Origin of the sequence: Candidatus Glomeribacter gigasporarum BEG34, assembly GCF_000227585.1 — a bacterium.
GTDB lineage: Bacteria > Pseudomonadota > Gammaproteobacteria > Burkholderiales > Burkholderiaceae > Glomeribacter > Glomeribacter gigasporarum_B.
Genome location: NZ_CAFB01000039.1, coordinates 56054 through 106908, shown reverse-complemented (window position 1 = coordinate 106908; position 50855 = coordinate 56054). Strand labels below are relative to the sequence as shown.

The 50855-nt window shown below is 51.8% G+C and carries 51 protein-coding genes and 3 pseudogenes (1 of these 54 cut by a window edge); 10 read left to right on the top strand and 44 right to left on the bottom strand.

All coding sequences use genetic code 11. The features are described from left to right. The 5 genes from CAGGBEG34_RS10985 to CAGGBEG34_RS04040 all read right to left on the bottom strand — a co-directional run. A partial coding sequence (locus CAGGBEG34_RS10985) for a hypothetical protein (protein WP_203224835.1) occupies positions 1–218 on the bottom strand: 218 nt, incomplete at its 3' end. 137 nt (positions 219–355) lie between these two features. Next, on the bottom strand, positions 356–1006 hold the full coding sequence (locus tag CAGGBEG34_RS04055) for a hypothetical protein (RefSeq protein ID WP_006682568.1): 651 nt from the start codon (positions 1004–1006) through the stop codon (positions 356–358). Beyond that, the gene (locus CAGGBEG34_RS04050; RefSeq protein WP_042688053.1) at positions 1003–1713 is read right to left on the bottom strand and encodes a hypothetical protein; all 711 of its coding nucleotides are present in this window, start codon (positions 1711–1713) and stop codon (positions 1003–1005) included. The genes CAGGBEG34_RS04055 and CAGGBEG34_RS04050 overlap by 4 nt, the downstream gene beginning before the upstream one ends. Before the next feature lie 33 nt (positions 1714–1746). After that, positions 1747–2511: a nucleotide-binding protein gene (locus CAGGBEG34_RS04045; RefSeq protein ID WP_158641791.1), complete on the bottom strand. Its 765-nt coding sequence runs from the start codon at positions 2509–2511 to the stop codon at positions 1747–1749. A 30-nt stretch (positions 2512–2541) separates the two neighbouring features. After that, positions 2542–3282 carry a hypothetical protein gene (locus tag CAGGBEG34_RS04040; protein ID WP_006682567.1) on the bottom strand — a complete coding sequence of 247 codons (741 nt, stop codon included), beginning with the start codon at positions 3280–3282 and terminating at the stop codon, positions 2542–2544. Positions 3283–3583: 301 nt separating this feature from the next. Between CAGGBEG34_RS04040 and CAGGBEG34_RS04035 the strand changes: the two genes are divergently transcribed. Together CAGGBEG34_RS04035 and traI are read left to right on the top strand one after the other, a co-directional pair. Beyond that, on the top strand, positions 3584–3919 hold the full coding sequence (locus CAGGBEG34_RS04035) for a plasmid mobilization protein (RefSeq protein ID WP_006682566.1): 336 nt from the start codon (positions 3584–3586) through the stop codon (positions 3917–3919). Further along, positions 3916–5820 carry a TraI/MobA(P) family conjugative relaxase gene (gene traI, locus CAGGBEG34_RS04030; RefSeq protein ID WP_006682565.1) on the top strand — a complete coding sequence of 635 codons (1905 nt, stop codon included), beginning with the start codon at positions 3916–3918 and terminating at the stop codon, positions 5818–5820. Before CAGGBEG34_RS04035 ends, traI begins: the two co-directional genes overlap by 4 nt. 10 nt (positions 5821–5830) lie before the next feature. Here the strand turns inward: traI and CAGGBEG34_RS04025 are convergent, their stop codons facing one another. The 3 genes from CAGGBEG34_RS04025 to CAGGBEG34_RS04015 all read right to left on the bottom strand — a co-directional run bounded on the left by CAGGBEG34_RS04025 (position 5831) and on the right by CAGGBEG34_RS04015 (position 7499). After that, positions 5831–6334, bottom strand: coding sequence for a DUF1173 family protein (locus tag CAGGBEG34_RS04025; RefSeq protein WP_050009310.1), 504 nt, complete (start codon positions 6332–6334; stop codon positions 5831–5833). Next, positions 6285–6566, bottom strand: a complete 282-nt coding sequence (locus CAGGBEG34_RS11635; protein ID WP_238984961.1) for a DUF1173 family protein — start codon at positions 6564–6566, stop codon at positions 6285–6287. The genes CAGGBEG34_RS04025 and CAGGBEG34_RS11635 overlap by 50 nt, the downstream gene beginning before the upstream one ends. A gap of 381 nt (positions 6567–6947) precedes the next feature. Further along, positions 6948–7499: an ATPase gene (locus CAGGBEG34_RS04015; protein WP_050009309.1), complete on the bottom strand. Its 552-nt coding sequence runs from the start codon at positions 7497–7499 to the stop codon at positions 6948–6950. Between the two features lie 428 nt (positions 7500–7927). Here CAGGBEG34_RS04015 and CAGGBEG34_RS04005 point away from each other — a divergent pair, with 428 nt between their 5' ends. Continuing rightward, positions 7928–8179: a hypothetical protein gene (locus CAGGBEG34_RS04005; RefSeq protein WP_006682561.1), complete on the top strand. Its 252-nt coding sequence runs from the start codon at positions 7928–7930 to the stop codon at positions 8177–8179. After that, a complete protein-coding gene (locus tag CAGGBEG34_RS04000) occupies positions 8176–8757 on the top strand; it encodes an ATPase (RefSeq protein ID WP_006682560.1) in 582 nt (193 codons plus the stop codon). Before CAGGBEG34_RS04005 ends, CAGGBEG34_RS04000 begins: the two co-directional genes overlap by 4 nt. A gap of 16 nt (positions 8758–8773) precedes the next feature. Here CAGGBEG34_RS04000 and CAGGBEG34_RS11630 read toward each other — a convergent pair whose 3' ends face one another. The 11 genes from CAGGBEG34_RS11630 to CAGGBEG34_RS03965 form a co-directional block, all read right to left on the bottom strand. Beyond that, a complete protein-coding gene (locus tag CAGGBEG34_RS11630; protein WP_338140317.1) occupies positions 8774–10327 on the bottom strand; it encodes a KfrB domain-containing protein in 1554 nt (517 codons plus the stop codon). Between the two features lie 15 nt (positions 10328–10342). Next, positions 10343–14230, bottom strand: coding sequence for an Eco57I restriction-modification methylase domain-containing protein (locus CAGGBEG34_RS03995; RefSeq protein WP_238984957.1), 3888 nt, complete (start codon positions 14228–14230; stop codon positions 10343–10345). Between the two features lie 14 nt (positions 14231–14244). Then, on the bottom strand, positions 14245–14592 hold the full coding sequence (locus CAGGBEG34_RS11625) for a hypothetical protein (protein ID WP_238984956.1): 348 nt from the start codon (positions 14590–14592) through the stop codon (positions 14245–14247). 75 nt (positions 14593–14667) lie between these two features. Beyond that, positions 14668–15312, bottom strand: coding sequence for a lytic transglycosylase domain-containing protein (locus CAGGBEG34_RS03990; RefSeq protein ID WP_158641790.1), 645 nt, complete (start codon positions 15310–15312; stop codon positions 14668–14670). 93 nt (positions 15313–15405) lie between these two features. Further along, complete coding sequence (locus CAGGBEG34_RS12135) at positions 15406–15603, bottom strand: transposase (protein ID WP_420885883.1); 198 nt, start codon at positions 15601–15603, stop codon at positions 15406–15408. 377 nt (positions 15604–15980) lie between these two features. Further along, complete coding sequence (locus CAGGBEG34_RS12130) at positions 15981–16190, bottom strand: transposase (protein ID WP_420885882.1); 210 nt, start codon at positions 16188–16190, stop codon at positions 15981–15983. 24 nt (positions 16191–16214) lie between these two features. After that, positions 16215–16406 carry a hypothetical protein gene (locus tag CAGGBEG34_RS12125; RefSeq protein WP_238984955.1) on the bottom strand — a complete coding sequence of 64 codons (192 nt, stop codon included), beginning with the start codon at positions 16404–16406 and terminating at the stop codon, positions 16215–16217. Between the two features lie 7 nt (positions 16407–16413). After that, positions 16414–18873: a type IV secretory system conjugative DNA transfer family protein gene (locus CAGGBEG34_RS03980; protein WP_158641789.1), complete on the bottom strand. Its 2460-nt coding sequence runs from the start codon at positions 18871–18873 to the stop codon at positions 16414–16416. A 107-nt stretch (positions 18874–18980) separates the two neighbouring features. After that, positions 18981–20579 carry a DUF5710 domain-containing protein gene (locus CAGGBEG34_RS03975; RefSeq protein WP_006682557.1) on the bottom strand — a complete coding sequence of 533 codons (1599 nt, stop codon included), beginning with the start codon at positions 20577–20579 and terminating at the stop codon, positions 18981–18983. 112 nt (positions 20580–20691) lie between these two features. After that, positions 20692–21939 carry a KfrB domain-containing protein gene (locus tag CAGGBEG34_RS03970; protein ID WP_158641788.1) on the bottom strand — a complete coding sequence of 416 codons (1248 nt, stop codon included), beginning with the start codon at positions 21937–21939 and terminating at the stop codon, positions 20692–20694. A 49-nt stretch (positions 21940–21988) separates the two neighbouring features. Continuing rightward, positions 21989–22228 (bottom strand): hypothetical protein, encoded by a 240-nt coding sequence (locus CAGGBEG34_RS03965; RefSeq protein ID WP_042688043.1) that lies wholly within the window; start codon positions 22226–22228, stop codon positions 21989–21991. Positions 22229–22484: 256 nt separating this feature from the next. Here CAGGBEG34_RS03965 and CAGGBEG34_RS11240 point away from each other — a divergent pair, with 256 nt between their 5' ends. Beyond that, complete coding sequence (locus CAGGBEG34_RS11240; RefSeq protein ID WP_050009308.1) at positions 22485–22901, top strand: hypothetical protein; 417 nt, start codon at positions 22485–22487, stop codon at positions 22899–22901. Between the two features lie 19 nt (positions 22902–22920). Here CAGGBEG34_RS11240 and CAGGBEG34_RS09620 read toward each other — a convergent pair whose 3' ends face one another. From CAGGBEG34_RS09620 to tnpA, 7 genes are all read right to left on the bottom strand, one after another. Next, positions 22921–24012, bottom strand: a complete 1092-nt coding sequence (locus tag CAGGBEG34_RS09620) for a ParB/RepB/Spo0J family partition protein (protein ID WP_006682555.1) — start codon at positions 24010–24012, stop codon at positions 22921–22923. A 23-nt stretch (positions 24013–24035) separates the two neighbouring features. Then, entirely contained in the window at positions 24036–25088 is a 1053-nt protein-coding gene (locus CAGGBEG34_RS03945) for a PDDEXK nuclease domain-containing protein (RefSeq protein WP_042688035.1), read from the bottom strand. Between the two features lie 41 nt (positions 25089–25129). Continuing rightward, positions 25130–25708 carry a hypothetical protein gene (locus CAGGBEG34_RS03940; protein WP_006682553.1) on the bottom strand — a complete coding sequence of 193 codons (579 nt, stop codon included), beginning with the start codon at positions 25706–25708 and terminating at the stop codon, positions 25130–25132. A 418-nt stretch (positions 25709–26126) separates the two neighbouring features. Then, complete coding sequence (locus CAGGBEG34_RS03935; protein WP_050009306.1) at positions 26127–26786, bottom strand: TraB/TrbI/VirB10 family type IV secretion system protein; 660 nt, start codon at positions 26784–26786, stop codon at positions 26127–26129. Between the two features lie 208 nt (positions 26787–26994). Then, positions 26995–28641 (bottom strand): IS66 family transposase, encoded by a 1647-nt coding sequence (tnpC, locus tag CAGGBEG34_RS03930; protein ID WP_238984922.1) that lies wholly within the window; start codon positions 28639–28641, stop codon positions 26995–26997. 74 nt (positions 28642–28715) lie between these two features. Further along, positions 28716–29087, bottom strand: a complete 372-nt coding sequence (gene tnpB, locus CAGGBEG34_RS03925; RefSeq protein ID WP_238984923.1) for an IS66 family insertion sequence element accessory protein TnpB — start codon at positions 29085–29087, stop codon at positions 28716–28718. Then, positions 29047–29520, bottom strand: coding sequence for an IS66-like element accessory protein TnpA (gene tnpA, locus CAGGBEG34_RS03920; protein ID WP_042687387.1), 474 nt, complete (start codon positions 29518–29520; stop codon positions 29047–29049). The genes tnpB and tnpA overlap by 41 nt, the downstream gene beginning before the upstream one ends. Positions 29521–29941: 421 nt before the next feature. Between tnpA and CAGGBEG34_RS03910 the strand changes: the two are divergent. After that, positions 29942–30718 (top strand): annotated as a pseudogene (locus CAGGBEG34_RS03910) (ABC transporter substrate-binding protein); the annotation flags it as partial. 459 nt (positions 30719–31177) lie between these two features. On the opposite strand, the gene pilM reads toward CAGGBEG34_RS03910, so the two are convergent. The 16 genes from pilM to CAGGBEG34_RS03835 all read right to left on the bottom strand — a co-directional run bounded on the left by pilM (position 31178) and on the right by CAGGBEG34_RS03835 (position 42808). Next, entirely contained in the window at positions 31178–31621 is a 444-nt protein-coding gene (pilM, locus tag CAGGBEG34_RS03905; protein ID WP_006682552.1) for a type IV pilus biogenesis protein PilM, read from the bottom strand. Positions 31622–31777: 156 nt separating this feature from the next. Continuing rightward, positions 31778–33073: a shufflon system plasmid conjugative transfer pilus tip adhesin PilV gene (gene pilV, locus CAGGBEG34_RS03900; protein ID WP_006682551.1), complete on the bottom strand. Its 1296-nt coding sequence runs from the start codon at positions 33071–33073 to the stop codon at positions 31778–31780. Then, positions 33073–34092 carry an ATPase, T2SS/T4P/T4SS family gene (locus CAGGBEG34_RS03895; protein WP_238984954.1) on the bottom strand — a complete coding sequence of 340 codons (1020 nt, stop codon included), beginning with the start codon at positions 34090–34092 and terminating at the stop codon, positions 33073–33075. Before CAGGBEG34_RS03895 ends, pilV begins: the two co-directional genes overlap by 1 nt. Next, positions 34082–34423, bottom strand: a complete 342-nt coding sequence (locus tag CAGGBEG34_RS03890; protein ID WP_006682549.1) for a type II toxin-antitoxin system ChpB family toxin — start codon at positions 34421–34423, stop codon at positions 34082–34084. The genes CAGGBEG34_RS03895 and CAGGBEG34_RS03890 overlap by 11 nt, the downstream gene beginning before the upstream one ends. Further along, positions 34423–34674 carry an AbrB/MazE/SpoVT family DNA-binding domain-containing protein gene (locus CAGGBEG34_RS03885; RefSeq protein WP_006682548.1) on the bottom strand — a complete coding sequence of 84 codons (252 nt, stop codon included), beginning with the start codon at positions 34672–34674 and terminating at the stop codon, positions 34423–34425. Before CAGGBEG34_RS03885 ends, CAGGBEG34_RS03890 begins: the two co-directional genes overlap by 1 nt. Positions 34675–34775: 101 nt before the next feature. Continuing rightward, positions 34776–35123 carry a type 4 pilus major pilin gene (locus CAGGBEG34_RS09615; RefSeq protein ID WP_158641787.1) on the bottom strand — a complete coding sequence of 116 codons (348 nt, stop codon included), beginning with the start codon at positions 35121–35123 and terminating at the stop codon, positions 34776–34778. 35 nt (positions 35124–35158) lie between these two features. Then, positions 35159–35338: a prepilin-type N-terminal cleavage/methylation domain-containing protein gene (locus CAGGBEG34_RS09610; RefSeq protein ID WP_050009303.1), complete on the bottom strand. Its 180-nt coding sequence runs from the start codon at positions 35336–35338 to the stop codon at positions 35159–35161. 11 nt (positions 35339–35349) lie between these two features. Further along, entirely contained in the window at positions 35350–35535 is a 186-nt protein-coding gene (locus tag CAGGBEG34_RS03875; protein WP_042688023.1) for a hypothetical protein, read from the bottom strand. 49 nt (positions 35536–35584) lie between these two features. Beyond that, positions 35585–36661: a type II secretion system F family protein gene (locus tag CAGGBEG34_RS03870; RefSeq protein WP_006682547.1), complete on the bottom strand. Its 1077-nt coding sequence runs from the start codon at positions 36659–36661 to the stop codon at positions 35585–35587. 25 nt (positions 36662–36686) lie between these two features. Beyond that, positions 36687–37016 carry an H-NS histone family protein gene (locus CAGGBEG34_RS03865; RefSeq protein WP_006682546.1) on the bottom strand — a complete coding sequence of 110 codons (330 nt, stop codon included), beginning with the start codon at positions 37014–37016 and terminating at the stop codon, positions 36687–36689. Between the two features lie 19 nt (positions 37017–37035). Continuing rightward, complete coding sequence (locus CAGGBEG34_RS03860) at positions 37036–38556, bottom strand: GspE/PulE family protein (RefSeq protein ID WP_006682545.1); 1521 nt, start codon at positions 38554–38556, stop codon at positions 37036–37038. After that, on the bottom strand, positions 38553–38957 hold the full coding sequence (locus CAGGBEG34_RS03855; RefSeq protein WP_006682544.1) for an IncQ-type mobilization protein MobB: 405 nt from the start codon (positions 38955–38957) through the stop codon (positions 38553–38555). Before CAGGBEG34_RS03855 ends, CAGGBEG34_RS03860 begins: the two co-directional genes overlap by 4 nt. 30 nt (positions 38958–38987) lie before the next feature. Beyond that, the gene (pilP, locus tag CAGGBEG34_RS03850; RefSeq protein ID WP_006682543.1) at positions 38988–39446 is read right to left on the bottom strand and encodes a type IV pilus biogenesis protein PilP; all 459 of its coding nucleotides are present in this window, start codon (positions 39444–39446) and stop codon (positions 38988–38990) included. 27 nt (positions 39447–39473) lie between these two features. After that, positions 39474–40772, bottom strand: coding sequence for a type 4b pilus protein PilO2 (gene pilO2 / locus CAGGBEG34_RS03845; protein WP_006682542.1), 1299 nt, complete (start codon positions 40770–40772; stop codon positions 39474–39476). Between the two features lie 3 nt (positions 40773–40775). Then, on the bottom strand, positions 40776–42458 hold the full coding sequence (gene pilN, locus CAGGBEG34_RS03840) for a PilN family type IVB pilus formation outer membrane protein (RefSeq protein ID WP_006682541.1): 1683 nt from the start codon (positions 42456–42458) through the stop codon (positions 40776–40778). Next, positions 42455–42808, bottom strand: coding sequence for a toxin co-regulated pilus biosynthesis Q family protein (locus CAGGBEG34_RS03835; RefSeq protein ID WP_042688019.1), 354 nt, complete (start codon positions 42806–42808; stop codon positions 42455–42457). Before CAGGBEG34_RS03835 ends, pilN begins: the two co-directional genes overlap by 4 nt. 441 nt (positions 42809–43249) lie before the next feature. Between CAGGBEG34_RS03835 and CAGGBEG34_RS11615 the strand changes: the two genes are divergently transcribed. Genes CAGGBEG34_RS11615 through CAGGBEG34_RS03820 form a run of 3 tightly spaced genes read left to right on the top strand, consistent with a single transcriptional unit; the run spans position 43250 to position 45486 of the window. Then, positions 43250–43720 carry a Rossmann-fold NAD(P)-binding domain-containing protein gene (locus CAGGBEG34_RS11615; RefSeq protein ID WP_238984953.1) on the top strand — a complete coding sequence of 157 codons (471 nt, stop codon included), beginning with the start codon at positions 43250–43252 and terminating at the stop codon, positions 43718–43720. Further along, a complete protein-coding gene (locus tag CAGGBEG34_RS03825) occupies positions 43683–44540 on the top strand; it encodes a ParA family protein (RefSeq protein WP_320408616.1) in 858 nt (285 codons plus the stop codon). Before CAGGBEG34_RS11615 ends, CAGGBEG34_RS03825 begins: the two co-directional genes overlap by 38 nt. Next, the gene (locus tag CAGGBEG34_RS03820; RefSeq protein ID WP_006682539.1) at positions 44527–45486 is read left to right on the top strand and encodes a ParB/RepB/Spo0J family partition protein; all 960 of its coding nucleotides are present in this window, start codon (positions 44527–44529) and stop codon (positions 45484–45486) included. The genes CAGGBEG34_RS03825 and CAGGBEG34_RS03820 overlap by 14 nt, the downstream gene beginning before the upstream one ends. Positions 45487–46178: 692 nt before the next feature. On the opposite strand, the pseudogene CAGGBEG34_RS03815 reads toward CAGGBEG34_RS03820, so the two are convergent. Further along, a pseudogene (locus tag CAGGBEG34_RS03815) lies at positions 46179–49083 on the bottom strand (Tn3 family transposase). 204 nt (positions 49084–49287) lie between these two features. Between CAGGBEG34_RS03815 and CAGGBEG34_RS12320 the strand changes: the two are divergent. Then, positions 49288–49837 (top strand): annotated as a pseudogene (locus CAGGBEG34_RS12320) (recombinase family protein); the annotation flags it as partial. A gap of 216 nt (positions 49838–50053) precedes the next feature. On the opposite strand, the gene rho reads toward CAGGBEG34_RS12320, so the two are convergent. After that, a protein-coding gene (gene rho, locus CAGGBEG34_RS03805; protein WP_006682538.1) for a transcription termination factor Rho crosses the window boundary here: on the bottom strand, positions 50054–50855 show its 3' portion. The gene runs 461 nt beyond the window's last position; 802 of the gene's 1263 nt are visible here — the last part of the coding sequence; its start codon lies off the right edge, out of view; it ends in the stop codon at positions 50054–50056.

Genomic DNA, 50855 nt, shown 5'->3' with positions numbered 1-50855 from the left:
CTACGACCTGCAGCAAGGTAATAGGCGAACATCAGTACGAACGCCATAGAACGCGATTGCGTGAAGCGCCAAAGAAGGACGATGAACGGAGCACAGAAAAGTCCTTCGACGATACCGTTCCATGCGCCTATACCTATCGCAATAGCAGCAACGATTAACGATAGACTTAAAGAAAAAGGAATATTAGACAATGCAGATTTATCATTTTTATTTTTCATGTCCTCGTGACTTTAAAGAGAGGAGACACGGGTATTTCCAATGTTGGAAAATACAGATGAACTTTGCGCGTGAGCCGCATTAAGAGACGATTGTTTTTCTTTGAGTTTATTCAGGTATTTTTGCTCATTTAGTCAAACTACTTAATACGCCACCCAAAACTGCGCTTGTTCTTCCTGTCGTAGGGAACACAATAAGTGGAATTCCCAACTTTGTGGATAAGATAATTTGGCGGACATTCAAGCATGCTCTGGATGTTATTGAGCCGGGCAAACGCTCTCGCTGCTTGTCCTTCAGGCGATTGTATCCATTCTGAATCTGCTTTTGCTTTAACGAATCCTGAACGCTGGCCTATTGCATATGCGCCCCATACGAGGGAGCCCGTCGCGGGAATCGCGATTGCTAACGACCCGATGATGGCAAACATCATTTTGCGGCGAAGTTCTTGGCTGGCCAATACTTTACCGGCTTCGACGGCTCGATTTGCCATTTCACGCGATGTCTTTGCAACAGACTCAACAAGGCTCGCTTGCACTGCCCGTTCACTTGCACGCGCAGAGGATTCGAGTGCTAATTTATGGTCCGCTAGGAGTTCACGGGTTTGATCTGTAATATGCTTTGAAATCTCTTTATAAAGAATCTCGTAGTGACCGAACGCTAAGAGAATTGACCAAACGGAATCGTGCTCAGAAAACCCGCAAATTTCCTTGATTTGGTAGAACTTTGCGACCTCTTCAGGCGAAGCATCCCGCTGCAATAGTACTTTCAATGCTTGGTCTATCGGTTTCATGACGCATCCGTATAAAGAGTATCATTGAGCGCTTCAAGCATACGCTCGCGCCACTCTGCGACAACCACCTTGGCATACACAAAGTTGCTTTCTTGGTTTCCCGTTTGAGAGAGAAAATCAGCAAAGGACAAATTCGATGCGCGGACGACTTGCATGATTCGAGGATTCATACCGGGTAGAAGCAAAATGCGCCTCTTCTGTTGGAGACCATAGGTTGCGTCAAAGTGAATAAATTCCCTGGCCTTAGCGAACGCAAGATTTTTTACGGGAATGACTTCGGGAATGACTGTGGTGAGTTTGCCGAATAGATAGAGTCCATCAGGAAGGGCATTCATCACAAACAACACTTTGACTTGAAAATCATATGCTTGAGTAAGCTGAATAAAACGCTCAAAGAACGACATAACCTGATAACTCATGCGATCAGGCAAATTCGTTACGATGTGATGGCTGATCAGTTTTTCATCTCTATTTGGAGCACATAGATAATCTGAAAAGGATAACCAACCGGTCACATCATGGAGATCAAACTGAGCCGTTGACAAATAGTCTGAAAAGACTGTTGCAACGTCAGACGTATGCGTGTCGCCATCTACCACTGTGATGAATGTAGATAAATTGTGCAGCCATTCCACCATGCATTTGGCCATCACAGATTTACCACATCCTCCTTTATTCCCGGTAATTAACCATATGATCTTATACATGCTTTAAATAATTAATTATTTATATTAATTAGATTAAATTACAAGCAATTCACGTAGCTGATCGAATGTTTTATGGTTCTCTTGCAGCCATACTATTAATTCCATATTCTCACTGGGCGTTAGCCCATGTGGCGACTTCTCCGCCTCATGGAGCGGCATTGCGGCCATTGTAAAAGGCATGATGTTTTCATTGTCCGCAAATAGCTTATCGACGGTACGCTCATGTAATTCAGTTAACACGACCGTAATGCCACTCGCCTCTTCAAAATGTTTCTTTGTTTCACTATTGTCCCAGCGGCTGAATTTGCTCGCCTCGCCGAAGAATAGGTTCTTGACAACAACTTTACCCCTCAAATTTGTTCCCATCACTTGCATGGCTTCGTTGAGTAGGTTCACGCTATCGGGGAGGCGGTTAATAATCCAAAACATAGACAACGTGCGTTCCAGCCAGTGAATAATTTGGATGAACTGGCTAAATTCTTTACGCAGTTCAGTACCAATACCCGCTGGCATGGAGACGACAATCGTTTTATCTGGATACTTCATCATGAAGTCAGTGAGGTCCATCCATCCGTCGTGTATTCGGAGATTCGCATTGAGTGTAGGCATCAGGTCCGAGAACATGCGCGATACATCTGGATTTCGTGTGTCACCGTCTACTAAGGTGACTGGCAATTTGCATTTCACAAGCCAATCAAGAAATATGGAACATGTCCAGCTTTTTCCAACGCCTCCTTTATCTCCATGGAAAAGAATGACTGATTTTGAAGTCACTGTGGATTTCCTTGAACCCGTCATATTAGTTTATCCCTTAGTTTCGATGACTAATTAAAGTTTTGAAGACATTTCGACAAAATCCCTGCTGGATCTTCCTCTGGTTGGGACAACGATTTTACCGAATGCCCTAAGTAAATGGATCTGTTTTTTGGTTAATTGACCGCAGAATGGTTTCCCAGACACATAAAAGACGTACTCGTTTCGCATTTCAATATCTTCTTCAAGCTCTGTCCGATTTTTCAAATCTAAGCTGGTTTTTTCAATCGCATCGAGCGTTAATGGGACCACATCAACTGTTGAGACTGATGGTGCAGTTTGGGCCTCCGACGTCGGAATTTCACTTCGTTCTGCTTCTTGCTTTTTATTGCGCGCTATGGACTTCTTAAGCTGTTGCTCTATAGGCTGAGAAGCCTGAATGCGCCGCGCGTGGTCGGCGGCTAAATAAGCCGCATGTCTTGCATGTTGATCTAACACTTTCTTTTCGAGCGCAGCTTTGATCTGGATGATCTTCATCGCATGGCGTTGAGCCTCTGTGGCGAGTTCTTCTTCTGTTTTCAGATCAAAGAAGTATGACTGCAATGTTCGAGTTGTCAGTTCGACACCGGCTGACTTCAGTATCTCTACAATCTTTTCAAACGACAGCCCGCATTTACGCGCGGCGATCAATTCACCCAATAACTGTTTAACCGCTTGTTTTTTGAGGAAACGATCCTCTGGCGATTCGCTATAGATGGCTGTAAGAAGCTCTTGGCGCGCTCGTTCAATTTCTTCTTTCTGGAGCTGTTTTTGCATCGTATGATCATCTCCAAATTCTTGATCAGTCTATTTTATTATAATTAAACCACTTTATGTATGAGTTGACCATGAGCGAAATCCATTTGATGATCTATTCGGCTATCTACTCAATGATCTACTCAACCATCCACTGATTTCAGCCCTTTAAGGCGGACAGGATAGGGAATGTATATACACGACAAGTCGTGCATATACACCGGCAAAAAGCGCTCGGTTGCCTTCGGCCCCCTTCGCACTTTTTGCCTTTCCGTTGAACTCAGGGCTACGCCCCGAGACCCCTGTTTAGAGTGATAAAGAAATGTTAAAAAATAGAGCGGCAATTAAAAGTGTTGCGATCTACCTACGCATGACAGCAAAAGATAAAGCTGCCATTGAAGAGAGAGCTAAAGAGCGGAAGATGACAGTAACTGAATACCTCACGCGAACAGGCTTAGCGCGATTAACGCGCCAACGTGCTGATGTCGATGCGATCCATCAGCTGCGCTTATGTGTGGAAGAACTGAAAGGAATACATCGTGCGTTGCAATTGCTTCCTACTGAGGCGCCGATGATTGATCCGGCAACACTGGAGCAGACGATGCAGGAAATCTGTGCCGCTATTCAGCGAATATGGCGAAAAGGGGAAAGGGGGTGATTCCCAAAGTCATTCGCAACCATCACACGGATAAGTCGTCGTTCAAGAAACTGACGAACTACATCACGAAAGGGATTACGCAGTCGGAAGCGTTTTCAGAACAATATGGCTGGGGTGCGCTCACGCGCTATATCACCCAGGAAAACATCTTGGATGGTTTAGGCGGGAGCATAGAAAAGGCGATTGCCGTCGAGATCGGTCAACTGTCTTCTTTGGCTAATGCGCCTGCTGAGATGTATGCGGTCGCTCGGCAGGCGCCACGGGCGAAAGACCCTGTCTACCATTATGTATTGTCATGGCCAGAACACGAACGGCCAAAGGTTGAAGACGTTTTTAGTGCAGTGCGTGATACGCTCACCGCATTAGGTATAGCAGACCACCAGTATGTGATCGCCATCCATGCAGATACAGATAACCTTCATGCGCACGTCGAAGTGAATCGGGTACACCCTCAAACATTCCAAGTATTTGACACATATCGAGACTATCTCACTTTGCACTATGCGGCGCGCGAAGCTGAAATTAAATATGGCTGGCAGCATGACAATGGATTTTTTCAGGTTATTGAGGTCAATGGTAAAAAATGTATTGTTCGGAACAATGAATACGTTGACCCTGACCTTGTACCTACGCGCCCAGGCGCAAAACGCGCTGAAGTGTGGTCCGGTGAACAGTCTCTCGAAACATGGTGCAAAGCTGAACCAGCGCGTGATTTGAAACGGGTCTTAGAAGATAAAAAGACAAGTAGCTGGCAAAATATACATCGCGCACTGGCTCAGTATGGTTTAGAACTGCGAGATGCGGGAGGCGGCGGATTCAAAGTCGTCGATATCAGCGCTGGAACGCCAGAGAAAATGAATAAACCGCTTACAGTAAGCGCGGCGGCCGCTTTTAGATTTATGAAGCGCGCTGAACTGGAGAAGCGCTTTGGCGCTTTCGAGGCGCGATCTCCTGATCTGCAACTGGACGAACCCAAACGCACCTATAAACGGGATCCGCATAAGCGGCTTGAGGCACGTCTTGCACGCAAGGCATTACGCGAAGATTTATACCATCGCTTCAAAGCTGAAGAGCGTGAGGCACGTGAGCGTCAGACTTTAGCAAAAAAAGCGCTCGTTCCTTTTGCCCAAGAGGACAAAAATCGATATCAAAAGCTGCAAGCGGCTTATAGGGCGCGTCGAATTGGAATTCGGCAAGATGCGAAGCTCACGCCTGTTCAGAAACAACAAGCGTATATGCTGGCTAAGGTGACGATGCTCAAAGCGCGTGAACAATTGGTGCAACAGATTCAGCAGGAGCGTGCAATACGACGCAGCTTACTGCCGAAGATACCCAGATGGCGCGAGTGGGTGGAACAACAGGCCCAGCGGGGGGATGAAGCGGCCATTAGCGCTCTGCGCGGAATGATTTATCAAGAGAGTCGGAACAAGAAAAAGAAATTGGCCAGAGGAAACGCGCAAATTGAAGAAAACGCGATTCTGCCAGCGGTGCATCAATGCGCGGATCCTCAGGTACGGGGCTTCGAAAATCTACTCTGGAACGTCGGCAAGAATGGTTGTGTGACTTATCGCTTCAATAATGGAGAAATGGCATTTTGTGATGAAGGGGAGCGTCTCACATTCGGCCGCAAGGAGGTATCCGATGATGCACTGGCATTGACGGTCCGCTATGGCGCAGATAAGTGGAAAGAGGGCATCCGCATTGGCGGCGGTGATTTCGCATTTAAGAAGCGCGTGGTCCGTATGGCTATTGAACAAAATATTGTTGTGCAAAACATTGAACTACGCGAAGTGGAAAAACAAATCCGTGGTGAATTAGCGGCGATGCGCGGGACGCAGCGTAAGAATACGCGGCCTAAGCCGGTAAGCAAAGGAAGGGAGAGAGAATCCTGCTCGCGTTAAAGCCAATCTTTCATAAGGGAAGGTTGGGCATATTGTGCCGGGTATCCCATTCCCACGTTTGCAAGTGACTGGCTACTATAAGTTCTTTTAATTTCTTCCGGTACAGGTCACTCACATCAGGCAGTGTGATATAAAGAGCAATGGGTTCTGGTCTGTCTGTGATTACAATGCTTGCAAGGGGATGAGTGGGCGGTAAGTTGTAACGCATCCCTTTTATGAAGCGGCGTTTTTGCGTTGTGAGCGTGTTAATCAGCATTTTCTCATCGATGCTTTCGAATGGAATCCAGTTTTCATCGACGAGCATCAAAGAAATTTCTTCAATGGACGGGACGTTTACCCTGCTCACATTGAATGTTGCAATGGCGATGAGGTGTGAAGAGTCCATGCTGCTCCAGAGTGTGAGTTCATACTTGAATCTTTTGAGCAGACGCTGATGTAAATCTTCGCTCACCATGAGAGGTGTATCAGCCAAATGCTTCATGACTATTTTTTTGCCGAACCGAGCATCGTTCAATTAGTTCCGCTGGCGGCTCGTAAGAGTCGCATGAAGGGGCATGTGCGCTACCCGAATAAGGCATGCGCCTCATAATGTATTTTCGTCCCAGCTTCGCAATAACCATTTCAATACCTTTGCTATAGCAAAGGCACAGTGGCCGATTTAGGGAACCGTACATGGCAGCTAGCGCATCGTTTAAGCGCGGGTCGTCTGCAGAGTAAATGGTGTTGGAGATTTTAAATCGAGTCATATTGTCCATTACTTATAGTACTGACTCGGCACTAGAAATGCTCATTTCCTTGAACGATCTACCTTCCGCGCATAAGCCTGTTTCGCTCGAAAACTTCTACCGTAGGGGCGTTCCACTCGTTGTACCGAATTTTCACTTTTGTGCCGACAGAGAGATTCAGATGTTGCTTTTCACCTATCCACATGGCTTTATCGGTAATAACACTGGACCGTCCAATGTTCAGCACAAAGAAATGTTTTGTGCTATGCGTGATGTGGCCTATGTATTGGCCGTTTAATTCGTTCGGCAATTTAATAGGAGGGTAGCCTTTGTCTGAGAATACTGGTGCGAGCTGTAGACGTTCATTGTTGCGCTCTATTAACGGCGTGACAACGTGTTGTGTCACCCACGTTTGCACGGGTTCATGCAGTGCGATCCCCTATCCGTTATTGATGCTTGTGGAATTGGATGGTCAGCTCCCCATATTGAGTTATCAAAGATAAAAATTTCATCTGCTGTCTCGATTGCTTTGGGTAAAAGCTGCAGCGAACGCCAATAACGCTGAACAACTTTTTTTGGCTCAACATCATGGCCCGTAGTTGTCTGACTCTCGACACGGTGCGCGACGCGCGCCACGTTAATGTTGGGATCGCTGGTTGAAACGAAATATATTCTTAAATAGTAGTTGTTCTGCTTGAGCAGCAGCATTTCGCTGATGCGTGAGGGGTGTGACATGACGGTTTCGAAGGCAAATGACTCTCTCGCGTCAATCAGGCACCGTCTTTCCATGATGGCCTGCTGCTGTGCTAAACGCTCACGAGCGTGCTTCTGCTCAGGTAATTCGAACTCGGTTTTGAGCGAGTTTGCAATTTCGTCAGGGTTTACGAATTTTTTAGTTTTAATTAATTGGAAATCTGGAGAAAAAACTTCACTGCCTGCTATAGCGGTTATCATAGAAGTTTTACCGCTACCGTTTGGCCCCGCGCAAATGACACACCGCAGAGGCGGTGCGTCGACGTGATTCTTTCCAATCACCGGCCCCTACCTGCAATGGCGTGCGATTTTGAAATTGCCCTCGTTTCTATCGGAGGAGTGATACGCGAGCGAGTTTCTGCGTACATCTTTGAAAATCCAGTTTTTAGGATGGCTTCAAATTCGCGTATGCTGACACCACTAATAAGCATGTCATCCGTCATCTTAATGATTGGCAGTTCCTTCGGCGGCCAGACTTGCATATTACCCTCATCTCTGCGTAGGATTAAATTAGAGTTGCTTTTAAACTAATCTTTTCTAATCATAAGGGTAGACAGCTAAAGTGTCTATGAGATTTACCCTTTCAGGGTACATTATGCTGAATCATGGATCCAATGGAAATCTGCACCATGACGGCCCTCCCAATTGAACAGCTAGAACACATGACGCCCGCTGAAGAGCGGCAGTTCTGGAAGGTGTTCGAGCGTGTTCTATCCAACGACGATGGTCAAGCGGCCCAGTCGCATTTGTCGGCTGGCCGGCCCATCTATTATTGTGACGACCGCTACCCGGACGATTTCATCCGCGAATGGCCGGATGGCCGCCGCGAGTTAATTTCCGTTGATGACACTGGCAAGATATCCGTGATCCGTTCATTGTGAAGCCGCAGCTTTGGGTAATCGCTGGCCCAAACGGTGCAGGCAAAAGCACTTTAACCGAACGCTATTTGACTGGACGTCTGCCTGTCGTGAACCCTGACACTATCGCTCAAGAGCAACCCGGCATTGGCCCGGTCCAGGCGGGCAGGATTGCCATCCAACGTCAGCGGCAGCACTTATCCGCCCGCGAGAGCTTTGCTTGGGAAACTACGCTATCCGGTAATCGAGAACCGGCGCTGATGCGCGAGGCCAAAGAAGCGGGTTACAAAGTCAATCTGGTCTTTGTTGGCATCCGCAATGCGCGTGCATCGATGCTGCGGGTCGCCGAGCGCGTAGCGGCGGGTGGTCACAACGTTCCGCCAGCGGATGTGGAACGTCGCTTCGAGCGCAGTTTACGCAACTTGCCTAAAGCGCTAGAGATCGCTGACCGGACCTTCGTCTTTGATAACAGTGAAAAACGTCACCGGCTGCTGCTGTCACGCGAATTGAACCAATCGCGTCACGTCTCTAAAAAGCTACCTTACTGGATTGTACAGGCCCTGCCAAAGCGATTGATGCGCGCTCGTGAGATGGAACGGTAAGCTTATGGCACGGAGTTCACCGCGTGAGTGCACACGAGAGCGGCAAATGTATGACAAACGCACGACCCCCTTTATAGCTTAGACGCATGCATTCCCCTACTTTGACGTTTTCAGCAAATACAACCTCATCAAGACGATGCAAAATACCTCTCCCAAGTCCTATGTCCTGAATCAGGTAATGGTCTGTCGCTGCAACAATTCGACCTGTATAGACACTTTTGTCACGCTGCGCAAGAGCGGCGCATAGTTTGAATTCTTTCGCTTTTGATGTTGCGATCTCTTCAAAGCGCATGGCCAATTTTTCGGCATCTTGTTGATTAGAAATTACATGAGCGGTTGTTTTCTGCACTTCTGACGTGGGAGAGTCGATGGCACTTGAAAAGTAATTTTTATATGATGGTGAAGATTCAAGTATTTTTGGTTTCCAAGTTGAAACGTAATCAGGATCATCCTGCATCTTCTTCATCTCGACCATGACATCGCTTGCATTCTTGCGGACTAATTCCAATTCACGTAGCTGCACAAAGGGTTTGTCAAGTTCACGCTTGACTTTATCCAGTTCTGCCTTTTCATTGACGCAGCGATTGCGTACACTCTCGATACTCTCCTCGAAAGTGTCAAGAAAATGATCCATCCGTTGTACAAAACCCGTCACGCTGAATTGATCTTCTTTCCGATATTGAAGGTTTGTTGGCTCATAAGTATTGTCACTTTTTACTCTGAACCGGATTCGCTCTTGAACACTGAGGACAGCGATATCGAAACCACGATATTGGCCGACGTGAACCGTGCGTGGCTGATCGGTGAGCAGCTGAGCGCCTCCTTCAACGGCGCATTGCATGCTCTTTGAGATCCATTCTATTAATAATTCTTTGTTCTGTACGTTAAAAGTGCGTTGCTCTACTTGCATGCGCCACTCTTGCGTCGTGTTCATGTCTCGACGCTGAATATCCTGTTGATACAGGGCGATCACATGGTTCGCACGCTCATCCGCTTGCTTGAGCCAGGCGGCCGTGGATTCGAGCGTATGCCGATTACGCTTGTAGTTGGCATACAGTGCTTCCAGCTTTTTTAATTCGGCGGTGAGTTGCACCTGTAAGAGAATCAGTGGATTACCCGTTGCGGCTGCTTTCATTTCAGCCGCATGAGCCGCTTCGCCAGCCACGTCCTCAATGATGCGGGAGAGGCCTTCTCCTTTACGGAACTGTTCAATTGCGCCCGCTTTATATTCAATCGTTTGCCACATACGCGAATCGTAAGTTTGTTTGGTTGCATAACGATTGATTTCGACCTCGAAGCCGTCCGGGTCTTCCTCGTAGAAGAAATTGCCTTGACGAAGGATGCGTCCTTCGCGCTGTTCCAGATCACGCGGTCGCCACGGGGCGTCAAGATGATGTTCGGCGACCAAGCGCGTCTGTACATTCATCCCAGCCCCCATTTTGACCGTTGACCCAATCAGGAAACAGACTTCGCCGCACCGCACTTGCTCGAATAACTGCGCTCTCTGTACGTCCGTCTTGGCTTCATGATAAACCGAATTTCTGCACTGGGCACGCCACGCGCGATTAATTTAGCCTTGATGTCGTCATAGACGCTGAATTGACCGGAATGACGGTGGGCTAATTTCATCCATCGATAATGCGGTTTCTTCTCCCTCATCATAGGCTGTGTCCCTATTTTCTTGAATGTTGGGGACGGGTGCGCTGTTGCTCGATTTGGGGGTGGATAGGTCACAAAACACCAATTGCGCGCCGCGTTTATCCCGCCAGTGTTGCCAGATACGGACCATTTCGTTGACCGCAACGTTGATCTTGCTGCCTTTAAAATCGGGGGCGGTCGGATCGATTAATCGGAAATCCAGTCCCGCTTTACGGGCGTCGTTGGTAATTTTTAATGGATTGTCGATATGTGGATCAGACGGCAAGCGCTCCATACGATCAATGATGGAGCCAGGTGCCCAGTCCAGGATCACCGATCCGTCCTCTCGTCTCATTGGTATCCCATCGTCGTCTAAAACAGGCGCTTGCACGCCCATGAATTTCGCTTGCTGTTCAGAACGATCCACCACGATATTGGCCGGTTTGCCGCCTTTGATTTTCGGGAGTGGAAAACGCAGGCCCCGTTCGGCTGCTTGCCGCTGTAAGTCTTCTTTTGTGACGACATCTGCAAAAGATCGATAAGGCGCAGTCAGTTCAGGCACATTCTGAAATTTTGAAAAGCGTGAATTCAGCCGGTAATTCACGCCCGTCGCATCCAGTTCCCAACCTGTGGTGACTTGTCCGAAAATGCTCGCCCACGCATCAAAATGATGAATGCCGCGCGCTTTCATTTCATCGTATTGCAGGTAGCGCTGCATCGTATAAATCTCGGCGATGGTGTTTGCAACAGGCGTACCTGTAGCAAAATAGACGCCACGGCCATGATGCTGTTGTTGGAGATAGCGAGCCTTCACAAATAAATCAAACGCTTTGTCAGCGCCTTGCAAATTACCTAGCCCTGAAATGCGAGATAGTGATGTGGCAATGAACAGATTTTTAAATTCATCCGCTTCATCAATGAAGAGTGCGTCCACGCCGAGCTCATCGAATGTAACGACTTTGTCCTTTTTTTCAGCGGCGAACATCCGCTCCAACTTGGCCCTCATCCGTTCCCGCGCTTTTTCCATCTCTTTGATTATGCTGTAGTTGCCACGCTCCGCTCCAAGATTAAAAATAGCATCTGTAGTGTCATCGATTTGCTCGAAGAGCAGCATTTCAAGCGTTTCTGACGGCATACCAATTTTTTTGAAACTGGAATGTCCGATGACAACCGCATCCCAATCCCCGGTCGCAATGCATCCAAACAGTTTTTGCCGGTTCTCTTTGGCAAAATCGGTCTTTTCTGCAATCAATGTATTCGCGTTTGGATACAGTTTGTAAATATCTTCTTTCCATTGAAGTAATAAATGGTTGGGGACGACAAACATGGGTTTCTTGATTAGGCCCATGCGCTTGCTTTCTTGTGCGGTTGCAATACATACAAAGGTTTTGCCCGCGCCAACCACATGGTCGTAAAGCACAGAGCCTTCTTGAATGCCCCGCCAAATGGCGTCTTTCTGATGCGGGCGAAGTTCAATCGCAGTGGATGCGCCGGGCAGAGTCAGATGCGCGCCATCATAACGAGGCGCGACATGGGTATTGAAGCGCTCGTTATAGTGCTTTGCAAGGCATTCACGACGCGGCGGATCTTCCCAAACCCAATCTAAAAAGGCTTGTCGAATTTCATCGGCTTTCTGGTTGGCGGCGGCTGTCTTTTCTGCATTGGTTTTACGGATTAGATTGCCAGAGGCGTCACAGCCAACCACATCTTTAACCTGAATCGAGCGATTCGTCAGAATGGCTCCGATCAGTTCATTGGCGGGCGCTTCTTCTGTTCCCCAGGTGACGTGCATCGTTGTTGGGTCGCCCTGGCCGATCTTGACGATCCACTTTCCAATGCTGGTTTGATAGGAGATGTTACGTGGGACATCACCGAGTAAATGTTCGACAAACGCATCTACAACGCTCGCCGGCACCCACGTTGAACCCAGCTGAATCGAAATGTCAATGGGTGCGATGTCTTCGGGTTGAACACGCCTGAGCGCTTCCACGTTGTCTTGATATTGGCTGTCGTGATGTGCGGCTTCAGTTGCAATGCGCAGTTTTGCTTTAACGTCTCCGGTCAGATAGCGATCTGCGGTTTCCCAGCGCTGCGTTTGCGGGTTTTGGAAAATGAGCCCTTGCAGCTCACGGGTCAGTGTATCTTCCTGTTTTCCAGAGAGTCTTGCCATCCATTCTAGATCGACGCCGCCCGTTTCGTTCATGGAGACGACCAGCGCGTCCTTGGCAGAGTCCACCGTTCTGATTTCTCTGCGCGGCGACATCACCTGTTTTGAGAAAATCGCCGCTTTTTGTGCGCCGGGTTCACGCGGCGCAACGCCATGTTTTTGAGCGGTCTCTTTGGATATGCCCTTATCGTAGTGATGCTCAAGTGACTGTAGCAGCGGGTAATCCGGGTCTTCACCCATCGCTTGTTTATTCCCCCATGCGCTGATGTACCCGTGACGTCTTACAAATCCATCGTAAACGGTGTTCAATCGCGCGCGCCGCATGGCGAGCGTTGCAGGATCCATGTGCTCTGTCTGTTCAGCGCGCATCAGTTCACGCAACGCCGTGCGAATATGGATCATATCTTTGATGCGCGCTAACGCTTTCTCTTTTTTTGTGGTGACCCGTTGCGCTTGCGGTTTGTCCAATATATCCGCCAGGCGCTGTGCAATCCGGCCCTCCTTCGTTACAAAATAAGCGCCAAGTTTTACCTCTTCCGGTACTTCAATTGCAGTGCATGTAGCCGTTTCAATCTCTTGCGTAATATCGCGGCGGACATAGACATTGGACGGGAGGTTGGCGATGGCTGCGGCGAGTGCTTCCGGGAGGTCTTGATCTGGATGTGCAATCAGCGCCGGAAGGCTGCTTTCATACATTTTATCGACTCGCTTCATTGACCCCAGCATCATCTCTGGCCGATGGATAAAGTATGGGTTTAATGGTATGTCTAAGCCGCTGTCGGAGTCTGGAATGGCATCGACCTCAACCCATGAACGTTCTGGCGTTTCATGCTCATGCGTTCTTTGAAGGAAGACGATATCCGTCGTGACTTCCGTGAGGGCGTTTTTCTTGAATGCGGTATTGGGGAGACGAATGGCACCGAGAAAATGCGCATGATCGGCGATATGCGCGCGCGCTGCACGATCATGCGCGTCGAGAAAATAATTCGTGATCACGAGCGCGACAATGCCGCCTTCGCGTACTGTGTTAAGCGACTTCGCAATAAAATAATTATGAATAGAAAATTTTGAGAGATCCCGATGATTGGGATCGTAAACAGATCGGCTGCCAAAGGGGGGATTGCTGATGACCAAATCAAAATGGCTTTCAGGAATAGCGACTTCCTGAAAGCCTTTGTGGATGATCGTTGCGGATGGGTAAAGATGTTTCGCAATTTGAGCGGTGATGGGATCCAGTTCAATGCCTGTCACATCGACCTGTCCTCGAAGCGAGGACGGCATCAGTCCAACAAAGTGACCGGTGCCGATAGCGGGCTCCAGGATACGTCCACCCTTGAATCCGAGCCGAGTAAGCGCTGCATAGATCGCTTCTACAACAGGTTGAGAGGTATAGTGCGCATCTTGCGTTGAGCGCCGCGCGGCTTCAAATTCTTCCTTCTGAAGGAGATGGGTCAGTTCTTGATATTCTGTGCGCCATTCCACATTTCGGTGGTCAAACGCTTGCGGAATGCCGCCCCAGCCGACGTATTGAACGAGCACCGCCTGCTCTTTGCGCAATGCCGCCCGATTTTCGGTGCTCAGGGTCTGCAGCAGCTTTAATGCTGCGACGTTGTGACGATATTTCGTTTTTGCGCTGCCTTCCCCCAACCGGTCGGCATCGGTAATCACATAGTTCCCAGGACTTAGATCAATTCTGTCTGGACCTCGTGCAAGGTCAAAATCTCGTGTTCCGATACGCCCGTGTTCAACATTTCGGTTGCTTCCAGCAATATCCCGTGTTCGAGATTCTGCTGCTCTAACAGGTGTCCCAGCAGGATGATTTTCCCTCCCCTCTCCAATTGTTTCAGCTTCTCCGGCGAGTTGAACGCCCACCGTTCGAGTATTTTCCAGCTGCGCAGGTGGAACGGCTCCCTCTGAACTGAAGAGATCGTGTTGGGGCTCAGAACGCGCTTGGCGATGTCTAACGGTTTTATGTCTCCGATGATCATGGTGCGCTCCTGTTGGCTGTTCAATGAAATCTTGTGATGCATCTTCGTTGATCCGCTGGATAGTTGCAACCGTTTGATCGAAATCAAAGCTGAGTTGAGCAGGTGTTGCGCTTGCCTTCATTCGAATTCCAGTTTTGAAAATTTCGCCTGTAGAAACTGTCTACGCGGATTGACGTGACCTGACGGTGCGGGGGAAGCAGGTGTAGTCAATCGCCTGCGCGGTTTGGTGATGTTGAGCAAGGGTACGGTGATGCCTGCGTTGATCATCACTTTTTGTACATATCCATTGGCGAATCCAGATTTGAAGTCTCCGGTATTGAAAGCGGAAATCGCCGCGAGCAACGCCGATTGCGGGTTCTTATATTGCCTCAGCGCTTTGATATAGAAGTGTGTGAGTATCCATACGCCCGCGCGAAGATTGGTGCAGGGGTCTAGCAATTGTTCCACGGTCAGCCCTAGGCGGGACAGATGTTGACTGTTGACTTGCGTTAAACCGATTCCGACAAAATGGCCGTTGTGAATCAGCATTTTTGCAATATCGGTGGCCTCCTTTAAAGTCTTCGGATAGAAGCTGCGAAGCAGGTTTTTCCGAGCTTGCCAAGGCAGATGTTGAGGGCCATCATCCGATAACGCATACGGATACCCGCCTGATTCAGTGCGGATGAGTGCGCCAAGCGTGATTGGATGTACAGATGGAGCGCATTGCAACATTAGGTGTGAAAGGTTCTCTGCACGTGCGATTTCCAATGTCAGAAATAGCATGGCAAAGCGCAGTAAAAATCGCTTAAACATATTGGATTAATGATATTTATTTGGTAGTGTCCGGAATTTTGTGTGGGAGGCCGGGTTAGCAAATTATTTCATTGCGTTTGTAAAACGTTCCTCGAATAAGAGGGCGAATGGATTGGCCGCCTGGTAAATCGGCTTAAGCGCGGAGGCTAAAGATTTGCGCTCTTTCCAGTTGGCAAAGGCCAGTGAGTTCCGGAACAAATGGACACTGCAGGTTTGAATTTGGGTGTTTGGATAGACGGTTGGGTAGCATCCGGAAGCCATGCAATCCATCCACGACGGCCATCAAAATATCGGCTCAGCCCCGATTGCGCGTCATTGAAGACTTTCAGCCAGCATTTGGCCCCTGCTGTTTGCTCAATCCAAAGCCCCAACACTTCCTTGCATCCATCGGCTCGAATCCCCAACGCAAGAATACACGGCCTTATTTTTCACGCGCCCTTCATCCCGAATCTGAAGCCGCAGCGCATCGAGACACAATGGGATACATCGCCTCAAGCGGGCGCATCTGCCTTGCGCCACTTCCGCCCGCACTTCATCGGTGATCGTCGAAATCAGATCGGGCTAGCCTTCCCATTTATACAGTTCCAATCCATGCCCGCGAATCTCGCGCACACTCATCCCGCGAGCGTACAGACGGATCACATGCGCATCAGAACCAGGCAAGCGCCGCTGTGATATTTCGCAATACGCACAGGCTCAAAAGTGGAAAGCCGGGCGCGTGGAATCTCCAGGGGCACATCACCCGCAGGCGGGATCACGGTCTTCGCGCTGCTGCCGTTGCGGTGATTACCCGTCTGTCCTTGCGCATTCTGTTGAGCAAGATGATGATTCAGTTCAGCCTCCAGCATCCGCTCCGCCAACCGTTTCTTCAGTTAACCCGAAAGCCCGGATTCGCCTAACAGCGACTCTGCATCTTTGCTCTGTACTTGAGCGAGCAATGGGTCTATCCGTTCATCTGAAAATATTTTGTCTGGATATTTTTGTCCGTTGTGTGCTTCTTCATTTCGATCATGAGCACTCCTTTTTTGAATCATCATCTCATGACCTCGATATGCAAAATTCATGACAGACTCATTTTCTCCCTAATACGGTTCCTTTCGTGCCGGCATATTGAATGATGATCGCTTGACCCGCTTGCGCACTTTTGTCCAGTTTCAATTTCCGGTGCAATGACACTTGTTCCCTATCGTTCAGACGATGGAGCGCCAGATAATGATCGGTTTGAAGGAGCACTTTGCCCGTATAGCGATGGTCGGGCATTGCACACTCTATCGTCGGTTCGGTGGGTCTGCCTTCTTGAGTCTCGAATGTGTGGAATAAGTCCCGTATGGCCTTGCGCGCTTGCTGCTCGAACACCGAGCGATCACGGTAAAATCCTTTCTGCGAGAAATGTGTGTAGGGTTCCGTTTCTTTCACAATGAAGTGCACTTCGAAAGCTTCTTCTGGATTGAAGTCCGCCACCTCTCCAACAGGTCTTGCAGTCATGTGCAGATCATCAAGCGTGAGCGCTCGATGAACGGGCGCGCCTGTGGTATCACAGAGCATGTATTCAAACTCAAGCAAAGTGTCATGCTCAATATGTGCCTGTTTAACGACCAGGCGCACCGCGGGAAAATCCGAATAGGTATTGATCGTCAAAGATAAATGCTTGCTGCCCGCATTGCGTTCACAGGCCACCATGAACCATGGGCCCGCACTTCGGCCCTTTTTGTCGATGTAGCGGATCGAGATGCGGCTAGGACTCGGCCTCTTGGCGCGCTTTGAAAATTCAGGAATTTCGAAATATTTGAGTTTGCGCGCACGGACCGGAGGATGGCCCGTATTAAATACCAGCATTTCATCCCGCGATAAGCGACTGGCTTCATCGGCGGTGAGCAGCGGCCGCTCGACCCGTTCCTCCGCAATGCTCATCTGGCCGAGCATGGCACCCAGGCGATTCCCATTGTATGACACGTTCTGCCGCTTGACGGTCATCACACCGGTCATTTTGGATATATCTTCGGCAGTATCGATGGAGTTCGGCGCGTAGGCAATCCGCAGTTGGCAGCCTGCGGTCATCGTTTCGTGATCGCCATAGGCTTCGCGTAACTGAATCCGGTCTTGTACAAATAGAAAGGCCGTGATTCCGTATCCAGCAATATAACTCAGTCCGTCTTGCAACTGTTCAAGCTTTTTTAATGAGGCTAACTCGTCAATCAGCAGTAGCAGGCGATGACGGTAATCTTTAATACTTTTGCCCTCTTCAAATGACATGCGGGCGGTGAGACGCAACAATAGGAAAGTGATGAAGAGCCGGATCAGCGGGCGCAATCGCGCTTTATCCGAAGGCGGAATGACGAGATAGAGGCTGACCGGCTTTTCGTGATTCATCAGATCGTTGACACAGAAATCAGAATGAGCGGTATTGCGTGCCACAATCGGTTCCGTATACAGACTGAGCTTTGTTTTTGCAGTGGATAGAACGCTATTGCGTTCTTTCTCTTCTTTATTCAGCATGGCGCGCGCTGCGAGCGCGACCTGTGGGTGTGTTTTCGTAGGATTGCCCATAGAATCTTTCCACCCCATCACGCCTTCAGGGTCATGCTCTGCATCCAGCATCCGGTTAAACATTTGCTCTGGATCGGTGAAACTGGGATCGGCTAGATACGTCGAGCAACCGGCGAGCGATTTGTCTTGCTCATCATATTTGACATGCAATATAACGCCGACCAGCAGTTCGTAAGAGGTGCTGACCCAGTGGTCATCTATGCCTTCGCCGTCTGGATCCGCGATGGCCTGCGCAATATTCTGCGCATCCATCACATCGTATTCGGTGAATATGCGCAGTTCGTCCAGCACATTCCAACGTGCGGCAATGTTGTACGGAGTCGTCCCGTCCATGCTTTTTTGATCCACTGAAGTCGGGTCGAAACGGATCACGAGTGAGCCTGCCGAATGCCGAAATCCGCTGCTCAGCTCAAAGTTCTCGCCTTTAATATCATTTGTTGCGGTGCTATGTGGATAAGACAATAAAGTAGTGATGACGGGACCGACACCTTTACCGCTGCGTGAAGGCGCAAAGCAGAGTAAGTGCACGGGATCGCTGGAACGCATGATTTTGCGTCCGGCCGATGTATCCAGTGCGCCAATGCACGGCCCGCTTGCTTTATGGTGTATGTGTTGACGTTTCCAGAAAGGGCCTTCTCGGCGCTTATATGAAATCAGTCCCATCCTTTCAACATCACGTTCCGTGGCCCACTGTGCGGAGCCGTGAAGGTCATCGGGGATTTCAGCTTTCAGGCTGCGCCGGTAATAGAGAAAGAACCCAAGCAACACACTGGCTAAGCTGCCTGTGCATAAAACCAGCAGCATTCTTGTCACATAGGTCGAAAGCAGCCCGTTTGCGTTGAGCCATTGCACTGCCCAGCCGCTCCAGGCAAACGGATGGTAAATTCGGATGCGCGGGCCCATATGCCAGAGCGGCGCGCCTAATCCGTCCTGATATCCAAGTGCATGCGCAAAATACTGTGTTGCGGTCCAGGAAGACGCCACAAGGCAGAGCATGAAGCATATGAGAATGGATGCACTAAAGTGCATCGAACGATTGCGTTGCCCTGCGCGTATCAAGATTTTTCTCTTAACTCAATTAAATAAACAATTTAACGTTCGATAGATCGATCTCTTGCTTTTTCTTGTACAAAGATTTGACCTTTACCATGGATATATTGGATGCGAACCGTTTGTCCTGTTTTTGGTGCGGTGTCCAATTGCTTTGAATCGTGGATAATTGCCGTTTGGCGTCCTACATTCTGCACGATCTGTGAAGCCGCCTGCCCAATGATAGGGCCGACGTATTGGCCATTCTCTTTGGCGTATTTAACCACTGTGGTTTCCCCGATCACCTCACGTGCGATATCGGTAGGCGTGCGCATTGTGCTAGGGGCTGATAATTCCATCAACAGAGCCAAACTGATCTGTCGACGCACAACCGGCAGTCCCTCACGCACATGGAGGTCGTTAAAATCCGTGGGCGAACCTACAAGTGATTGGAATGTTGGAAAGAGCGCTTTGATGTGGTGTTCTGCCGCTGCGGCCAGCGCTTTTTCCCGGCCGAGATTGAGGATCTTAACCGGTACTTTTGCAAGGCTTGCACGATTTGAGAACTCTCCGACGATGCGCTGCACGCCTTCAGTGCCCGCCTCGCAGGTCAATCGGAGGAAACAGTCAGGATTTGCGCGTAGAGCGTGCATTTCTCCATCAATGATCACTTCATCGGCGCTGACTTCTGATAATAAAAGCTTGGTTTTTGCATCATCAGAGGCAATGGTTGCATTGAGCGTTTTCAATATCCGTTTATCGGTGATGACATCATCGTCGCCGCAAATGATCAGTGTCTTCCCATTCAGACGCGGTACCAGATTACGTAACACTGGACTGATATTTCCACCATCAAAGACTTCCACCACGGGCAATGAAGTTGCCATATGCAGACTTGCACAGGTTGCATAGCCTTCACCAAAGAGTATGGTTTGGCTGGCATTCAAATTGCCAAGCACGTGAAAGTGTCCAGTCTTTCGGCCGTTTTTCTCATATCGCTTGTTGTCTTTTTCTGCGTCCGAGATGTATTGTAGACTCCATATTTTCCCATCTGCATCACGCAGAGGCGTCACCAGTAAATGACCTTCACGTCGCAGTCCAAATGCCTCTACTTGTTTGCGCTTGAGGTAAGGATGGTCGTCAGGCGCTAAAGTTTCCCATTTTTTTCCGATGTGCACTGCCACGTCCTCATGGGTCGTGTGCTCGTTCTGTTCACGTTGGCGGCGATTTTCATTGAGCAGTTGGCGATGATGCTCAAGGACCTTGCTGGATAGCATCGTCCCTTCTGGAAACCACGGACGACGCTCGCCGGTATCATGGTTCGCGATAAAACCACGGGCGGCGCCGTCCACAATTTCGCAACGGTACGCGCCTTTGAGCGCTTTCGTGTTTCTGCTGGTTGAGACGGTGGTTTTGTGCCATTGGCCGTCCATTTGAACGATCCCAGATACAACTAGGCCAGCCGCTTCCAACGCTTGAGTAAACTGGTCGTGAATTTCTTGTTCAGTGAGTGCGCGAGGCGGCTCGACCCAGCGCTTGAAAGAGGATAAGTCAAGGTGATCGGGAACGTACCACGCTTTCCTCTGAGCGTCGAATCGCGCCCCAAGCGCTTTTGCTTCCTCTTTTTCATTGAAAGGAACAAACAGATAGGTGCGTTCCATAAGAGAAATTTGAGGTGCTATTTCTAATGTTGGAAATTTCCGAACGCCAATCAACAGCGCCCTGCTCTTTTAGCTTTTAGAAAGTGATTTTAAATAATCTAATGGATTAGCATCAGTGTGTTCTCGCGCGTGAACGCTCCTGGTGAGTGCTGAATGTTGCGCTGCCTTTCTCGTACTGCACGTGCAGATGCGCGCCGCACGTCATCCATTTTTTCAGCTTGTCTGCATCAAAGCGCGACTTGTCATGCACGACGGAGGTTCGCCTGCCAATATCCTGCACGATATGATGATCCGTCTCATAGATGATCTTGCCCGCGTAGTGTCCATTCCGGGTGTTCGGCGGTTGTATGCCTCCGCCTGACTTGAGCGCGTGTTGTTCAGCGTCTGCCCGCGATTCGCTTTTTAAATACGCTGAAGTATTTTCTGCTTGGTCAATGGCGCGTCGTTCTTGCGCTGCCGCAAGGTTTTCCAGGTCTGTTGCTGTTGCCTCGTAGCCGACGACTTTCAAGCCGGTCAAGCTGGCCCGATACCACGCCTCGCGGCGAAACTGCTCCGTGCCGGTGACAAGGATGGCGTGCCAGCCCTTCGAGTGCGCCAGTTCAGTTGCAGCTTGAAAGGTGTCGATCTGTTTGTCGATGAAACGTATCTTGTCCGTTTCATCGACCAGTGCAACGCGCGCCTCTGTTAACCTGTGATATTCGCCTTTTTCTCCCCGAATGAATCGGCCATTTAGGAGCGTTTTCGGGCTGTACTTCGTGCGTTGCGAAGCATTGTGCTGCGCCGCTGCTGCAATGGTTGGCTGCGCGGCAGGAGCGTCATCCGTATTGGAGAATCGCACAAATGCGTTTTCTTGCGGCCCTGTAAGTGCGTTTGTGCGCTTCGTTTCTTGGTCAGGGGTTGGCTGAACCGTATTGTCTTCGTTTTCGCGCGCATTGAGCCTTTTAGCCTCTGCTTCTTTCAGTGGTTCTTCACTTATCTCTGGCAGCGCCTCATTCTGCGTTTTTTCTTTAAATTGAGCAGAATCCATTTCGCTGAGCATGAAAAATGCAATCACGGCTTCGCGGTCTTTCTGAGCAGGGACGTCGCGCTCCAGGTGGGCGCGTAAGTGGCCCGCGTTCAAATATCGCCTGATTTGGTCAAGCGGTCCACTGTTCGGCAGAAATGCAAGACGGACGCCCTCCTTGCCGTGATCGCCTAAGTAGGTATATTCGCCATACAGCATCTTCAACGTTTGGCCGATGCGGTACTCGTATTCTGCAAGGGCGGCGAATAGATGGGTTTCATCGGTATTGGCCGCAGGGTGACTGTAGGTAGAGGTTGAAATCGTTTGTGTCGCTCCTCTTTCGATTGTCATAGTCATTCCCCGCAATCATCCTATAGAATTGAATTTTTTATTCTAAACAGAGAAACTAAAGAACTGACGGTTCTTCGCATGCTTTTATTCCATCCGCCCATATTTTATGAAGCCATTCCAGATAGACCGCACTATCCACAGAACCATCCGGGTTTGTCGCAAAGGGTAAAGATTGCTTCCCAAATACTTTCTTCAAAATACTCGGCGCGATCCGCGCAGGAAGTATGATTTTGTGTTCATTGACAGACGATTTTACTTCCTCGTCCCGCCCATTTTTCCAAGAATAGGTTGGCATTTTGTTTCTCCTGCGCCCATTATTCTAATATATGAATTGCATTTTAAATATTTTTTCTGATATAGAAATACCTTTAGTTAAATATGATCAGAACATGTCGCACATTTACCACATAGGAAAGCGTAAGGATTTGTGTGGCGTTCGCGCGGCGGCCTTGAGGTTATTGGATTTATAGATACCGTGGGGCATTTCGGGCTACCAGCCCTGAAAGGTTGATCGAAGGGTTCCATCAAGGGTTCTAGTCCTGCAAAAGCAAATGAGTACCGCGCTTGCTCCATTGCATCTGCTGCTTTTTGGCGAAACGCTTGCTGATAACGGCATTCACAGTGCCTCAAGGCCGCCGCGTGAATGCCACACAAATCCTTACGCTTTCCATTATCCAATCGAAGGCGGCGCTTTTTGGGCCGCATGTGAGCAGTTGCTCACGAAGGATTTTCGAATCTCCTGGGCAGATCGATTTCCTGCGCGTCATGTCGCCGCGCGCGTTTTAGAGGCCGCTCAAGCCCGCGACATGCCCGTGGCGGGAATTGTTGCGCCAGACGAAGCGTTGACAAGCAAACCGACTCGAATGAAATACACGTGCATAACCTGTAAAACAAACGTATGGGGAAAGCCAGGCTTGAAACTGGGCTGCGGAGAATGTGGGGACGCTTACAGAGTGAACACGCGTTAGATGTGAAAACCGCTCTCGATTAACGAGATAAACGATTGATCGTCTCAGCCAGAACCATCGGCAGCTGACGTTCATCTTCTGAAGGCGTGCCTCCGAGTTGGGTAATGGCGTGTTTTATTTCTTCTGCTGGAAGCATCAGTGACACGGGATGTTTTTTGTTCGGGAGCGCGTTGCGCGTTAAAAGCGCTTCAAGTTGCTGTAAGGTTAACCGTGTCTCGCGCTTTTCGAAAACGGCCGGATTGATCGCTTTTGGGCTATACGGGATGATGGCCTCACCGCCGGTATCCTGGATGACGGGCGCAACGGATTGAAGGGCGGCGCTGGGTGTGTAGGATTCGTCGCGCGGCGCTTCAGAGGCAATAAACGCCTGTGTCTGATGGGCCAACTCTGGGGTCAGGCGCGTATGGATAGCGTTGTTCGGGTCCTGCATCCATGCTTCTTTGGCGCTGCGCAGATCACTGATCGTCAATGGCCGGTCTTCCTGGCGCGCTCGCGCTTTTAATTCTTCCCGTTTGTGTTCCGGCAGCGCCCGAAAGCTCTCAAGCAGCGAGGCGTGCGCAATCATTCCCGTGTTGACGACGTCTGACCATGCCGGATTGAGCAGCGCAAGAAGACGCGATATGTACTGGTTGCTTTTTTTCAATACCCGCGCCAGTTCTTGCTTTTGCAGTTCGGGATATTGTTTGAGTACGCTTTGAATAAATTGTGCGACTTCAAGGTCGGTCAAATCGCTGCGTTGCAAGTTCTCGGACAATTGCGCGAGCCGTAATCGGGCTGCGGATAAGTCGGGTCGAACAATCGCGGGAATGGCGCTCGAATTGGGGCGCCCGCGTTCATGATTCAGTTTAAACGCGCGCCAGCGCCGCTCACCCACCACGATACGGTATTTGTCGCCCGCTTCTTGTACGATGATCGGCTGCAACAGTGAGTTTGCATCGATATCATCGGCCAGTTCTTCAAGTGCTTGCATCACCGTCGGGTCAATCACGCCATCGACGGGATAAAACTGGGTGCGAGGTTGATTCGGATCCGGCTCAATGCGGTGGATGTCCAAATGGACAATCTGCTCAGCGGGCGCTTCGAGACGATTAAAGAATTTTGAGGAGTTCATACGAGAATAAGGGCGGCAAAAGGCTACTCTGTGATTGAAAAGGCTGCGTCATTAGAGGGCGGGCTCAATCTAGATTCCAATATTTCCGTGGGCGGAAGTATTGCCTGAAGCTCTTGAGGCAGTTCACGCAGCAGCCGGTAATCCGCAACGCCAATTGGTCCATCAGTACGCTTTAATGCATATTCAGCCACGAGTTTACTTTTCTTTCTGCACAATAACAGGCCGATACTGGGATGATCTTCAGGCGCTCGCAACACATCATTCACAACCGCCAGATAGAAATTGAGTTTGCCCACATGCTCTGGCTTCAGTTCAGTCGCCTTGAGTTCGATCACAAAATAACAGCGCAAGCGGACATGATAGAAGAGCATATCCAGGAAGAAATCCTGGCCGTCCACGGTCAACTTGTACTGGTTTCCCATATACGCAAAGCCGGTGCCGAGTTCCAACAACAGCTTTCTGAGATGATTGACCATAGACTGTTCGATTTCCTGTTCCGCAGCGCTTTCGGTCACTGGCAAAAATCTGAAGTCATAGGGGTCTTTAAACAACTGCAAGGCAAGGTCGGATTGCGGGGCAGGCAGCCGTTCTGCAAAGTTCGTCAGTTTGTGCGCCTGTTTTCCTTGCCGCGCATAGAGGTCTTGCTCGATCTGCGTCGCCAGAACATTACGGGAGATGCCATTCTGGACAACGTTGGCGGCGTACCAGTCGCGGGCTGCGGAGTCTTTGCCTTGTTCAATCAGCACGACAAGATGGCCCCACGGCAATTGTGCAACAGGCTGTTGCACAATTTCAGGGTACAGTGCTGCAAACTTCCTCATGTAGTGCAAATTTCTGACGGAAAAGCCTTGAGTGCCGGGGAAATCAGCGCGCAAATCTTGGGACAGTTGCTCCAAAAACTTGCCGCCCCACGCCGCCTGCGCCTGTTTCTCCAGTATCCGTTTTCCCAAATGCCAGTAAAACTGGATCATCTGTTGATTCACCGCATGAACCGCTTTGAGCTGTGCGCTGCGGTAGTGCTGTTTGATATCGGATAAGAAGGCTTGGTAGTCAGTATCGACTGCAAAGTGCTCCATCGGCGAACTCAAAATTTGGTTGTGATGCTTGAGTCAAACGTTCAATCTGGCTGACTTTTAGCCTTTGTCGCGGATGCCGGGTTTCCGATCATCTTCATCGGAGGGTACACATATTGTGCCCACCAGAAAAGCGCGGTGTAACACACGCCTGCGTGACTGATGCCGCATACTTGAGCGGTTTGATGTATCTGTGCGACCCGTTCTTCAGGAAGGCGCATATTGACCTGCATCCAGCCTGTTTGCCCTAAGTTCTTGCCTGCAACAGTCAGCGCTGACTTGGGTTGGCGCCAATGTAATCCGTGCTCCCACGGACGCTCAGTGAAGAAGCGCCGCAACATATCCTCAAACATCTGTGTCAACGAAGGATAAAGATAGGGCGCAATACTCTTGAGATACGTGTAAATCTGCATGGGGCAGCGCGTCGGCACGATCTGTAATGCTTCAAGCCGTGTTCTGGGCCGACCACTCCGCTGGCCGGAGCGCAGCCGCGGGCGTGTCTCCCGCAGTGTTGGAGACGCTGCTTCGGACGGTTGCCCTTGAGCAGAGGGGGTAGAGGGCAAGAGAGACGGCTTGCGCTCCTTCGGAGCCGATTTGTCCAGTGTACCTTTGTTGGAACACATTGAAAAAGAAAACAAGTAATCTAAATAGATCGTATATTATCGCATCCGTGTTACTAGGAGTATAGTTTTTTTCTTAATAAGGATAAAAAGTAGAAAAAGGAGAGCATAAGGATTTGTGTGGCATTCACGCGGCGGCCTTGAGGCACTGTGAATGCCGTTATCAGCAAGCGTTCCGCCAAAAAGCAGCAGATGCAATGGAGCAAGCGCGGTACTCATCTGCTTTTGCAGGATTAGAACCCTCGACGGAACCCTTCAATCAACCTTTCAGGGCTGGTAGCCCGAAATGCCCAACGGTATCTATAATTCCAATAATCTCAAGGCCGCCGCGTGAATGCCACACAAACCTTATGCTTTCCAAAAATCACAGAAGCAAAAGCGCTCGCTTTTTTAGAGAGGCAGGGCAATCTTCTGATCTTGGTCAACGGATCGCGGCGTGTGGTTGATACGCGCCGGGAAATACCATATCGCGCGTGACGATGATATTGAATTTGTAGCCTGGCGCGCGCGTCAACGTCGGTTGAACGTTCATTCCGCGTTGAATATAGGCCGCGCCCGTTTGGCCGAGTTGTTGCCCGACCGATTGGGAAATCATTTGCGAGTTGGTCGGCATCCCGTTGAGAGTTGCATTCTGTTTCTGTGTCAATTCAATGCCGGCGGAAAAGGCGGCCATCAGCAGTGCGCTTCCAAACACTTTCAGATAGTGATTGTTGACGTGGGCATCAAAACCGGCATTTCCCGCTTTGTCTTCGCCCGGCATGCCATTCAAATTGAGACTGCTGGCATCCGGAAAAATCAGCCGGTTCCAGACCACCAGAATGCGCTGTTGTCCATAAGCGATCTGACTATCGTAGGTCCCAATCACTTTTGTCCCCTGTGGTATCAGTAAATAACGGCCAGTGGCGGTGTCATAAACATTCTCGGTGACGCGCGCGCAGGTTTGGCCGGGTAAATCAGAATTCAATCCACATTCCAGTGCGGCCGGAATGGACCAGCCGGCTTTCAATTCAAAAGGGGAAAGAGGCGGTTGCTTCAGTTCCTTGAGATAGGTTTTGGGAGCCGTATCGCTGTAAGCGCTCAATTTTCTGCACCTCGCTTATTGCAGGTTGGAGGCGGAGTATGGGTGTCCACCCAAATTGAAGGTGGACACCGTGAGACAGGAAGAATCGTAAGCGTAAGCCCTCAATTTTCTGCACCCGTTGTGGGCGAAAGTGATCGCCCCGCGAGGCTGATGATCGATGGTGTGGAGAGAGATCGTAAGGAAACCCAACGCTGGTTGAGGTGTCGAACTATCCGGAAGGGGGCTTTTTTGTAACGGGCTGCCGTTGGGCGAAATGCCAGGGGAGCAGGTCATTCACCTCAGCGTCGTCCGGGCGTTTGGGGAGCTCGGTGAGCACTTCGTTGAGGTAGTCCCAAGGTTTGACCTGACAAGCACGGCAGGTGAGCATGAGGCTATAGATCACCGCGCTGGCGCGCGCGCCCGCGGCCGTATCGCTAAACAGCCAGTTTTTCCGGCCGGTGCAAAAAGGACGAATATCCCGCTCAATGAGGTTATTATCGATGGGGGCATGGCCATCTTCCGCATAGCGGCTCAGGTAAATCCACTGCTCGCGGGTGTAGCCAATGGCTTTGCCAAGCAAGCTTTTGGGTAAGACGTGCTGGGCCTGTTCGTCGAGCCAAGCCTTGAAAGCGGTGAGCACCGGCGCACTGTGCTGCTGTCGCCACCGGTACAAGAGCTCAGGGTGACCCTGCCTATCCCGCGCCAGGGCTTCGACTTTGTATAGCCGGCGAATGAACGTGAGCGCTTGCTCGGCGCGCCCGTCTTTTTGGGGAGAAGCCTTGAGCGCTTCGTCAAAGCGGCGTCTGGCATGGGCCCAGCAACCGAAGTGGGTCACGCCTTGAAGAGATCGCCACGCGAGGTAGCCGTCACTGATCAGTTTGCCCGTATACCCGTTCAGAAACGCCTGCGGATGATGTTGTGCGCGTGAGAGTTGATAGTCAAACAGGACAACCGGTTCAGCGCTGGGTTCGGCGCTCCGATAAGCCCACATGTAGCTTTTGCTCTGGGCGTGCCGACCGGCTTCGTGCAAGACCTGCAGGGTGGTTTCGTCGCCGTGGATTAGAGGCTGTGTGAGGAGCACGTGATGCATCGCGTCATACAAACGCTGCAGATGGCGTTGACTCGCGCCAATGAGCCAGTGTCCCATCGTGCCGCGCCCGATCTGAATGCCTGCGCGATGGAATACCTGTTCCATTCGATATAATGGCAAGCCATCGGCATATTTACTCGTCATCACCGTGGCAATCGTCGCCGCACTGGCCACGCTGCCAGGCAGCGGCTGCGCAGGCATCTCGGCACGCACCACGGGTGCGCGGATCTCATGACGTTCGCAGTGTCGGCAGCCGTATTTGAAGCGCACGTGTTGCCATACCCACACCTGGCGGGGCGGTATATGCAACTGCTCGCTGATGTCTTCGCCGATGCGGTGCATCATGCGCTGACAGTGCGGGCAGCATTTCTGTGCGTCGGGAAGATCGTATTCAATCCGCTGGCGCGGCAGTTCTGCGGGCAGCGCGCGCCGGCCCCGCGGGGGTTCGGGTGAGCGCGGCGCCTCTTGCGGCAGACCCGTGTCCAGCAGGGGAACCGTCCTCTCGTCTGTGCCCGGATCCGCTTTGGCTTCGTGCTCGGCTTCGTTGAACACGCGCTCGCGGGACTTCTCGCTCCGCGGCGCATAGCGCTTCAGTTGCGCAAGCCGGAATTGCTCTTCGAGATAACGCACCCGCTCGCTTAACTCGGCAATGCGCCGCGCCGCCACCGCCGCGCGCGCTTCGAGCGCTGCCCTGTCCGCTTCGAGCGCTTCTTTGTCCGCTTCAAGTGTGCGGATATAACGCTGAACCGGTGACGGTAAATCAGGAAAACAAGCGTAAGCATTCATACCGCTTACGATAACTCATCTGCGCCGCTTATCCAGCAGAGGAGACAGGTCGCACCGCGAACCGCTTGACCTGTTTAGCTCACACGCCGATAGGCGCGCCAGGGATGTCGTCGCATCGCTTCAATGTCGATTCCCTCCAGCAGCCAGTGCAGTTGCTCAATCGTCAGCACCAGGACAGCTTGCTGGCGCGGCCACATGAAGCGATCTGCTTCGAGCCGTTTCGTCAGCAACCAAAAACCATTGCGATCCCAAAGCAATAACTTCACGCGATCCCGCCGGCGATTGCTGAATGCGTAAACCGCGCGCGCAAATGGATCCCGTTGCAAACTTTGCTCAACCAGCGCAGCGAGCCCATTAATGCCTTTGCGAAAATCCACAGCCTCACGGTGCAAATACACTTGCAGATCAACGGCCAGATGAAACATCGCCGCGCCCCAACGTTTCAATCATCGCACAGACCAACTCCGCGTCCTGACCCAGGCACTCAAGGGTCAGTCTCACGCCATTGGGCAGATAGGCATTGAGCCGGGAGGGCTTCGCAGGATCAGGCCATTTGCGAGTGGACTGGCTCAGGGCAGGCATACAAGCAGGCCGCTCTCTTATTGCGGGAGCGCTTTTGTTCTGAATGACCGGTACAAACGCCGAGAGTTTCTCTGCCCCGTCCTTCATGACGCCCTTCTCTCTCGCTCGCCGGTCTCGCCTAATCCATTTATGCAACAGGTTTGCGTTCACTCCATGCGAAAGCGCTAGGCTAGCTATCGACACGCCCGGCTGCAAGCACGCTTCAACCAGCCGGCTCTTCGCTTGCGGATCAAATATCCGACTGCCATCTCGCTTCACTCTGATTATTGGCAGTCCATCACATACCGATTCATCCATGTCTTAGGGTGTCCACTGTCAATTGGGTGGACACCCATACTCCGCTTCTACCCTGCAATGCGCCAGGTGCAGAAAATTGAGCGCTTACGTATCGCTCATGCGCAGGAACTGTTCCTTCCGTATTTGCTTATTTTGATCTTCTTGCGATTGAGCCAGAGCAGGGATCAATGGAGTTGCCCTACCCTGTTGCGTGACCGCAAGCGCCCCTGCTGGATCTCGAGCGGCGTTCGCTTGTGTTTCGACGCGCTCGGCCCTGGACAACATTCCACCACTATCGCTCATTCCAAAATCTAAACCAGATCGTATTGCGTTGCGCTCTCGATCCGCCTTCTCCTGACGTTCTTGCGTGGCCGCTTGTTCTTCTGGCGTTCGATACTGAGGCGCGCCGGATTCGCCGAGGGGCGCAGTCAGTGCAGGTCTACGTCCTTCTGATATTGCGGCGCTGCGGAAAGCGCCGCACCTCCGAGTATTAAGCCAGTCAGGTTTTAGTATGGGGCTTCTGGTGTACAACGTGACACATCAGCCACTTGACGATATGCGAGTACGCCGTGCACTGGATATGGCGATTGATAAGAAGGCGATTATTGATGCCGTTTACGACAGCCACGCGCAAGTGGCCGTTGCGCCGATGCCCCCGTTGCAATGGGGGTATGACAAAAGTTTAAAAGACACACCACGTGATTTAAAACAGGCAAGGCGATTATTAGCGCAAGCGGGTTATCCAAACGGATTCACCCTTTCACTGTGGGCGCTGCCAGTACCACAGGTCTATAACCCAAATCCCCGTTTAATGGCCCAAGTGATCCAGGCGGACTGGGAAAAGATTGGCGTGAAAGCCAAGATTGTCACGTATGAATTGGGAGAATACCTACACCGCGCAAATAAAGGCGAGCATGATGCACTACTGATTGATTGGATCAACCAGAAAAACGATCCTGACGAATGGCTAACAACAGAGATTTTCTCGCACTGGCGCAACAAAGCGTTTGACAACTTACGTCAGAAAGCACAACAAACGATTGATACCGAGAAGCGTACTCAGCTCTATCTAAAAGCGCAAAAAATATTTAAACGCGAGCAGCCGTTTACGCCTATCGCCTACGCGACCAATTACCAGATCATCAATAAACACGTCACCGGCTTCAAAATCAATCCGCTTGGCCCAACCATTTTTTCTGGGGTTGGACTGTCCGAGTAAGGGACATGACGCGCAGGCGTCTGTGATGACACGGTTTGCTCAGCAGGTCGGATGTAAGCGCAGAGCAGCCGGCAGCGCTAAAATTCCGAAAAACAGGATGTAGAAGGCAGGGAACATAAGAAGGCCCATTTGGTCGGTCATCCAGGTCAGAACCAACGGAGTGATGCCGCCGAGAAAAGCGGCGGGAAGTGTATACCGCCAGATTCATTCCGCAGCATCGCACAGATTACGGAAAATGTCTGGTGTCAATGCGGGCAAGCACAGAGAGATGTTCTTCCAGAAACGCCTCAAAAATAGATACGTTTTTATTCTGCTTCGTATGCCAAAGTGCAAAGATTTCACTATCTCGTCACGCAAAATTTCGACAGGCTCACCGATTGCACTCACGCATAAAGCAAAGCAAGCGACTGCGCTTCCTTCACAGCGCGCAGCAATGGCCAAAAGATGGACTATCGCGCTTCACCCATCCGCATATACGACACTTCCCTCTGGAACCTGTATAGGCAAGCGTACTGAGGTGATGCCGCTGATTGGATTGTAGAGCCATCCGCCCTGATTAATCCCGGCTAGTACAGCATACTCGCTTGCTTTTAAAAGCATCGTCACCAACTCCGGCTGAGCGGGCGAGAAATACACATACCCTTGGCCGTCTACCACATAATTCTGGACATCTGGCCTGTGACGGAACCAGACGGGCAATTCCAGCGCCGTATCAGCGACTGCGCCGGTGACAAAAGTATGGGTGCGCGCATAATTTCCCACGGCATTGCGATAAACGCGCATATTTCCAGTAATCGCTGCGGCTTCTCCTGTGAGAGCATTGGCCTGCAGCCTATGCTGGTTCTGCATAAAGAACAGGCCAAGAGAGAGCAAAACCGCAAAAAACACAGATAAGATTGGCATGCCTCATGCTCCCGTTATGTTGTGCGTCTGATGGATTTAGCATCAAGGTTATCCACACTTTCTGGGGATAAGAGTGGGGATTTTGTGTGCTTTTCCCTTTCCTATCCAGCCATCCTCCGAGCGCACACAAAAACAGGCAGAAGGCGATTCAACCGGTTAGTCCCTAAAACTCATCAGCCACACCTGTTCTGCCCCGTAAAACCCCCAAGTCTCCCCTCGCATAATTGGCATCGTGCCGGAGACTTTACCTTGTCCGTATTTATCGCGCTGCGAAATGGCAAAACGTGGCACACCAGAGGTATAACCCACCAAAGGGCAGTTATGGCATGAAGTTGCAACCAGAAGTCCTGAGTGCTCTGTATAGCCCGATAGACCGACCTGTTGCCAGCCGGTGAACGCCAAGCCATGTGGGGATCGCCAGATGTTGTCATTCTGACAGGCGAGCAAATTCCCATCGGTTGATGACCGACCAATTAAACCCGTTGGCCAGCAATAGTAACCTTCACGCGCCACACCATTAATCTGTAAATATTCTCCAGCGACCAGACGGCCGTTTGCCTGTATCCATCCATTAGCCTGTATATGTTTTTCGGAGGAAATATTTCCGATTGCATGTACGTCTTTGTGGGAATAGAGACCTCCTTTTGCCTGCATGTACCCATAAGAGATCGTGCGGGCCTCAGAAATAATGTCCCCTTGTGCATAAACATTGCGCATCGCACGCACATCTATTTCCGCATCGACATTTTTGACACTGACCCATCCTCCGTTTTTGACATCATGGCCGCCCATATCGAGCGCGGTATTCATCCGGTTCAACTCTGGATGTCCCGCCACTGGATTGCGGTACAGATAGTCGCTGGTGAGCGCGGCATCGTCGAAGAATAACGCCGTCGCCAGATGCCCCGCCCCCGGCGAGATGTGGTAATTCGACAGAGGCATCCGCCAGCCGCCATAGCTCCCCTGCGCGTATGTCACATCCTTCGATGAAATAAACCCGCCCCGCGCCCCAACTAACTGTGCAATGCGGCGGATACCCAGTTCAGGGATCGTTTCTCCGCCCGTGCTGACGATCAGCGTTTCCAGTTTTTTCTCCGCCGGTTTGAGCGCGAGGACTCTGTATTCCTGTCCGAACGGATTCTGGTCAGAGAATGCAGCGGGCAAATAACCGGTGCGCTTGAGCATCGGCACCGTGACCACGGCCGGCCGAGTGGGACTTGCAGCGCCCAGAAGCGCCGCATAGTGGTCTTTGATATATTGCACAGCAGCGTCCGAAACGGTCTTCTGATGCTCGGCGGCGGATTGATTCGTCAGATTGTCCGCATAGCCCGATAAATATTGAGCGCCCAGGCCCAACGCGGCAATGGTGACGATTAGCACCACCAGCATTTCAAGGGCGGTAAAGCCTTGTTGAGCGTTTTGGCTTTTGCTATCCCTTATGCGTGCGCTCATCACTCGCCCCCGAAAGTGTTCTGCAGATTCCAGGCAGCTTGACGGCTTTGCGTTTCGACGTTCTGCATCACCTGTCCAATCAGGCCCTTGCGGATCCTGGCGCGGATGCCTGCGGATTCTGGACCGCTGAACACCAGCGATTTTGAGATGAACCGCGCCCCTTGCCCGTCCCCAGCGCGGGATATTCTCTCCAGCGTTTGCCAGATCACGATGGTCAACCCGTCCGCCAGAATATCGTTCGTATTCGATGCGCGGCCATTGCAGAAGGTCTGCATGCGCTCAATCGCCTGCACAATATCGCCCGCGTGAATCGTTGCAATAATTAAATGACCATTGATGCTGGCTTGTAATGCCTGAAACGCGGTGTCTTCATCGCGGATTTCGCCGATCAGAATCAGGTCCGCGCCCGAACGCATCGCGCGGATCATATGTTCCTGATAACCGCCACTCTTGCGCGATGCGCGCACCTGAATGCAGCGGCCATGCCCATGCAAACCGTTCAGCCGGGTCTCTGGCGGGTCTTCAACCGCAATCGCAATCCCGCCATGATCTTTCAAACGCTGCACCACAATCGATGCGGCCGTCGAAGTCTTGCCCGTCCCCATTTCTCCGGCGATCAGAATCAATCCGCGCGTCTGTGGCTCCAGCAGTGCCCGCATCACGTGCGGCGCCAGTCCAAGCGTGGCGAGCGGCCGGATTTGCGCACACGAGCGTCGAAGAATGAACACATCCTCATTTGCCACATCGCTGATTTGCGTAACGCGGAACAGCACGCCATCCAGAATGAGCGCAAATTCCGGTTCCTGCTGCGCACGGTAAATGACCTGACATTGTTGCCGCAACGCATTGATCTGGTCTTTCAGTTCATCGGGCGCGCCCACTCTGGAGGCAGACGCACCGGCCAAGCCCTTGATGTCGCAATACTCTTCCCCGATGTATAAATCGACGAACTCGAGCGCGCTGATTTTTTGAGTGTTCATCAGTACTTCAAAACATGCAATCCGAATCTCAGCAATCAAGTAATGCTACCAACCGTCCAAGGGCGTCATCTAACACTTCCTGTGGTACTCGCTCGATTTTGCGCGCTTGCCTCTCCGTAAGGTCGAGCATCCTGATCTTATTGATGAGTGCGACACCCTGCGTCTTGCATCCAGTTCCTGTCAAGCTGACGGCGAAGCCCGCGTAGCGCGAGAAGTCACCGCCTTGAGTGACCGGCGCGACCAGTACGTCACCCAGTTGATTGAACTCCTTGGTGGTCAAAACCAAGGCGGGTCTTGTTCCCTTCTGCTCATGGCCAACAGCAGGATCAAGCGGCACATTCACCACATCACCACGGTCGAAAACTGGCATCACCACACCTCTTGACCGGCCGGCTTCGCGGCATCCCACAAGCCCATGTCTGCAGGTGGAGGCACCTTTGGATCGCACTGCGCGAGCAGATCGGCCAAGATGTACTTGCGCTTGCGCGCCAACACGATTTTTCCATCCTCGGTTGTATTCATAATCATAGATTGACCGGCCGACAAGCCAAGGTCTTTCAGCACTGTGGGCGGGAACACAGCAACAGTGCTGTTCCCGTATCTACGAAGCACTATTTCCATCACGACATCCGTTTAGCATTGTTGAACAGGATTGCACTGTATGGCCGACGCTTCAGAGCGTCAAGCCTTCCTCAAGGCGTGAGTTGAAACGTGCGCCTTGCTTATGACCCCGTTGTCCAGACAATCGTATTGTCCTTGTCTGAACTGCAATCATTTTTCGCCTGCGCGGCGGTGTACTCCCCTATGACTTCCGCCGCGCCATTGACCTGAATCTTTTCAAAGGCGCTCCCCCGGCTGGTTCGGGTCGCCAGCGCAATGCAGGCGTCTTCGGGCACAGCCGCATAACGGATCGAAAACGTCCTTCTTGCGGAAGTCACCGCGACGACGCCTTCCCAGACGTTGTACGGGATGCCATCGGTGAGCGTCATATTTTTCGGAATGCCGTTTGTGCTGATCAGCAGCGGTACCAGATCCGTGCCCGATGCACCGTAGCCGGAGTTGGTCTTCAAATCCTTCGTGTTCACCAGCAGCAGGTTGACATCGCTTAATCCTTCCGAGAGCTTGGACTTTCCAAAAAGCCGGTCAATCCGGCTCGCCCCCAGGCAATGATGGTCAAACCAATAATGAGTACAACGAGTAATTCGAGCGCGGTAAAGCCCGCTTGATCCTGATATTTTTTATTTATTCGGTGTTGTGCGGTATTACTCCGGAATTGAAACGCCATAGGGTCCCCCGTCAAAATAAAGAAAGAATGATGATGACCAGCAATACAAAAACGATGAAAACAAAGCCGAACTTCAATGGGCGATCAGCGACAGCGCACTCTTTTTGAAGCAAGCGTATGTATTCCACGCCCGCTTTGATGCGCTTTAAAAGCTCCGCCCGCAGCGCTTCTATGGCGCTCGATCTTCTCTGGTTCATTCTGGCTTCTCCCGTGTTGTACAGACTCAGGATTTCAGGATGGCGACCCCTACATCCCCGCTTCAACGGCGTTCTGAATCCCGCCCGCGCCCGCGATGACGACGACCATCAGCGCACCAATCGCGAGCACGCCGCAGGCCAGCGTGACCTTTGAGAAGGTTTGAATCTTTTTGATGCTGTGCGCCAGCCACCGGTCTCCAAACCCGCTCATCGCGGCTTCAAAGCCATCGTGATTCGCGAGCACGCTTAAATACTGAACCGCCTTTTTGTCCGGGAAGTGATGGCCCGCGCGGTGCAACGCCACGCCCAGATTGCCGCCAATCCGAATGCCATATAGCGCCGCATCGATGCGTTCTTTGAGCCAGGGCTTTGCATTCACCGCCAGGAGCTGCAGCGCTTCCTCCAACCGAACGCCCGATTGCAGCATCACCGCAACATTCAGTAAGAACGTTGAACCCTGTAAGGTCCGGTAGACCGACCAGGGCGGTGACTGATCGAGCACAACGCGCACCCGGCCGCGCAAATAGGGCAAGGTCGCGAATACCAGCAGCGCGAGCACGAGGAGGCAGATGAGCGCCACAACGCCATAACCCGTGACAAATTGCGCCATCCGATAGAGCAGTTTCGCCGCGCCTTCCCAACTTTTTGGATCGGTGACTTTGGCCAGTTTCGGCACCAACTGGTTCGCCACCATATGGAGCAGACCACACGCCAGCGCAAACAGCACAGCGGGGTAGACCGTCGCACCGAGCGCTGCGCTCAATATGCTCCGTTTGGCGGTGATCACCTTGATGGCGTCTTCAAACGCCTTTTTCATCCGGCCAGACTTCTCTCCCGCGGCAATCAGCGATGCTTCCTGGTCATTCGTCCATTTGGCCAGCGCCTTTGAAAGCGGCTGACCTTCGCTGATAAGCATCAGGCAGTCATGAATCACTATCGCGCGCGGGTTATTTGGCTTTTTGTTTTCTTCGCTGGCGATGACGACCATTTCTTTCAGCGCGTCGTGCAGCAACACATGATTCTCCAGCAGCAGCGACAGGGTTTCATAAAATTCAATCCGCGCCCGCGCGCCGAACTGCAGGCGCACCACCGCCTCATTCGCGCCTTCGATCAAAGACTCAAACATCTCGGCATTTCCTCAATACAGGCGTTCAGTTCAGTACGCCATTGGCCCGCACACGCGCTTTTTGAATGAGAAAATCTGCGCGATCCTTACCCGCCATCCATTTCGGGGCTTTGCCCCGGCCCGACCATGTTTGATCCGGATTCTCCGGATTCACATACTTCGGCGCCACCCGCATACTGGAACGCGGCGGATGGCCACGCTCTGGGGCCAGACCAAGATCGGCCAGGCAAATCCCATACGTCTGCATTTTTTGTCTGATCCCGCTGACGACAGCGTCGAATTCCGCCGCTCTGGCGGATTCAATCTGTTTGTCCAGCGCTTCTCTCTGAACAATGAGTTCTCGATATAAAGACATTTCACTCCCTTTAGAACAGTTAACGCTCGAATATCGTCTGATCCGCATCGAGCAAACCCACATCCCGCTCGCCGTGCAGCGGATCGACTAAACCTTCGTTGATACAGCGGATTAAATGCTGGTTTTTGGTAATGCCGTGCAAATGGCGCATCCAATATTCCACCGCCTCGGATTTGCCCTGTGTTTTGAAGATCCGCATGAATGCTTTATTCGGCGCAATCACTTCGGCGATGACCATCCGGCCTGAAATCCCCGTTCCGTTGCACTGCACACACCCTTCGCCTTTAAGCCAGACGCGTTCCGGTTCGCATAAGTCCTCAATGCGCGGAGCCAGGCCATCTGCCAACGGGTACCCATATCCGAGGTACGGCCTGCGACACTGCAAACAAAGTTTGCGCACCAGCGATTGATTCACCAGGCCAGTCATCAATGCCGGATCCGTCAATAAGCCCTCTTCAACGCCAAGATCGCGTAACCGCTCCAGAATCGACACCGCATCATTCGTATGCAGCGTCGTCCAGACGCCGTGCCCGGTCATCGCCGCGCGAAAGGCGGCCACGGCTGAAGACAGATCGCGAATCTCGCCAATCATCATCACATCGGGGTCGAGCCGCATCGCGTTGGAGATCGCGCGCGCCCACTCGTGCGAAAGCGCCTCATCGTCATCTTTATCGCACAGAATCGGTGTCTGGTTTGCGCCGGGAATCGCATATTCCGGCGGGTCTTCAATCGTCAGCAGATGAATTCGCTCGTCAAAGCGGCGCATCAAATCGGTCAATACGCATTCAAGCGTAGTGGATTTGCCAGAGCCCGTCGGCCCCGAAAAGATGTTGATGCCCGTCGTCTGTTGACTCATACGGCGAATCAGCGCAATCTGTTCCGGCAGATAACCCAATGCGTCGAGCGTCGGCTTTGCGCCGCGCCGGTCATAAAGCAAGCGCAGCACCATCAATACACCGGTGTCAAGCGGGCGCGTACCGACGCGCGCGCCGAACAGTCCGCATTGCTGGATAAAGCTGCGTTTCAGGCGCGCGTCCCGGCTTTTTCCAGGGTTGTAAATCGAATCGGCCACATCGCACATCGATTGATAGATCGTCGTGCACAGATCGTTGCCATGTTGCGCGGTCAGCTCGTGCGCGGTGATTAATTCCCCGTGGATCCGGAAACGCACTGCACAAATGCGCGGATCGACAATGAAATGCACATCGCTCGCGCCCTTCTCCACCGCCTCGCGAATCAGGCGCACCACCTCCGTCTGACGATGTGTGCTGCCTTCGCTGGATGCGGTCCGCAACATCGGCGCAGCGCCCGTCTGCGCCGTGTCATACAGTTGTTTGATCTGGGTCAGCGAGACTTTTTCGACCCGGAACGGATGCGCATGGCGCGTTAAGCGCTCTATAAAACTCAGCACATGATGGTCTTTCTCGTGCGACGCGGAGACATACAGAGTACCGTCGCCCGTCAGACAGATCATGTCCTGCAGCGGCGCGGAAAGCGCATACGGCCCGCCTGGCGCGGTCAGAATCTGAACGGCGTTCATTTTTTCACTCCCAATATATGTATGAGCACTGCAGTCACCGCGCCTGTCAGGGCTGCCAAAGCGTAATGCCTCCACTCCATTCGTTGACCTGCTTGGTTCAGGCTGTCTGCTGCTCTCTTCGCTTCTGCCGCCGCGTTGTTCCATGCTCTCGCTGAATTTCCGATCTGCTGTTTGAATGTCTCGATCTGCTCTCGGCTCTTGCTGTCGATTTCGGTCAGCGTCTGCCGCGTCTCGTCTGTCAACGCGGCCATTGCCTGCGCCAATGGTTCCAGCGTTGCGGCTAACGCTTGCGCGTTCTGATGTTCGGTTTGCCGGAGTGTCTCCATCTGGCCCGCCAAACGTTCTAGCCGTGTCTCGTTCAATGAATCAGCGGACTGCCGCAAAATCTCTGTTTTTCTCATACGTCACCCCACGTTTTTCCAGCCTATCGTCTACCGGGGCAAAGGCGGGCGGGGCGGCTGTACCGGTCCCGGCATCGTCGGTAAAAACGGCGGCGCGGCAAGGGGCTGGGTCGGCGCTGTTGCGGCAAAACCCACTGTCAGGCGCTGTCGGCCTTTGCTCAACTCCACCTTGTCCACGCCGACGGACATGACCTTGAACCCGCCCAGGATCGTGTCGCCCGGTTTGGCATCCATCACCACGCCGGAGCGATAGAGGAAAGTGGCGTAGAGTTGATCGCCCGCGCCATAGACGGCCTTCACCACGGGCGCAGCGCCCTCGCCTTCCACGCTGCTTCTGGCATCCAGTTCTGATTGCGCCGCCGCCCGTTCCGCCTTTGCTTTCAGGAGCAAGGTATCGCTCTGGATGTTCGACAGATCGCCGACCGTGCCTTCAGCATGAGTCAGTCCCGCCGCACAGAGCAGTGCAATCAGCGCTGTTCTGGTTCGCATCGCGCGTTCCCAATCAGTGCTGTGGTTTTATCTCGCATAGAGTTCTCCTGTAACGTTCCAGGTCAGTTTTGCAGCGCTGCTTTTAACGCTGAGTTCAGTTAAGCGGATGCCTGCGCCGCTCAGGCCACTCAGGAGCGTTTGCGGCGCCTGTGCCATCGTGAATTGAAAAGCCCATGTTTTCCAGTCCGGCGCGGAAGACGATGGAGAGGGCAATTGCCCAGGCAATGCCTGTGACGCCTGCGTCGGGTCGGCCTTTTCCGCCAGCCTGAGCGGAATACCGAGGGACTGAAAATACGATGAGAGGCGCGCCGCAGCAGCGGCTATCGGCTCAAGCGCATCGTCCCCGCTGGGGATAGGGGTCAGTGGATAAACGCAGGACGCCCGCTCGCCTCCGCCATGAATCACCGGCTCGGATTCAAAGTGCGCGCAGGCCCCGTCCATAAAATCATGGACCGTCGCCCGCCCGCTGCGGGCATAGACGGCTTCGATGCGCGGCGCAGTGCACCGCGCCGTCTCGAATGTCCAGCCGCGAATGACGAGCGGCAGGGTGTAAACGGCATTGAGGCATCCCGTCAGAAAATTTTCGACGGACGGCTGCCTGGCCCACGGGTGTTCGAGTGGAGCCATCTGTTTTTGTTGATTCTGTGCGTTGAGCTGAGCCAGTTGCTGTCTGCGCAGATGCTCGGCCCGCTCGCGCGCTTTTCTGTGCTGCACAGCCCGTATGAAGTAGACGCTCACAATGGCGGCCAGTAATGCCGCCACGGCGATGCCAACGCCCCACTCTTTGGCGCTCAGCCCGAAGGTCAGCGATTTAAGCCGATATTCTTTCTTCAGCCGCGCGGGGGTGAGCAGTGTGTTCAGATCCAGCGTTTCGCCCGCATGGTCAAACCCGGCAGGGATATAGATTTTTTCCCATGCAAACAGCCCGTACACTTCGTTTAGCTTGGCGCGCACCGCCGCATGATCGCCCGTCAGATCGCATCCGGGCACGATGGCGCGGTCATTCACGGCCGCGAGCACATAATGGCCATCGTCCAGCACAAACACGCCCAGCCATGAAGGCCCAAGCAGGCCCGCCAGCGCGGCGGCCATGCTGACCATGCCTTTGAGCGCGCCCTGATGCTTGGCCACAAAGCCCGCCTGAATGATCGTGCTGCGCCGGATGGCGACGATCTCCATCGACTCGCGCTTGCCGATTTCACGCGCTTCCTTCATATACGCGCGCGGGCGGGTCAATGGCTGCCAGAACAGGCCGCACACAAAGGGCTTGCCATTCACCCTGAGCACTTTGACCTTCGGCAGCATGCGTGGAGGCGTCGCGGGCATCGATTACTCCATGATGACCGGCGTAATCAGCACGACAATCACATCCCGCCGGTTGTCCGTATCCCGCTCGCCGCCGAGCAGCAGATGGTTGGGATTGCCGACGCCGGACTTTGAGCCGCGATCAATCGATTGCTCGAAACCGGAGAGCACCAGCGTCTGGCCAGACTTGAGCCGCACCTTCTGGGAAAAAATCCGGTTATCGACCTCCGGAATTTCGATCAGGCTATCGCCGCTTTTGACCGAGCGCAGACGCTGCAGGGCGCTCAGATTGATCGAATACTGCAGCAGCAGGTCGTGATCCGGCATCACATAGGGCAACAGATTCATGTTGAAGCCGGTGGTCACTGTGCCGGGCGTGAGCGAAGTGGTGGAACCGACTTGAGCAGTGTTCGTCGTTTGCACGCTCGCGAGATAACTGGTCTGCCGGGCAATTTGCACCGGCACCGGCTGTAAATTGAGGGTGGTCACGGACGGCGACGTGATGGTCGAGACCCGGCCTTGCCTGGAAAGCGCCTGGATCACCAGGCTGGAGCCGGAGAATGGCGCAGCCGTGCCCGCTGCGGTATCCAGAATTCCGACGGATCCGGCAAGTCCTCCGGACTCCGTTTGGAGCGCATTCTTAAGATGGACACCAAAACTGCCGCTGAGCGTCTTGTAGACCAGATTCCAGTCGATGCCGAGACGATCTTGATCCGTCAACGTGACCGAAATCACCTTGACATTGAGCAGCACCTGTTGCGTCATCAGGCGGTTTTCGCTCTGCAGATACTGTGCGACGCGCGTCAGCGCTTCCGGCGTGTCCGTCACCGTCAGCGCGCCGGTGGCGGCGGACATCGCCATCCGGCCAACTTGGGGCGTGAGCATCGACTGGACGGTTTTCGCCAGATCGTCCGAAATCGAGCTTTTAAGCGAAACGGAGGTCGTCTGGCTGCTCCCCGTCTGACCGGAGAGTCCGCCGCCCGTCCCACCGGAGACACCCGCCGCTGTGGTTGTTCCGGATTGAACCACCGATTGCATATCCGTGGCGCTGGGAATGGCATAGAAATGAAAGGTGCGCGTGTCGAGATAGAAAATCGAGATGACGCCTTCCACCACACGCCAGCTCAGGCCCAGCCGCGCCGTCACGACATCGAGCAAGCCTTCCACCGGTTGATGGCTCCATTTGATATTGGAAATCAACCCGGACGATGCAGTGGACCATGCGGCGCCCGCCTGGTTGGACACGCCCGGCAACGCGGGAAGCGGCGGTAGAGGTGGCAAGGGCGGAGGATTCACCGGTGCGCCTTGACTCGAAGGTGTACCGCCCGCTGTGAGCGAACCGTTGACCGCTGCTAAAGCGTCTGGCGTCACACGCACCGGAATGCCGCATAACTTCGTGACCATCTGCCCGAACTCTAAAATATCCACCGGCATCACGGGCGCAAACGTGATCATGCAATTCAGCGGTTCAGACCGATGCGCGGATTGAGCTCTACGCAGCGGTTTTAAAACGACAATCGGCGTATCGCTGAACACCACCGTATCGCGCACAGGCGCAGGCCGTTCGCGCATCGACTGTGCCAGTTCATGCGCTTGAGCAGCGCTCTCCTCTCCCCACTGCATCGTGTGGTCGATGTTGCGCAGGCTGGTGCAGGCGGTGAGAGACATGACAGTCCAGGCCATCCATAGAAAACAGACGCGATTCATTGCGCGGCGTGCCTTTCCGTGACCATCAACGCTTTTTGCGTTGAATTGCCGTTCACCCAAAATGGACGCTCGGCTTTCTCATACGCATGAAAAAGATCGGTCACGGCGCGCTCAAATGACCCTTCATAGCGCAAATCCGCAATAATTGGATAGTCCAAATCCTCCGGCATCCAGAGCACTTGCCAACCTGCCTTATCCGCCCACTGTAAGACGGATTCGCGCAGCGTGCTGCCCGTTTTGGCCAGCCAGACGGGTTGAGAAGGTGAAGCAGAAACGGTTTGTGCAGGGATAGGGATGAGTTTAATGTTCGCAAGAGGAACTGCTTTCTCTTCTTTTGTGTGTCCTTTCAAAGCAACTGGTTTTTATGAGTGTGTAGACATCACCTCTTCCAATATAATTATCTTGGATTTCACAACTGAAGGAATCAAAAATATGAGTATCAAAAGTCTTTTCACAATTTTCATGCTTTTGGATACAAGGAACTTTCGCTTCGACTCGTAAGCCTGCTGCTGCCAGGATGTTTCACAATGAGCCAGATATGCCTTTGCTTTGACCGTTACCTCATGTACAAAATGCCCGAGATCGCTATATATTGGCATAAAAAATAATTTTATTATATCAAACAAATGATATTTCTTACTGTATTTTCTAACGTCAGAATGTATCGCCCTCTTCTCAAGAGAAGTCAGCGTACTATTCATGAGAGCAAGAACATTGTCCGTTAGCATTTGTATCTTTAAAACAACCTATTCGCAAATTGAATAAATATCACCCTTGTAAATTTACAGTTTGTGTTGTATTTTAAAGTCTGTTTATATTTTATTGATCTGTCTAATTTTTCAGTTTTCATCTTTTACAAAGAAACTGAAAAATTAGCGCGCAAATTTGATATGCTCAAAACTTACTTGCCAACCGTTGACGAGTCGGTTTCTATTAAAGCGTTGTTAGGTGTTGCTGAACAAGCGACAGATATATTGGATCAAATCCGGGATGCCATGCTAGAGCCTTACCCTAGAAAAAAGGCACCTACCTTCAAAACAACGCAGATCGCTGCGCTATGCAACCTTGATAAGGCACGGTTTCATCACTTAACCAAAAAAGGAGATTTACCAGCAGGCGAGTCGCATGGTCATGGTCAAAGCAAAGTTTTTTCCCTCGAAGATGTGATCATGGGTTCGTACTGCAAGTGGATATGTTGCTCGCCCAGAAGGAAAACGGGGGCGAATTATTACGGTCGGAAATTTCAAAGGCGGAGTCGCTAAAACCACCACAGCAGTCTCTCTAGCGCAAGCGCTTACTTTGCGCGGGCGACGCGTCCTAGTCATTGATTGTGACCCACAAGGTACAACCACGCAGTTATGCGGTTGGGCACCGGATGCCGAAATTCAAGAAGAGCAAACTTTACTGCCACTCATTGAAGGCGAGAAAGAAGATTTGACATATGCACCGCAAAGTACATATTGGCATCGTTTAGATTTAATCCCAGCCTTATCCGTACTATTCGATGCAGAGTTCATTATTCCCTCTAGAGTGATCAAGACAAGCAGATTTCAATTCTGGGACATATTGAACAAAGGAATCAAGCCGCTGACAGAAAGCTACGATGTTATCGTCATCGATACGCCTCCGGCGCTGAGTTATCTAACCATCAACGCATTGATCGCATCTGACGGCGTGTTAATGCCTTGTCCACCTGATGCGTTTGATTTCGCCAGTTCGACACAATTTTGGCACCTATTTTCAGATATAGCCGAAAAATTGCCAGGCGTTCTTGAGTCTAAACGCTTTGACTCTATCAACATTGTGCTAACCAAGGTCAAAATCGGCAGCATATCACAGGTGGTCCGAGGGTGGTTGCAAAAAGCATATGGCGGCCATTTACTGCCTATCGAAATTCCTGAATCCTCTGTAGCAAAAGGAACATCCGCACAATTATCAACAGTCTATGACTTATCAAAGGCGGAGGGTAGCGCTGAAGCATACCGGCGCTATAAGGAACCATTGGATCGATTAGCAGAACACTTCGACCTGCAGTTTATGCGGATATGGAACAAAAAAGAGGGATCAAATGGGAATCGGTGACAAACTGCTTGCCAAGACGGTCAATATACAAGTAAAAAGCCGTTCCCCGAACGCTCTAGAAAAGTCTAGAGCGCCCAAAACTTCACCGGGTCGTCTTCTTGATATACAAGGCCGGATTGTAGAAGCAGAGACGCGCGCTGATGAACTTGAAGCTCGCCTCGGCCAAGCACTTGATCTGCCTTTAGAAGAGATACATGAAATCGTGGATCGACGTCGTAAGCTAACGTCAGAACAATTTCAGGAATTAAAAGACAACCTTGCGAAGAATCCGCTCGTCACGCCTATTAGTGTTGTACGCCGTCCTGAAGGAGGATTCGAACTCATAGCAGGCCATAATCGTGTCTATGTGTATCGAGAACTGGGCAGAAAGTCCATTCCTGCGATTATTCAAGAATTAGGCGATGGTGAGGCTGACTTAGCAGCGTTCTATTCCAATTTGCTCTCTCCTGCCTTGCCCGACCTGGAAAAGTACTTGGGTTTTAAGAAACGCCAAAAACAAACCGGATTTGATCAGCAAAAACTTGCTGCCGAAGCGGGTATTAGCAAATCTCAAGTCTCTCGGATATTTTCCTATGAGCGTTTGCCTACCAAAGCTATTGAACTACTTAAGCAACATCATGACCTCAATCGACTTGGTAGCAATGCAGCAGAAGAATTAGTTCGACTATCAAAGGATAAAGAGGAGTTTGTGATAGCAGCGGTAAAACGCCTCATTGAAGACCAGCGCTTTACGCAAAATCAGGCTATTGCTTTTGTAAAGGCCTCTAATAGAAAAAGAGGGGAGATTTCGTCAGAAGAAGAGCACGTAATCCATTCTGGGAAATCACTTTTTTGCTCAGTTAGAAACAGAGACGGAATACTGACTGTTCGGTTCAAAAATCCCGCTATAGCATCCGAATGGAAAACGAAAATCGTACAGTTTATTCAAGACACATTAAAAGGGTAAGAACACCCTTAAAAGGAACCGTCATGACTTAATCAACATGTAACTGCATAAAACAAAGGCTAAGGTTACCGCCTTGGCCTTTGAGATGCAGAGAGATTCTGACTTTGTCTCAGTTCTGACTTCTGTCCCACCAGAGGTCTGAACTAGAAGACTTAACCAGAAACTTGACTTTTGCTTCGCACAACAGCGCACAACAGCGCACTACTGAAAACACATTTTGGAATTAGTAGTATAGCTGTTGTTAAGCAGAAATCAAGTCTCTATGGATTGCTTCGCCCATAAAGAGGGAAATTATGACTTCTGCGCAACAGGTTTCTGCTCGTCCTTGCACATTGCCTGCTCTTCTAATAGAAGCTAGAGCTACAGTCTTTGATCGGACAAAATGCCTTGATTTAGGCATGGCGGCTCGCCGAACTCTTTTTGGCATACTCTCTTTTTTCAATATTTCAAAGCCCAGCAGCGCTATTTTTCCCCGGCGGGATCGTCTTTGCGCGGATGCTTTACTTTCTAGTGAAGCAACTTTATACAGGGGACTCAAAGAGCTTGAGAATAAGGGCTACATAACAAGAGAACAAATGCGCCTAAAGTTTAATGGCCGTTATCACGTATCTCCGATTAAACTTTTAAGTAAAGCACTCACCTTATTAGGCATTCAATGTGGGGTCGCGTCACGCAACGGAGGACAGAGTACGCTAAGCCTGAGGGAAGGGTCGCAAGGGCCTGAATGTTCCTTTCCTGGGCGTTTTTCCCTGCTGCAAACATCATTCCCCGTCAAATTGATATGCTCCCAGCCCAACGGTGACAGATATACTAGAAGGTACGCCTCAATAGACTGGCTATGCTCCCTGAGCGCCTGGATTGCCCGTTCTAGATAGACTGAGTTCCACAACGCGATAGCTGCTGTCACCAGCGTAAGGCCGCTGGCGCGATGACGCTGGTTCTCGAAGCTACGGTCTCGCATCTCGCCCGGCCGGTGAAAGAAGACGGCTCTGGTGAGCGCATTTCTGGCTTCGCCTTTGTTCAGCCGCGCGTTGACGCGGCGGTGCAGCTCGACGTTGTGCAGCCAATCGAAGGTCAACACACTACGCTCGACCCTGCCCAGTTCTCTAAGGGCTACCGCCCGTCCGTTTTGTCTGGGAGAGCTGCTGAGCTTGCGCAGCATCAGAGAAGCCGTCCCAGTCCCCTGACGAATGGATGCCGCCAGCCGAAGAATCTCGTTCCAGTGGCTTCGGATATGCTTGGTATTGATCGAACCACCCACCAAAGCAGCCACATCAGGGAAATCCGCCGGTTTACCCGGCACGTACCACCGTTTATCGGCGAGATCACGGATACGGGGCGCAAACCGGAAGCCTAAGAGATGCATCAGGCCAAACACATGATCGGTAAAGCCCGCGGTATCCGTGTCATGCGCTTTAATTCGCAAGTCTGATTCGTGATACAGCCACCCATCCAATACATAGGTCGCATCTCGAACGCCGACATTGATCACCTTGGTATGAAACGGCGTATCCTGATCGGAGACATGCGTGTAGAATTGGATGCCGGGTTCACTGCCCTATTTGGGGTGGATATTGCCGCCCCGTTCCGCGTGCCCGCCCACTCTGAAGCGCTGGCCGTCTGAGGAAGCGGTCGACCCATCGCCCCAGTCTCCTGCAAAAGGATGTCGAAACTGCGCATTCACCAGTGCTGCCAAAGCTGCCGAATAGGTTTCATCTCGAACATGCCATGCTTGTAGCCAGGCCCGCTTGGCATAGGGGGTTCCAGAGCAGGATTCGGCCATCTTGCTTAAACCCAGGTGGATGGCATCTGCCAGAAGGGGGGTGAGCAGCAGGGATTTGTGCTTGGCCAAATCGCCTGTTTTTAGGGGCGTGAAGGGGCGGGTGAAGTCTGTCCATTTGTCTACTTCCACCCGCCATTCAGTGATTTTGATAGGCGGCAGCAGGCTGTAGGCTTGCTGGATCAACACATCAGCTGCGTCAGGTACGCTGTTGTTCAGCGGCGTGATTTTCAGACCGGATGGGGTCATGACGGCCTCTGGCAATGCCTCTGCCTTTGCCAGGCGACGGACGATGTTCAGTTGTTGCGTCAGTTTGGAGAGGCGTTCGTGAAGATAGGCATCGCAGTCTGTCTCAATGGCTAAATGATGAGATAGACTGCGCGCAGAGAATGGATCCGTCGGTCATAGATCATCCCCGAAATCCTTGAACTGGCGAGAGCCTTGCACCCAAAGATCACCTGAACGCAGTGCATTTTTCAGTGCGGACAGTGTGCACAGTTCGTAAAAGCGCCGATCCACACCCTCTGCCTTGAAGACCAGGCTTTCCCAGCGTTTTCGCACAAAGCGGGTGGGCACGTCTTGTGGTACTTTTCGGGCATTCTCCGCGTTGAGTGTTTTGAGCGTCTCTACAGCAGACAACACATCCTGTGCTGCAGGCGCGACTTTCATCTGCAGGGCATCCAGAAGCGCGGGGGCATATCGACGGACCTGCGCATCGCCGTCTCCAATGCGATGCAGGTCGTCAAACTCCCTTGGGGTGAGGTCTTGTGTTGCTGTCACGATTTTTGCAAACGTTTCCCATGAAATGAGCGCTTCAATCGCTGAAAAGGCGTCTGTACCCTCTGTCCTGGCGGCCAGCAGGACCGTGCCGATTTTCCCGTATCAACGCATCTTTTCGTGGATTGTCTTGCCGGATTCCTGGAACTGCTGCGCGTGACTGTGTTTAGCCCAATTGAAAAGACGGCCCATGATGCGGTCATGCAGGTCAATGATCTCTCGATGATTGTCGATTGAACTTCCAGCACGACAGCAACCCGCGTGGCGTGCCGACGTGTACTTTCCAGATCACGCAAATGTTGGGCAGTCATTTGAGCGCCTTCACGAGCGCGCTTTAAAAGCCGATTCTGATGTATCCGGTGCTCAAGACCCTCTGGCAATCTCAGCGCTTCCAGCGTTTTAAGCCCATCCAGATGTGCTCACAGGTGCTGGGCATTCGGCGCATTGGGCGACTGACGTAGCCAGGCTCATAGGCTGATTTTGCTGTGTTCATGTAGGTTGAGCAGATGCTCTAGCTTCTGCCGATGAGCCTGGGTCAAACCTGCTGTGAGCGCGGAATAAAGGGGTCGATTGCCGCGTGTCATGGCTTCTGCGCAAATCCTATCGATCATTAGGATCGATGGCAGCAGGATTCAACGGCTGCGGAGTGCCTCAATCAGCGCCTTGGCTAGCATGATGCCTTTATCGGTCTGCTGTGCCAGTGGTGCCAACGCCTGCACAGAAGATTTGTGACATCGCACTGTAAAGGGCCTCAAGCCAAACACAGACTGCAGTTCAACCAGATGTGCTCGGCGCGTCTCTGCCCGTTGCCCGTACTCAGCCCAAATGTCTAACGGTCATTTAAGCTGGGCTGCCACGAAGCTCAGCACCGGAGAAAAAGGGGGCTCTTCTATCTCCAACATCCTGCCTGGGGAGCGCATGTCACACAGCTGGACTGCAAATCCCAGCTGAGTGGCAGCCTTGCGACGCTGGCGAATGATGGACAGATCAGACTCGCTGAACGTGTCATGCCGAATCAGGGCATCCTGATGTTCAGGCAGCGCTCACAGACTCTCGCGTTCCGCTGCAGACAGCACCCAACGACGCGGCATGGCTGCTTGTCAACCTTTGTTTCTGATAGTCTACCGTACCCTGCCGCTGTGCCTCATAAAATCCTGACTTTTGTATTCTTGAACATCACTCTTGAAAGTCTTTTCTCAATTCTGTCACCTTTCCACGGGTTTCAAGAATCTTTTGGCAGTCTCATGCTGATTGGGTACGCGCGCGTTTCTACGCAAGACCAAAATCTTACGCTTCAGAAGGATGCCTTACGCAGGCGGGCTGCCAGAAAATCTTTAAAGACAAGGCGAGCGCAGGGCATACAGCGCGTCCCGGGTGGGCTAAAACGCTTGAGATGCTGCGCCCAAAAGATACACGGGTGGTCGTCTGGAAGCTGGATCGCTTAGGGCGCAGTGTCAAACATCTGGTTGAACTGGTCGGGGGTTTATCCCAGCAGGGCATTCACTTCCGAAGCCTGACCGACGCCATTGACACCAGTACCCCAGCGGGCCGGTGCTTCTTTCACGTCATGGCATCTTTGGCCGAGATGGAGCGGGAACTGCTGCTNGAACGCACTAAAGCAGGCCTAGAAGCCGCCCGTCAACAGGGGCGAAGAGGGGACGCAAGCGAAAAATGACAGACAGCACACTAAAATCTGCTCAAAAGCTGCTGGTCAACGGAGTAGCCCCACGGGAGGTGGCCCGAAATCTGGGCGTTTCTGTCCCGACGCTTTATCGTTGGGTGCCCGCTGCTTCTCTGCCTGTATCAATTACTGCAAGTCTTAACGCACTCTGGTGTCCGTTTTCTGGGGCAACCTCATTTAGACTCCTCGCGGCCCTTCCCTCAGGCTTAGCGTACTCTGTCGTCCGTTGCGTGACGCGACCCCAAAAAAAACTGCGCTAGCGCATTTTTCAGTGAGATCGCTCAAGGAGCGAGCGCGAAGCGACACAGGGCAAGCCGCTGAAAAATGCGCTAGCCGCTTCTGCGCATCAGATCAAAAAATTCAGCGTTATTCTTGGTTTGCCTTACTTTGTCGAGCAGGAATTCCATCGCTTCAATTTCACCCATATCATGGATGAGCTTGCGCAATATCCAGACTTTTTGAAGGATATCCGGCTTAATCAATAATTCTTCACGCCGTGTGCCCGATTTATTCAAATTGATGGCCGGATAGACCCGTTTCTCGGCAAGTTTGCGTTCAAGGTGCACTTCCATATTGCCAGTGCCCTTGAATTCTTCATAAATCACATCATCCATCCGGCTGCCTGTTTCGATCATCGCGGTGCCGATCATCGTTAACGAGCCGCCTTCTTCAATATTGCGCGCGGCGCCGAAAATGCGCTTGGGACGCTGCAGCGCATTGGCATCCACGCCGCCGGTGAGCACCTTGCCTGAAGTTGGAATGACCGTGTTGTACGCGCGCGCGAGACGGGTAATCGAATCCAGCAGAATCACGACATCCCGCTTCATTTCAACCAGGCGCTTGGCTTTTTCAATGACCATTTCCGCCACCTGAACATGACGCAGCGCCGGCTCGTCGAAGGTCGACGCAATCACCTCACCTTTGACCGAGCGCTGCATTTCGGTCACTTCTTCAGGACGCTCATCGATTAAAAGAACAAAAAGCGTCACCCCAGGAGAGTTGGTGGTAATCGCGTGCGCGATATGTTGTTGAATGACCGTTTTGCCCGATTTGGGCGAAGCGACAATCAGGCCGCGCTGGCCTTTGCCAATCGGCGCGATCATATCGATGATGCGGCCGGTGTTATTTTCT

Bases quoted from the DNA above. Each gene is read 5' to 3' on its own strand.
- CAGGBEG34_RS04055 (WP_006682568.1), bottom strand. From the start codon at position 1,006: ATGAAACCGATAGACCAAGCATTGAAAGTACTATTGCAGCGGGATGCT.
- CAGGBEG34_RS04050 (WP_042688053.1), bottom strand. From the start codon at position 1,713: ATGTATAAGATCATATGGTTAATTACCGGGAATAAAGGAGGATGTGGT.
- CAGGBEG34_RS04045 (WP_158641791.1), bottom strand. From the start codon at position 2,511: ATGACGGGTTCAAGGAAATCCACAGTGACTTCAAAATCAGTCATTCTT.
- CAGGBEG34_RS04040 (WP_006682567.1), bottom strand. From the start codon at position 3,282: ATGCAAAAACAGCTCCAGAAAGAAGAAATTGAACGAGCGCGCCAAGAG.
- CAGGBEG34_RS04035 (WP_006682566.1), top strand. From the start codon at position 3,584: ATGTTAAAAAATAGAGCGGCAATTAAAAGTGTTGCGATCTACCTACGC.
- CAGGBEG34_RS11635 (WP_238984961.1), bottom strand. From the start codon at position 6,566: ATGACTCGATTTAAAATCTCCAACACCATTTACTCTGCAGACGACCCG.
- CAGGBEG34_RS04015 (WP_050009309.1), bottom strand. From the start codon at position 7,499: ATGATAACCGCTATAGCAGGCAGTGAAGTTTTTTCTCCAGATTTCCAA.
- CAGGBEG34_RS04005 (WP_006682561.1), top strand. From the start codon at position 7,928: ATGACGGCCCTCCCAATTGAACAGCTAGAACACATGACGCCCGCTGAA.
- CAGGBEG34_RS11625 (WP_238984956.1), bottom strand. From the start codon at position 14,592: ATGCATCACAAGATTTCATTGAACAGCCAACAGGAGCGCACCATGATC.
- CAGGBEG34_RS03990 (WP_158641790.1), bottom strand. From the start codon at position 15,312: ATGCTATTTCTGACATTGGAAATCGCACGTGCAGAGAACCTTTCACAC.
- CAGGBEG34_RS12135 (WP_420885883.1), bottom strand. From the start codon at position 15,603: ATGGCTTCCGGATGCTACCCAACCGTCTATCCAAACACCCAAATTCAA.
- CAGGBEG34_RS12130 (WP_420885882.1), bottom strand. From the start codon at position 16,190: ATGCTGGAGGCTGAACTGAATCATCATCTTGCTCAACAGAATGCGCAA.
- CAGGBEG34_RS12125 (WP_238984955.1), bottom strand. From the start codon at position 16,406: ATGAATTTTGCATATCGAGGTCATGAGATGATGATTCAAAAAAGGAGT.
- CAGGBEG34_RS03975 (WP_006682557.1), bottom strand. From the start codon at position 20,579: ATGGAACGCACCTATCTGTTTGTTCCTTTCAATGAAAAAGAGGAAGCA.
- CAGGBEG34_RS03970 (WP_158641788.1), bottom strand. From the start codon at position 21,939: ATGACTATGACAATCGAAAGAGGAGCGACACAAACGATTTCAACCTCT.
- CAGGBEG34_RS03965 (WP_042688043.1), bottom strand. From the start codon at position 22,228: ATGCCAACCTATTCTTGGAAAAATGGGCGGGACGAGGAAGTAAAATCG.
- CAGGBEG34_RS11240 (WP_050009308.1), top strand. From the start codon at position 22,485: ATGAGTACCGCGCTTGCTCCATTGCATCTGCTGCTTTTTGGCGAAACG.
- CAGGBEG34_RS09620 (WP_006682555.1), bottom strand. From the start codon at position 24,012: ATGAACTCCTCAAAATTCTTTAATCGTCTCGAAGCGCCCGCTGAGCAG.
- CAGGBEG34_RS03945 (WP_042688035.1), bottom strand. From the start codon at position 25,088: ATGGAGCACTTTGCAGTCGATACTGACTACCAAGCCTTCTTATCCGAT.
- CAGGBEG34_RS03940 (WP_006682553.1), bottom strand. From the start codon at position 25,708: ATGTGTTCCAACAAAGGTACACTGGACAAATCGGCTCCGAAGGAGCGC.
- tnpC (WP_238984922.1), bottom strand. From the start codon at position 28,641: ATGAATGCTTACGCTTGTTTTCCTGATTTACCGTCACCGGTTCAGCGT.
- tnpA (WP_042687387.1), bottom strand. From the start codon at position 29,520: ATGGATGAATCGGTATGTGATGGACTGCCAATAATCAGAGTGAAGCGA.
- pilM (WP_006682552.1), bottom strand. From the start codon at position 31,621: ATGCCAATCTTATCTGTGTTTTTTGCGGTTTTGCTCTCTCTTGGCCTG.
- pilV (WP_006682551.1), bottom strand. From the start codon at position 33,073: ATGAGCGCACGCATAAGGGATAGCAAAAGCCAAAACGCTCAACAAGGC.
- CAGGBEG34_RS03890 (WP_006682549.1), bottom strand. From the start codon at position 34,423: ATGCCAGTTTTCGACCGTGGTGATGTGGTGAATGTGCCGCTTGATCCT.
- CAGGBEG34_RS03885 (WP_006682548.1), bottom strand. From the start codon at position 34,674: ATGGAAATAGTGCTTCGTAGATACGGGAACAGCACTGTTGCTGTGTTC.
- CAGGBEG34_RS09610 (WP_050009303.1), bottom strand. From the start codon at position 35,338: ATGGCGTTTCAATTCCGGAGTAATACCGCACAACACCGAATAAATAAA.
- CAGGBEG34_RS03875 (WP_042688023.1), bottom strand. From the start codon at position 35,535: ATGAACCAGAGAAGATCGAGCGCCATAGAAGCGCTGCGGGCGGAGCTT.
- CAGGBEG34_RS03870 (WP_006682547.1), bottom strand. From the start codon at position 36,661: ATGTTTGAGTCTTTGATCGAAGGCGCGAATGAGGCGGTGGTGCGCCTG.
- CAGGBEG34_RS03865 (WP_006682546.1), bottom strand. From the start codon at position 37,016: ATGTCTTTATATCGAGAACTCATTGTTCAGAGAGAAGCGCTGGACAAA.
- CAGGBEG34_RS03860 (WP_006682545.1), bottom strand. From the start codon at position 38,556: ATGAACGCCGTTCAGATTCTGACCGCGCCAGGCGGGCCGTATGCGCTT.
- CAGGBEG34_RS03855 (WP_006682544.1), bottom strand. From the start codon at position 38,957: ATGAGAAAAACAGAGATTTTGCGGCAGTCCGCTGATTCATTGAACGAG.
- pilP (WP_006682543.1), bottom strand. From the start codon at position 39,446: ATGCGAACCAGAACAGCGCTGATTGCACTGCTCTGTGCGGCGGGACTG.
- pilO2 (WP_006682542.1), bottom strand. From the start codon at position 40,772: ATGCCCGCGACGCCTCCACGCATGCTGCCGAAGGTCAAAGTGCTCAGG.
- pilN (WP_006682541.1), bottom strand. From the start codon at position 42,458: ATGAATCGCGTCTGTTTTCTATGGATGGCCTGGACTGTCATGTCTCTC.
- CAGGBEG34_RS03820 (WP_006682539.1), top strand. From the start codon at position 44,527: ATGGGAATCGGTGACAAACTGCTTGCCAAGACGGTCAATATACAAGTA.